The sequence below is a fragment of the Streptomyces stelliscabiei genome, assembly GCF_014873495.1.
Classification (GTDB): domain Bacteria; phylum Actinomycetota; class Actinomycetes; order Streptomycetales; family Streptomycetaceae; genus Streptomyces; species Streptomyces bottropensis.
Map to the genome: position 1 here is coordinate 9,577,100 of NZ_JADBGF010000001.1, position 57,671 is coordinate 9,634,770.

Genomic DNA, 57,671 nt, shown 5'->3' on the forward strand with positions numbered 1-57,671 from the left:
ACCGGGCGAGGCCCGTGAGCACGCGTGGCTGGTGTCGCTCAGCCCGTTGAAGGACGGCTCCGGCGCGGTGCGGGGCATGTGTCTGGCCGCGATCGACAGCACGGAGCAGTTCCTGGCCCGACGGCGGCTGAGCATGCTCAACGAGTCGGGCGACCGGATCGGCTCCACCCTGGACGTCACCCGCACCGCCGAGGAGCTCGCCGAGGTGTGCGCGGACCATCTCGCCGACTTCGTCATCGTGGACCTGCTGGACTCGGTGCGGGCCGGCGAGGAGGCCACGGTCTCGCCCGGCGCCGATCCCCTCGTCTTCCGCCGCACCGCCCAGCGGTCCGTGCTGGAGGGCTGCCCCGAGGCGGTGATCCCGGTCGGCAGCCGACACACCTACGCGGCGGGGTCGCCGCCGGACCGGGCGCTGACCACCGGCCGGGCCGTGCTGTACGAGCCCGACGACCTCACCGGGCGGCTGTGGGCCGGTTCACCGGAGCGCGCCCGCAGCATCGAGATCCACGGCATCCACTCGATCATGGCCGTGCCCCTGCGCGCCCGGGGCATCACGCTCGGCCTGTCGATCCTCTCCCGGCACCGCACGGCCGAGCCCTTCGGCGAGGACGATCTGCTGCTCGCCGAGGAACTCGCCGCCCGCGCCGCGGTCTGTGTCGACAACGCCCGCCGCTACACCCGCGAACGCGCCATCGCCCTCGAACTGCAGCGCAGCCTCCTGCCCCACCGGGCGCCCCGCCAGGCCGCCGTCGAGGTCGCCTCCCGCTACCAGCCGGCCAGCACGCGCGCCGGGATCGGCGGCGACTGGTTCGACGTCATCCCCCTGTCCGGGGCCAGGGTCGGCCTCGTCGTCGGCGATGTCGTCGGTCACGGTGTGCAGGCGTCCGCCACCATGGGCCGGCTTCGCACGGCCGTGCGCACCCTGGCCGACGTGGACCTCGCGCCGGACGAGCTGCTCACCCAGCTCGACGACATCGTCCTGCGCCTGGACTCCGAGCGGACCACGGACGAGCCCGAGGGGGCGGAGAGCCCGGGGGAGATCGGTGCCACCTGTCTGTACGCCGTCTACGACCCCGTCTCGCGCCGCTGCTCCATGGCGCGGGCCGGCCACCCGCCACCGGCGCTGATCGCCCCGGACGGCGAGGCGGCGTTCCTCGACCTGCCGATCGGGCCGCCGCTCGGCGTGGGCGGTCTGCCCTTCGAGACGGCGGAGTTCGAGGTCCCCGAGGGCAGTGTGTTCGCCTTCTACACCGACGGCCTGGTCCAGGCGCCGGACCGCGACCTGGACGACGGACTCACGCGGTTGCGCCAAGCCCTGTGCGGCACGGACCGTCCCCTGGAGGAGACCTGCGACCAGGTGCTGCGGAGCCTGCTGACCGACCGGCCCGTCGACGACGTGGCCCTGCTCCTGGCCCGGACCCGGGCGCTGGACGCCGACCGTGTCGCCACCTGGGACGTGCCCGCCGATCCCGCCTTCGTCGGGCACGCCCGCAAGCTGGCCTGCGACCAACTGGCCGCATGGCGGCTGGAGGAGGTCTCCTTCGTCACCGAGCTGATCGTGAGCGAGCTGGTCACCAACGCCATCCGCTACGGCGGGTCTCCGATCCAGCTGCGGCTGATCCGTGAGACCACGCTCATCTGCGAGGTGTCGGACTCCAGCAGCACCGCCCCGCACATGCGCCGCGCCCGGGCCTTCGACGAGGGCGGCCGGGGCCTCCTGCTCGTCGCCCAGCTCACCCAGCGCTGGGGCAGCCGCCACACCCGCACCGGCAAGACGATCTGGGCCGAGCAGGCTCTCCCCGGCGAGGGGGACGACGCGTAGGCGCGAGCGGCGGCGACGACCGTGGAACTCCTTGACCGCCGGTCGGCACTCCACGATGCTGTGTTGCGGTAGGTGCGATGCGTACCGCAATAAGCAACTGCAGACTCCGGTCTCGTTACTGCCGAGGAGTGGCCATGGCTCACCAGGTCCGTGCTGTCGTCGCGCGGGGCAAGGGTGCCCCCGTCAGCCTGGAAACGATCATCGTGCCGGACCCCGGGCCGGGTGAGGCGCTGGTGAAGATCGAGGCCTGCGGGGTCTGCCACACCGATCTGCACTACCGCGAGGGCGGGATCAACGACGAGTTCCCCTTCCTGCTGGGCCACGAGGCGGCCGGTGTCGTGGAGTCGGTGGGCGAGGGTGTCACCGACGTGGCCCCCGGTGACTTCGTCATCCTCAACTGGCGCGCGGTCTGCGGACAGTGCCGGGCCTGTCTGCGCGGACGCCCCTGGTACTGCTTCAGCACCCACAACGCGAAGCAGAAGATGACCCTGCTGGACGGCACCGAGCTGTCGCCGGCGCTGGGCATCGGCGCGTTCGCGGAGAAGACGCTGGTGGCTGCGGGGCAGTGCACGAAGGTCGACCGGGCCGCCTCGGCGGCGGCCGCCGGACTGCTGGGGTGCGGGGTGATGGCCGGTATCGGCGCGGCCATCAACACCGGCAACGTCGGCCGCGGTGACAGCGTGGCCGTCATCGGCTGTGGCGGCGTCGGGGCCGCGGCGGTCGTCGGGTCGCACCTGGCGGGCGCGGCGAAGATCATCGCCGTCGACATCGACGACGCCAAGCTGGAGACCGCCAGGAAGCTGGGCGCGACCCACACGGTCAACTCGAAGGGCGCCGACGCCGTCGAGGCGATCCGCGAGCTGACCGGCGGTTTCGGCGCCGACGTCGTCATCGAGGCGGTTGGCCGCCCGGAGACGTACAAGCAGGCCTTCTACGCCCGTGACCTGGCCGGCACGGTCGTCCTGGTCGGCGTGCCCACCCCGGAGATGAAGCTGGAGCTGCCCCTGCTGGACGTGTTCGGCCGTGGTGGCACGCTGAAGTCCTCCTGGTACGGCGACTGCCTGCCCTCCCGTGACTTCCCGATGCTCATCGACCTGTACCTCCAGGGCCGGCTGGACCTGGACGCCTTCGTCACGGAGACCATCGCGCTGGACGACGTGGAGAAGGCCTTCGAGCGGATGCACCAGGGCGACGTCCTGCGTTCCGTGGTGGTCCTGTGATGACCGCCCGTATCGAACACCTCGTCACTTCGGGGACGTTCAGCCTCGACGGCGGCACGTGGGACGTCGACAACAACGTCTGGCTCGTCGGCGACGACCACGAGGCCGTCGTCATCGACGCCGCGCACGACGCCGACGCCATCGCCGAGGCCCTCGGCGGGCGCACCCTGCGGGCCATCCTGTGCACCCACGCCCACGACGACCACATCGACGCGGCCCCCGCCCTCGCCGAGCGCACGGGCGCGCCGATCCTGCTCCACCCGGACGACCTGCCGCTGTGGAAGCAGACCCACCCCGACCGGGCCCCCGACGGCGAACTCGCCGACGGCCAGGTCCTCACCGTGGCGGGGGTGGAGCTGACCGTGCTGCACACGCCCGGCCATGCCCCGGGGGCGGTGTGCCTGTACGCGCCGGGCCTGGCGGCCCTCTTCAGCGGCGACACCCTGTTCGCCGGCGGACCGGGGGCGACGGGACGGTCGTACAGCGACTTCCCGACCATCGTGGACTCCATCCGGGCCCGCCTGCTGACACTGCCGGGCGACACGGTCGTGCACACCGGACACGGTGGGACGACCACCGTGGGCGCGGAGGCTCCGCACCTCCAGGAGTGGATCGACCGCGGCTTCTGACCGCCTCCGCAGTGGCTTCCGTACGGCGCCCGTCTCACCTGTTTCCGCAGGTGGGACGGGCGTTTCGGGCTGCCCCGACGGCGCCTGGCACACCCGTGCGAAGCGGGTGCCTCGACGCCTTGACAAGGGTTCTGGGCGACCTCAGACTGTTGTTGCGCTAACCGCAATCCGTTTCGCTATACGCACCCGAGGTGTCATGATGATTCCCGCGTGCCGTCTCGCAGATCTCCCGCGAGGCGAGGCCATCCGGCTCGACGTCGACCCGCCGGTCTCGGTGTTCCACACCGACGACGGCGAGTTGTTCGCCATCGACGACACCTGCACCCACCAGGACGCCTCGCTCGCCGACGGCTGGCTGGAGGGCTGTGAGGTGGAATGCCCGCTGCACGCCTCGAAGTTCGACCTGAGGACGGGCGCCGTCGACTCCCCGCCGGCCAAACTCCCGGTGCGGACCCATGAGGTCGTCGTCGAGGACGGCATGATCCACGTCCGGGTGTCCACGGACGCCCCCAACCTGCCGCCCTGCGTCGCGGCCCGGCTCGCCGGAGGTCCCGCGTGAGGACCGTGGCCGTCGTGGGCGCCTCGCTGGCCGGTCTGTCGGCGGCGCGCTCGCTGCGGAAACAGGGCTACGACGGACGGCTGGTCGTCATCGGCGACGAGACCCACCGCCCGTACGACAGGCCCCCGCTGTCCAAGGAGTTCCTGGCCGGCGGCCTGGGCGAGGCCGACCTCGCCCTGGAGAGCGACGGCGAGGATCTGGGCGCGGAGTGGCTCCTCGGGGCCCGCGCCACCGGCCTGGATGCCGCCCGGCGCGCGGTCCGCCTCGCGGACGGCGGGGAGGTCCGGGCCGACGGCCTCGTCATCGCGACCGGCGCGGCCGCCCGCCGGCTGCCCGGCTCCGAGGGCCTCGCCGGGGTCCACGTCCTGCGCACCCTGGACGACGCCCGCGCCCTGCGGGACGAACTGGCCCGGGGCGGACGGCTGGTCGTGATCGGCGGCGGCTTCGTCGGCGCCGAGGTCGCCTCCACCGCCTACGCCCTCGGCCTGGAGGTGACGGTGGTCGAAGCGGCACCCACGCCGCTCGCCGCCCCCCTCGGCCAGGCCATGGGCAGCATCGTCTCCGCCCTCCACCTCGACCACGGCGTACGGCTGTTGTGCGGCGTCGGTGTCAAGGGGCTCGGCGGAGAGCGCCGGGTCGAGGCCGTCCTGCTGGAGGACGGCCGCAGCGTCCCCGCCGACATCGTCGTCGTGGGGGTGGGCGCACTCCCGTGCGTCGACTGGCTGGAGGGATCCGGCGTCACGCTCGACAACGGCGTCAAGTGCGGCGCGGACGGCCGCACCAGCCTCGCCGGTGTGGTCGCGGTCGGGGACTGCGCCTCCTGGTACGACCCCCGCGCGGGCCACCACCGCCGCGTCGAACACTGGACGGGCGCACAGGAACGCCCGGCCGCGGCCGTCGCCACCCTGCTGGCCGGGGGAGCGGTGGAACCGGGCGTGCCCCGGCCGCCGTACTTCTGGTCGGACCAGTACGGCGTCAAGATCCAGTTCGCCGGCCACGCGGCCGGCGCCGACAGCGTCACGGTCGAGGAAGGCGCGGCAGACGACCGCAACGTGCTGGCCGTGTACCGGCGCGCGGGCCATCCGGTCGCCGTGCTCGGGATGAACCAGCCACGGCTGTTCACCCGTTGGCGCAAGCAGCTCGCCGCCGCGGTCTCCTGACCCGGCCCCACGCCCCCACCGCGCCGCGGCCCTCCCGGGCACGCGGCGCAGCTCCCCACCCAACGCCGTCCGGAGTCGCTCTTCCCGGCGCGTGACCGCCCGATCCACGACGTTCCCCCGAGGAGTGCACCGTGACCTCGACCAGCCTGCCGGACAGCCTGATCGCCACCCTCCCCGGCTCCGCCTACACCGATCCCGCGATCTTCGCCCTGGAACAGGAGCGCATCTTCGAGACGATGTGGTTCTGCGTCGCCCGCTCGTCGGACCTGGCGAAGCCCGGCGCCTTCCGCACCGTGGACGTGGGCCGCGAGAGCATCCTCGTCACCCGCGCCCGGGACAACACGATCCGGGCCCACTTCAACGTCTGCCGGCACCGGGGGGCCAAGCTCTGCACGGAGGAGAGCGGCGAGGTCAAGCGCGCCTTCCAATGCCCGTACCACGCCTGGACCTACGGCCTGGACGGCAAGCTCGTCGCCGCGCCCAACCTCACCAAGATGCCCGACGTCGGCCGCACCGAGTACGGCCTGGTGAGCGTGGCCGTGCGCGAATGGCTCGGCTATGTGTGGGTCTGCCTCGCCGAGAACCCGCCCTCCTTCGAGGAGGACGTGCTGGGCGCGATCGTGGAGCGGCTCGGCGACGTCGAGTCGATCGAGCGCTACGACGTCGACAACCTCTCGGTCGGCAAGCGGATCGTCTACGACGTCAAGGCCAACTGGAAGCTCATCATCGAGAACTTCATGGAGTGCTACCACTGCGCCACGATCCACCCCGAACTCACCGAGGTGCTGCCCGAGTTCGCGGACGGCTACGCGGCCCAGTACTACGTCGGGCACGGCGCCGAGTTCGGTGCGGAGGTCCAGGGCTTCACCGTGGACGGCTCCGAGGGCCTGGACCGCATACCCGGTGTCGCCGAGGACCAGGACCGCCGCTACTACGCGATCACCGTCCGGCCGCAGGTCTTCATCAACCTCGTCCCCGACCATGTGATCTTCCACCGGATGTACCCGGTGGCCGTCGACCGCACGATCGTCGAGTGCGACTGGCTCTACCTCCCGCACGTCGTCGACAGCGGCAAGGACGTCAGCCGGTCCGTGGAACTCTTCGACCTGGTCAACCGGCAGGACTTCGAGGCGTGCGAGCGCACCCAGCCCGGAATGCACTCACGGCTGTACGCCAAGGGCGGTGTGCTGGTGCCCAGCGAGCACCACATCGGCGCCTTCCACGACTGGGTGAACGAGCGCCTCGGCGGTGGCTCCGCGCAGCCGGAGGGTCAGCCCAGGTAGCCCATGCGGTGACTGATCTCCTCGGCGCCCTTGACCAGCACCGGGGCCAGTTCGCGCATCCGCTCCTCGGTGAACCGGTAGGAGGGGCCGGAGGCGGTCAGCGCGGCGATGACCTCGCCCTCCCGGTCGAGCACCGGCGCGGCCATGGCGTGCAGACCGATCTCCAGCTCCTCCTGGGTCCAGGCGTAGCCCGCCTCCCGCACCTCGACGAGATGCTTCTCCAGCTTCGTCTTCGAGGTGATGGTGTGCGGGGTGACCTTCTTGAGGCCGGCCTCGGCGAGCAGCGCGGCGCGCTGCTTGGCGGGCAGGTAGGCCAGCAGGACCTTGCCGCTCGACGTCGCGTGGAGGGGGGTGAGCTGACCGACCCAGTTGTGCGCCGTGACCGCTCCGGGACCGCGCACCTGGTAGAGGTTGACGGCGTAGTGCTCCTGCAGCACCGCGATGTTGACGGTCTCGCCGATCTCCTCGGCGAGGCTCTCGCAGACCGGACGGCCCTGCTGGGTGATGTCGATGCGTCCCGTCACCGCGCCGGCCAGGCGCACGATGCCGAAGCCGAGGCGGTACTTGCCCCGCTCGCCCGCCTGCTCCACCAGGCCGCGCGCCTCCAGGGCGCCGAGCAGGCGGAAGGCGGTGGACTTGTGAACTTCGATCTCCGCGGCCACTTCGCTGACGCCGGCTTCGCCCCGGTGGGCCAGGATCTCCAGCACGCTGATGGCGCGGTCCACCGACTGCACTCCGCCGGCCTGCGAGTTCGAGGTTTCCGTGTCGTTGCTGTAGTTGCTCACAGTGAAACTATACGCGTAGTAAACAACACCATTGCAAGTAACGACGGCGTAACCCATGACCATGCAAGTTGCGCGGTTCGCAACCTAGTGCGCATAGCGCTACTCGACTAGCATGCTCGCGTATCTACGGCGCGAGCGAGACGAGGCACCATGGCTCCCTTGCAATACGACTTCGTCATCGTCGGCGGCGGATCAGCCGGCTGTGCATTGGCGAACAGACTCTCCGCGGATCCGGCGAACCGGGTGCTGGTGCTGGAGGCCGGCCGGTCCGACTACCCGTGGGATGTCTTCATCCACATGCCCGCGGCGCTGACCTACCCGATCGGCAGCCGCTTCTACGACTGGAAGTACGAGTCCGAGCCCGAACCCCATATGGGGGGCCGCCGCGTCTATCACGCCCGCGGCAAGGTGCTGGGCGGCTCCAGCAGCATCAACGGCATGATCTTCCAGCGCGGCAACCCCATGGACTACGAACGCTGGGCGGCCGACGCCGGGATGGAGATGTGGGACTACGCCCACTGCCTGCCGTACTTCCGCCGCATGGAGAACTGTCTCGCCGCCGACCCGGACGACGAGTTCCGCGGCCACGACGGCCCCCTCGTCCTCGAACGCGGCCCCGCGACCAACCCGCTCTTCGGCGCCTTCCTCAAGGCCACCGAGGAGGCGGGCTACCCGGCCACGGACGACGTCAACGGCTACCGGCAGGAGGGCTTCGCCAAGTTCGACCGCAACGTCCACCGCGGACGCCGGCTCTCCGCCTCCAAGGCGTACCTCAAGCCCGCCATGAAGCGGCCCAACCTCACCGTGAAGACCCGCGCTCTCGTCACCCGTGTCCTGTTCGAGGGCAAGCGCGCCGTCGGTGTCGAGTACCGGCGCGGCCGCGGCGCCCTGCGGCAGGTCCGCGCCAAGGAGGTCATCCTCTGCGGCGGCGCGATCAACTCCCCGCAGCTGCTGCAGCTCTCCGGCGTCGGCAACGCCGAGGAGCTGGGCGCCCTCGGCATCGACGTCGTCCACGACCTCCCCGGCGTCGGCGAGAACATGCAGGACCACCTGGAGGTGTACGTCCAGTACGCCTGCAAGCAGCCGGTCTCCATGCAGCCGTACATGGCGAAGTGGCGCGCGCCCTTCATCGGGCTGCAGTGGCTCTTCCGCAAGGGGCCCGCCGCCACCAACCACTTCGAGGCCGGTGGCTTCGCCCGCAGCAACGAGGACGTCGAGTACCCCAACCTGATGTTCCATTTCCTGCCGATCGCCGTCCGCTACGACGGCTCCTCGCCGGCCGGCGGCCACGGCTACCAGGTGCACGTGGGTCCCATGTACTCCGACGCCATCGGTTCGGTGAAGATCAAGAGCAAGGACCCACGCGAACACCCCGCGCTGCGGTTCAACTACCTCTCCACCGAACAGGACCGCCGCGAGTGGGTCGAGGCGATCCGCGTGGCCCGCAAGCTCCTCAGTCAGCCCGCGCTCGCCCCGTACAACGACGGGGAGGTCTCGCCCGGGCCGCAGGTGGAGTCGGACGAGGAGATCCTCGCCTGGGTCGCCAAGGAGGGCGAGACGGCTCTGCACCCCTCCTGCACCTGCAAGATGGGCCCCTCCAGCGACGAGACGGCCGTCGTCGACCCGGGCAGCCTGCGGGTGCACGGCGTCGAGGGCCTGCGCGTCGTGGACGCGTCGGTGATGCCCTACGTCACCAACGGCAACATCTACGCGCCGGTGATGATGATCGCGGAGAAGGCCGCCGACCTGATCCTCGGCAAGGAGCCGCTCGCTCCGTCCAAGGCCGCGTACTACCGCCACGGCGACGCACAGCAGAAGCAGGCGGGGTAGACCTTGGGCTCCGCAGGACTGCGGACGCTGCTGGACGGCGTCCGTTACGAGGTGCTGCCCGCGAAGGCGACCGAGGACAAGGTCCTCGCCCATGTTCCGCGCGACGTCGTCGTCACCGTGACGGCGTCGCCGGTCAAGGGCCTCGAACCCACTCTCGACCTGACCGCCCGGCTCGCGGCGCACGGCCGGCGGGTCGTCCCGCACGTGCCCGCGCGGCTGCTGCGGGACGACGCGCACCTGAAGGACGTCGTCGACCGGCTGCGGGAGGCGGGCGTGGAGGACGTCTTCGTCCCGGCGGGCGACGCCGACCCGCCGGCCGGGGCCTACGACGGGGCGCTGCCGGTGCTCCGCCGGCTGAGCGAACTGGGGGCGCCGTTCGCCCGTGTCGGTGTCACCGGCTACCCCGAGAGCCATCCGCTGATCCATGACGACATCACCGTCCAGGCGATGTGGGACAAGCGCGAGCACGCCACGTACGTCGTGAGCAACCTGTGCTTCGACCCGCGGGTGCTGGGGGAGTGGATCGCCCGGATACGGGGCCGGGGCATCGCGCTGCCCGTGCATGTCGGCGTCGCCGGGCCCGTGCAGCGGGCGAAGCTGCTGGCCATGGCGACGAAGATCGGCGTGGGTGAGTCGACGCGCTTCCTGACGAAGCACCCGTCGTGGTTCCTGCGGTTCGCGACGCCCGGGGGGTACGCGCCGGAGAAGCTGCTGACGCGTACCGAGCAGACGCTCACCGCGCGCGCCTCGGGGGTGGCCGGGCTGCACCTGTTCACCTTCAACCAGATCGCCGAGACGGAGGCCTGGCGCCGCGCCCTGCTGGAGCGGCTCGGGGGCTGAGGCGCGGCGGGTGGGCCGGCCTCTCGAAGACGTGTACAAGAGCGCGCGTATACGGAGCGCGTAACAGAGAACGTATACGGAGGACGTACGCAGAGGTCGCGTACGAAGGGGCGTATACGAAGCGGGGCGGGACCCGGCATCCGGGTCCCGCCCCTGGTTCGCGTGGTGGTCAGCGGAAGACGACCGTGCGGTTGCCGTCCACCATCACGCGGCTCTCGCTGTGCCACTTCACCGCGTGCGCGAGGACCTGCGCCTCGACGTCCCGGCCGACGGTGACCAGGTCCCCGGGGTCGAGCGAGTGGTCGACCCGGACCACGTCCTGCTCGATGATCTGCCCCTCGTCCAGGTCGGAGGTGACGTAGTGCGCGGTGGCGCCGACGAGCTTCACCCCGCGGTCGTAGGCCTGGTCGTACGGCTTCGCGCCCTTGAAGCTGGGGAGGAAGGAGTGGTGGATGTTGATGGCGCGGCCCTCGAACTGCTTGCACAGGTCGTCGGAGAGGATCTGCATGTAGCGCGCCAGGACCACCAGGTCGATGTCCAGGTCGCGGACCAGCTCCAGCAGGCGCGCCTCGGCCTCGGCCTTGGTGTCCCTGGTGACCGGGATGTGGTGGAAGGGGATGCCGTAGGTGTCCGCCAGCCCCTCGAAGTCCCGGTGGTTGGAGACGATCGCGGGGATCTCGATGTTCAGGGAGCCGCTGCGCGCGCGGAACAGCAGGTCGTTCAGGCAGTGGCCGAACCGGGACACCATGATGAGCGTGCGGGTCGGGGTCGAGGCCTCGCTGAGCGCCCAGGTGATCCCGTACGCCTCGGCCACGGGGCCGAACCGGTCGCACAGGGTCTTCATGGTCGCGTCCGGGTCGGAGACGTCGAAGTGGACCCGCATGAAGAAGCGGCCCTGGAGGCGGTCGTCGAACTGCTGGCTCTCCAGGATGTTGCCGGAGTTCCTGACGAGGAAGCCGCTCACCGCGTGGACCAGTCCGGCGCTGTCGGGGCAGGAAAGGGTGAGGACGAACTCACGGCCAGGTTGCGATCGAGGGAACCTTACGGACACGGTGGCCTCCGTCGGTGCGTATTGCACAACAAGGTGAGCGATACGCAACATGGTCGGCTCGACGCCGCTCGCGGTCAAGAGTGGTCGGAGAAGTGTCCTCATGGCGAAATCGTCATCGGCCAACCTCTTGACGTAGGTCGACGCCATTCGCAAAGGTGTTCCACCACAAGCAATTGAATGCATGATGCGCAACGCATTTCAGCTGAAGGGCTTGGCGCGTGGCAGATCTTTATGTGGCCGGCGAATGGCGGGATCCGGTGGCCGGAGGGCGCCGGGAGATCCGCTGTCCCGCTGATGGCACGCTCACCGCGACCGTATCGGAAGGGACACGTCCCGACACCGAGGCGGCGATCGCCGCGGCCCGTGCCGCCTTCGACGAGGGACCCTGGCCGCACACCCCGGAGCGGGAGCGCGGCGCCCTGTTGCTGCGCACCGCCGACCTCATCGAGCGGGACGCCAAGGAGTTCGCCCGCGCCGAGTCGCTGGACAGCGGCAAGCGGCTGGTGGAGAGCGAGTACGACATCGCCGACGTCGTCTCCTGCTTCCGCTACTACGGCGGGCTCGGCGGCACCGACGCGGGCCGGGTGATCGACACCGGGCGCGACGACGCCGTCAGCCGGGTCGTCCACGAGCCCATCGGCGTCTGCGGCCTCATCACTCCCTGGAACTACCCGCTGCTGCAGGCAAGTTGGAAGGTCGCCCCGGCGCTGCTGGCCGGCAACACGATCGTCCTCAAGCCCAGCGAACTCACCCCCTCCACCTCGATCCTGCTGATGCGGGCACTGCAGGAGGCGGGGCTGCCGGCCGGCGCCGCCAACCTCGTTCTCGGCACCGGACCCGAGGTCGGCGCCCCGCTCTCCGAGGACCCGCGCGTGGACATGGTGTCCTTCACCGGGGGACTGGAGACCGGGAAGCGGATCATGGCCACCGCCGCGGCGACCGTGAAGAAGGTGGCCCTCGAACTCGGCGGCAAGAACCCCAACGTGATCTTCGCCGACGCAGACTTCGAGACGGCCGTCGACTTCGCCCTCACGGCCGTCTTCCTGCACTCGGGCCAGGTCTGCTCGGCCGGTGCCCGCCTGATCGTCGAGGACTCGATCCACGACGCCTTCGTCGACGAGGTCGTCCGCCGCGCCCGGCAGATCCGGCTCGGCGGACCCTTCGACCCCGAGGCCGAGACCGGCGCGCTGATCTCCGCGCAGCACCGGGAGAAGGTCGAGGCGTACGTCGCGGCCGGCCTCGCCGAGGGGGCCGTCCTGCGCTGCGGCGGCGCGCGGCCCGAGGACCCGGCGCTCGCGGACGGCTTCTACTACCCGCCGACGGTGCTCGACGACTGCCGGCAGGACATGCGCGTGGTGCACGAGGAGTCCTTCGGCCCCGTGCTCACCGTGGAGCGCTTCACCGACGAGGACGACGCCGTACGCATCGCCAACGACACCGAGTACGGGCTCGCCGGCGCCGTCTGGACCCAGGACGCGGGCAAGGCCCAGCGGGTCGCCCGGCGGCTGCGCCACGGCACGGTGTGGATCAACGACTACCACCCCTACGTGCCGCAGGCGGAGTGGGGTGGGTTCGGGCATTCGGGCGTGGGCCGGGAGCTGGGACCGACCGGTTTGAACGAGTACCGAGAGCCCAAGCACATCTGGCAGAACATCCAACCCCGGCCGCAACACTGGTTCCGCGGCTGAATGCCGAGAAGAGGCCGATCGTGATCCCAACACAGACCGAGGCGCCGGAGCGGCGTGGCACCCCCGAGGACTCGGACGGTACTCCGGTCATATCCGTGCGCCGGCTGTGGAAGGTGTTCGGGCCGAAGGCGGACCGGGTGCCGGAGTCGGAGGAGCTGTGCGGCCTCACCCGCCGCGAGCTGATGGACCGTACGGGATGCACCGCCGCCGTGCGCGACGTGAACTTCGACGTCCGCAAGGGCGAGGTCTTCGTCGTCATGGGACTGTCCGGCTCCGGCAAGTCCACCCTGGTGCGATGTCTGACCCGGCTGATCGAACCCACCGCCGGGGAGATCGTCTTCGAGGGCGAGGACATCCGCCAGGCCGACGCCGCACGCCTGCGCGACCTCCGGCGCCGCAAGTTCTCCATGGTCTTCCAGCACTTCGGGCTGCTGCCCCACCGCCGCGTCGTCGACAACGTGTCCTTCGGGCTGGAGATCCGCGGCATGAGCAGGGCGGAGCGCACCAGGCGGGCCCTGGAGGTCGTCGAGCTCGTGGGCCTGTCCGGCTACGAGAACTCCTACCCCGACCAGCTCTCCGGCGGTATGCAGCAGCGCGTGGGACTCGCCCGGGCACTGGCCGGCGACCCGGACGTCCTCTTCTTCGACGAGCCCTTCTCGGCGCTCGACCCGCTGATCCGCCGTGACATGCAGAACGAGGTCATCCGGCTGCACCACGAGGTCGGCAAGACGATGGTGTTCATCACCCACGACCTCTCCGAGGCCCTCAAGCTCGGCGACCGCATCCTCATCATGCGCGACGGCAAGATGGTCCAGTGCGGCACCGGCGACGAACTGGTCGGGGCCCCGGCCGACGACTACGTGCGCGAGTTCGTCAAGGACGTCCCGCGTGGCGACGTGCTCACCCTGCGCTGGATCATGCGCCCGCTCAGCGACGGCGACGCCCTGGACGGTCCCGAACTCGGCCCGGACGTCGTGGTGCGCGAGGCCACCCGGGCGGTCCTGGCGGCCGACAAGCCCGTCAAGGTCGTCGAGAACGGTGAACTGCTCGGGATCGTCGGCGACGAGGAGATCCTCGCGGTGGTCGCCGGGCAGGAAGGCGGCATGTGATGACCGTCGCCGTGGAGAGACCCGAACAACCGCAGCAGCCCGAACCGCCCCGGAAGACGGACTCCGCGCCCCCGGCCGCCTCGCCCGCCGCCCGGCTGCGCCGGGTCGGGCGCGGCACGGTGGTGGCCGCGATCCTGATCGCCTGGCTGCTGCTCTTCGCCGTGCTGCGCGGCAAGCAGACCCTCACCCTCGCGGCGGCCGACCTCACGGACCTGCACCGGTGGATCAACGACCTCAACGACTCCGTCGGCGCCAACCGGAACTCCAACCCGCTGTTCCTGTACTTCTTCAACGAGATCCGTCTGGTCATCGACACCCTGGTGACCTTCATCCAGGAACTGATCTCCCAGCCCTCCGCCGACCGGCCCCTCCCGCAGATCGGCTGGCTCGGCGTCGTCGGCATCGCGGGCTACGTCTCCTGGGCCGTGGGCAACTGGCGGGTCGCCCTCCTGGCCGTGGCCGGCTTCACCTTCCTCGGGCTGCAGGGCCTGTGGCAGGAGAGCATGGACACCCTGGCGCTCACCGTCTCCGCCGTGTGCGTGGCGCTGCTGTTCGCGATCCCGCTGGGCGTGTGGGCGGGCCTGTCCGAACGGTTCAACCGGTTCGTCACACCGTTCCTGGACTTCATGCAGACGATGCCGACCTTCGTCTACCTGGCCCCGCTGACCCTGTTCTTCCTCATCGGCGGCGCCTCCGCCACCATCGCCACCGTGATCTACGCGGCGCCGCCCGCGATCCGCATCACCGCGCACGCCATCCGGTCGGTGCCCGAGACCACCGTGGAGGCGGCCGACTCGCTGGGCGCCACCCGGTGGCAGGGGCTGCTGAAGGTCCTGCTGCCGATGTCCAAGCGGACCGTGGTGATGGGCGTCAACCAGTCGATCATGGCCGCTCTGGCCATGGTGACCATCGCGGCCCTGATCGACGCGCCCGGCCTCGGCAAGACCGTCCTCCAGGCCCTGCAGTCGCTCGACGTGGGCACCGCCTTCAACGCGGGACTCGCGATCGTCGTCATGGCCATCGTCCTCGACCGGGTCACCACCGCCGCCAGCGCGCGCCAGGAGGCGGCCCGGCGCTCGACCGGCCGGTTCGTCACCTGGCGACGGCCGCTGCTGGCCGCCGGCGGTGTCGTCACCGCCGTCCTCGTCTACATGTCGCACACCTACGTGTGGGCGGCCGAGTTCCCCGGCGAGGGCGACGTCGGCAGCTCCGTCGCGCGAGCGGCGGACACCACGACCACCTGGGTGCAGGACAGCCTCGCCGGCCTCACCAACGCCTTCCGGGACGCCCTCACCAACGGCCTGCTCAACCCGTTCCAGTCGCTGCTCACCGACTCCCCGTGGTGGCTCGTCGCCGCGGTGCTCATCGCGCTCGGCACGGTGCTCGGCGGCTGGCGCGCCGGCGTCACCGCGGCCGTGTGCCTGGGCCTGCTGCTCGGTACGGGTCTGTGGTCGGACAGCATGACCACGCTGGCCTCGACGCTCGTCGCGACGGTGCTGGTGATGGTGCTCGGCATGGCCTTCGGCGTGTGGATGGGGCGCAGCGCGCTCGTGGACCGCGTCCTGCGGCCCACCCTGGACGCGGCACAGGTCATGCCCCCCTTCGTCTACCTCGTGCCGTTCCTCGCGCTGTTCGGCGCGACCCGCTTCACGGCCATCGTCGCCGCGATCGTCTACGCCGCCCCGGTCGCCATCAAGATCATCGCGGACGGGGTACGGGCCGTGCCGGCGACGACCGTGGAGGCGGCCACGGCCGCCGGGTGCAACACCTGGCAGATCATCACCAAGGTTCAACTGCCCATGTCCCGCAGTGCGTTGACGCTCGCCACCAACCAGGGCCTGATCTATGTACTGTCCATGGTGGTGGTGGGCGGCCTGGTGGGAGCCGGTGCCCTCGGCTACGACGTCGTAGCCGGATTCTCCCAGGGGCAGCTGTACGGGAAGGGACTCGCGGCGGGCCTCGCCATCGTCCTTCTCGGAGTCATGTTCGACCGGATCACGCAGGCCGCCGCGCGGCGTGTCAGCGCATAAGGAGCACTGACCATGGCAACACAAGTACGACAGTGGAGAGCCGGCGTGGCCGGACTGGCCGTCCTCGGCCTCGCCCTCACCGCCTGCGGCGGTGCGAAGGTCGGTGACAGTTCGTCGTCGGGCTCCGAGGAGTCGGGCGGCTCTGGCAAGTGCGGCGCCTTCAACCTCGCCGTCAACCCGTGGGTGGGTTACGAGGCGAACGCGGCGGTCGTCGCGTACGTCGCCGAGAAGGACCTCGGCTGCAAGGTCACCAAGAAGGACCTCAAGGAGGAGATCGCCTGGCAGGGCTTCGGGACGGGCGAGGTCGACGCCGTCATCGAGAACTGGGGCCACGACGACCTGAAGAAGAAGTACATCACCGACCAGAAGACCGCCGTCGAGGCCGGCGCGACCGGCAACAAGGGTCTGATCGGCTGGTACGTGCCGCCGTGGCTGGCGAAGGCGCACCCGGACATCGTCGACTGGAACAACCTCGACAAGTACGCCGACAAGTTCAAGACCTCCGAGTCGGGCGGCAAGGGCCAGCTCCTCGACGGCGACCCGTCGTTCGTCACCAACGACGAGGCCCTGGTGAAGAACCTGAAGCTGGACTTCAAGGTGGTGTACGCGGGCAGCGAGACCGCCCTCATCCAGGCCTTCCGCAAGGCGGAGAAGGACAAGGAATGGGTGATCGGCTACTTCTACGAGCCCCAGTGGTTCATGGCCGAGGTGCCCCTGGTCAAGGTCAAGCTGCCGGAGTACAAGACGGGCTGTGACGCGGACGCGGAGAAGGTGGCCTGCGACTACCCCGTCTACGAACTCGACAAGATCGTCAGCACGAAGTTCGCCGAGTCGGGCAGCCCGGCCTATGACCTGGTCAAGAACTTCACCTGGACCAACGACGACCAGAACACCGTCGCCAAGTACATCGCGGTGGACAAGATGACGCCCGAGGCCGCGGCGAAGAAGTGGGTCGAGGCCAACCGCGCCAAGGTCGACGCCTGGATCAAGTAACCGCGGGGCGGACCGGCGGTCGAACATGCCCGGTGGGCGGCGTGCACTGATGTGCGCCGCCCACCGGGCATCGCCGTGTCCGGGGGCGGTTCGAAGGCCCTGTCCGGTGCCGTGTCCGGGGCCGCCCGCGAGGCCGTTTTCCTCGGGTCCCGGACCTCTTGACACCCCCTCCCCGCGACAGGCACATTGAGTTGCGCAACCTGAACCATGTTGCGCAGACAGCAACTGAACCGGCTGGACTGGCTTTCAATCGGAGGTGCGGCGATGGCGGGACCCCGAGTGGTCATCATCGGAGCGGGCGTCGTTGGCGCGGCCCTCGCGGACGAGATCTCCGCGCGCGGCTGGACCGAAGTGACCGTGGTCGACCAGGGCCCGCTCCCCGCCACCGGGGGCTCCTCGTCGCACGCCCCGGGTCTGGTCTTCCAGACCAACCCGTCCAAGACCATGACCGAACTCGCGCGCTACACCGTCGAGAAGTTCTGCTCCCTCGACGTCGACGGCGAGCCCTGCTTCCTCCAGGTCGGCGGCCTCGAAGTGGCCACCACCCCCGAGCGCCTGACCGAACTGCACCGCCGGCACGGCTGGATCACCGCCTGGGGCATCGAGTCCCGCCTGCTGAGCGCCGACGAATGCGTCGAGCGGCACCCGCTGGTCAACCGCGACCGGGTCCTCGGCGGCCTCCTCGTACCGACGGACGGCCTCGCCAAGGCCGTCCTCGCCGTCGAGGCGCAGATCCGCCGGGCCACCGAGCGCGGCGTCACCTTCCTCGCCCGCCACGAGGTCCTGGACGTGCTCCGGTCCGACGGCGAAGTGACCGGGGTCCGCACCGACCAGGGCGACCTGCCGGCCGACATCGTCGTGTGCTGCGCCGGCATCTGGGGGCCGAAGATCGCCCGCATGGTGGGCATGAACCTCCCGCTCACCCCGCTCGCCCACCAGCTCGCCTGGACCGGCCCGGTACCGGCGCTGGCCGGCCAGACCGAGGAGGCGGTGCGGCCGATCCTGCGCCACCAGGACGCCGACCTCTACTACCGCGACCGCTACGACGGCATCGGCATCGGCTACTACGGCCACCGCCCCATGCCCATCTCCGCCGACGACATCCTCTCCGTGGACGAGGCCGACGCGATGCCGTCGGTCCTGAAGTTCACCGAGGAGGACTTCGCCGACGCCTGGACCGAGACCCGGTCCCTGCTGCCCGCGACGGTCGAGGCCAAGGTCGAGGAGGGCATCAACGGCCTGTTCTCCTTCACCACCGACGGCTACCCGCTCCTCGGCGAATCCCCCGACGTCAAGGGCTTCTGGGTCGCGGAGGCCGTCTGGGTCACCCACTCCGCGGGCGTGGGCCGGGCCGTCGCCGAATGGCTGGTCGACGGCCACTGCTCCTCCTTCGACCTGCACGAGTGCGACGTCAACCGCTTCGAACCGCACCAGCTGTCCCCGGAGTACGTCCTGGCCCGCGACTGCCAGAACTTCGTCGAGGTCTACGACATCCTGCACCCCCTGCAGCCGTCCGGTGACCCCCGCCCGATCCGCACCAGCCCCTTCCACACCCGCCAGCAGGAGCACGGCGCCGTCTTCCTGGAGGCGGCCGGCTGGGAGCGCCCCCAGTGGTACGAGGCCAACGCGGGCCTGGTCGAGGGCCGCAACATCCCCGTCCCCAACGACTGGGCCGCGCGGTACTGGTCGCCCATCGTCGGCGCCGAGGCCCAGGCCACCCGCGAGACCGTGGCGATGTACGACATGACGGCGCTCAAGCGCCTGGAGGTCACCGGCCCCGGCTCCGCCGCCTTCCTGGAGCGCCTGGTCACGGGCAAGGTCGCCAAGTCGGTCGGCTCGGTGACATACACCCTGCTGCTCGACCACGACGGCGGCATCCGCAGCGACATCACCGTGGCCCGCCTCGCCCACGACGTCTTCCAGGTCGGCGCCAACGGCAACCTCGACCTCGACTGGTTCACCCGCCACCTCCCCGCCGACGGCACCGTCCAGGTCCGCGACATCACCGCCGGCACCTGCTGCATCGGACTGTGGGGCCCGCTCGCCCGCAAGGTCCTCCAGCCGCTGACGGACGAGGACTTCTCGGCCGACGGTCTGAAGTACTTCCGCGCCAAGCGCGCCCACATCGGCTCCGTCCCGGTCACGGCCATGCGGCTGTCGTACGTCGGCGAACTCGGCTGGGAGCTGTACACCACCGCCGACCTCGGTCAGAAGCTGTGGGACACCCTGTGGGCCGCAGCCCGGCCGCTCGGCGGTGTCATCGCCGGACGTGGCGCCTTCAACAGCCTGCGCCTGGAGAAGGGGTACCGCTCCTTCGGCACCGACATGACCTACGAGCACGATCCCTACGAGGCCGGCGTCGGCTTCGCCGTCAAGCGCGACAAGGACGACTTCATCGGCAAGGCCGCGCTGGAGCGCCGCGCGACCGACGTCCGCCGCAAGCTGACCTGCCTCACCATCGACGACCCCAGGTCGGTCGTCATGGGCAAGGAGCCGGTCTATGACGGCGACTCGGCCGTCGGCTACGTCACGAGCGCGGCTTACGGCTACACCATCGGCAAGGGGATCGCGTACGCGTGGCTGCCGGCGGAGCTGGCGGTCCCCGGGACCGCGCTGCACATCGGGTACTTCGACCAGCGCGTGGAGGCCGTGGTGGCCGAGGAGCCGTTGTTCGACCCGTCGATGTCCCGTCTTCGTGGGTGAGTGGGTCCGGAGATCGAAAAGGAGCACCGACCGTGAGCGCACAGTTGCTCGACGGGAAGGCCACGGCCGCCGTCATTCGTCGTGAACTCGCCGAGCGTGTAGGCAAGTTGACTGCCGCCGGCGGGCCTCCGCCCGGTCTCGGGACCGTCCTCGTCGGGGACGATCCCGGCAGCCGTGCCTATGTGGGGGGCAAGCACCGGGACTGCGCCCAGGTCGGCATCGCCTCGATCCGTCGCGAACTGCCCGCCGACGCCACACAGCGCCAGGTCGAGGACGTCATCGACGAGCTGAACGCCGACCCGGCCTGCACCGGATACATCGTCCAGCTGCCGCTCCCGCGTCATCTGGACGCGGGCGCCGTCCTGGAGCGCATGGACCCGGCGAAGGACGCCGACGGCCTCCACCCCGTCAGCCTCGGCCGGCTGGTCCTCGGCGGGGCCGCGCCGCTGCCGTGCACCCCGCGCGGCATCGTCGAGCTGCTGCGCCGGTACGAGGTGCCGATCGCCGGAGCGCGGGTCTGCGTGATCGGACGCGGCATCACGGTGGGACGGCCCCTCGGCCTGCTGCTCACCCGCAGGTCCGAGAACGCCACCGTCACCCTCTGCCACACCGGAACCACGGGCCTGGCCTGGCACGTGCGCGAGGCGGACATCGTCGTGGCGGCGGCCGGCTCACCCGGACTGATCACCAAGGACATGCTGCGCCCCGGCGCGGCCGTCCTGGACGTGGGGATCACCCGCACCGACGAGGGTCTGGTCGGCGACGTCCACCCGGACGCCACCCAGGTCGCCGGATGGCTCGCGCCGATGCCCGGGGGTGTGGGCCCGATGACACGGGCGATGTTGCTGGCCAACGTCGTCGAGGCAGCCGAGAGGAACGCGACCGCCGTATGAACGCGCACGTCCCCGAGTACTCGCAGCATCCGCACCTCTCACACGACGGAGACGTCCGATGAGCCCCCGTACCCCCGGCGCCGAGCTGCCCGAACACCCCGACTGGCTGTGGCGCACACCGGAGCCGAAGCGCAGTTACGACGTGATCGTCGTCGGCGGCGGCGGACACGGCCTCGCCACCGCCCACTACCTCGCGAAGAACCACGGCATCACCAACGTGGCCGTGCTGGAGAAGGGCTGGCTCGCGGGCGGCAACATGGCCCGCAACACCACCATCATCCGCTCCAACTACCTGTGGGACGAGAGCGCCGGCATCTACGAGCACGCGCTCAAGCTCTGGGAGGGCCTGGCGGAGGAGCTGGACTACCCGATCCTGTTCTCCCAGCGCGGTGTGCTGAACCTGGCGCACAGCCTGCAGGACGTCCGCGACAGCGTGCGCCGCGTGGAGGCCAACCGCCTCAACGGCGTCGACGCGGAATGGCTGGACGCCGAGCAGGTGAAGGAAGTCTGCCCGATCGTCAACATCTCCCCGGACGTGCGCTACCCGGTCCTGGGCGCCACCTACCAGCCCCGGGCGGGCATCGCCAAGCACGACCACGTGGCCTGGGGCCTGGCCCGCTCCGCGGACGCCGCCGGCATCGACATCATCCAGAACTGCGAGGTCACCGGCCTGGACGTGGTCGGCGGCAGAGTGGTCGGTGTGCGGACGACGCTCGGCCCGATCGCGGCCGGCAAGGTCGCGCTCTGCTCGGCGGGCCACACCTCGGTCCTGGCCGCCATGGCCGGCATCGAACTCCCGCTCCAGAGCCACCCGTTGCAGGCACTGGTCTCGGAGCTGCTGGAGCCCGTGCACCCGACGGTCGTGATGTCCAACGCGGTCCATGTGTACGTCAGCCAGGCCCACAAGGGCGAGCTGGTGATGGGCGCGGGCATCGACGCGTACAACTCCTACACCCAGCGCGGCGCGTTCCACATCATCGAGGAGCAGATGTCCGCCGCGCTGGAACTCTTCCCGGTCTTCGCCCGCGCCCACGTCCTGCGCACCTGGGGCGGCATCGTCGACACCAGCCCCGACGCCTCCCCGATCATCGGCCTCAGCCCGGTCGACAACCTCTACCTCAACTGCGGCTGGGGCACGGGCGGCTTCAAGGCCACCCCCGGGGTCGGCTGGGTCTACGCCCACACCATCGCCCACGACACCCCCCACCCCCTCAACGCCCCCTTCTCGCTCGACCGTTTCACCACCGGCGCGCTCGTCGACGAGCACGGCGCGGCCGCGGTGGCCCACTAGGGAGCCCAACCATGCTGCTCATCACCTGCCCGTGGTGCGGGCCCCGCGACGAGGCCGAGTTCCACTACGGCGGCCAGGGACACGTGCCCTACCCCGAGACCCCGTCGGCCCTCACCGACGAGGAGTGGGCCCGCTACCTCTTCTTCCGTGACAACCCCAAGGGCCCGTTCGCCGAGCGGTGGAGCCACGCGGCGGGCTGCCGCAAGTGGTTCAACGCGGTACGGGACACCTCGACCAACGAGATCCTGGCGGTGTACCGGGCGGGAGAACCGCGCCCGGCCACGGAGGAACTGCGGCGCGCGCCGAGCTCCGACGCGCGCGCGGCTTTCGTGGAACCCCCGGCGAGCCCTGAGTCGCCTCCGGCCACGCACCGGCCCAGCCCGGCACCGCCGGCCCGTCCGGCGCCGGCGGGGGGCGAGACCCAGCCCTTCCGCCTGCCCACCGGCGGCCACATCGACCGCGACGCCCCCCTGACCTTCGTCTTCGACGGCACCGAGTACCAGGGCTACCGAGGCGACACCCTCGCCTCCGCCCTCCTCGCCAACGGTGTCATCGAGACGGGCACCAGCATCAAACTCGGCCGTCCCCGGGGCATCTTCTCGGCCGGCGTCGAGGAACCCAACGCGGTCATCCAGATCGAGGCCCCCTTCCCCGAGCCGATGCTCCCGGCGACCACCGTCGAGCTGTACGACGGCCTCGTCGCGAGCAGCCTCCCGGGCCAGGGCCGCCTCGCCACCGAACCGGACCCCGCCCGCTACGACGCCGTACACGCCCACTGCGACCTGCTGGTCGTCGGCGCGGGCCCGGCCGGCCTCGCCGCGGCCGCCGCCGCCGCCCGCAGCGGCGCCCGCGTCATCCTCGCCGACGACCAGCCACAGCCGGGCGGCAGCCTCCCGGGCACGGGCGAACACCTCGACTGGGTCGAGGAGACGGCCCGCGACCTCGACGCCGAGCCCGAGGTCCGCGTACTGCGCCGCACGACCGTCTTCGGCTACTACGACGACAACCACCTCCTCGCCGTGGAACGCCGCACCAACCACCTGGGCGCGAGCGCTCCCGCACATGTCTCCCGCGAACGGGTCTGGCGTATCCGCGCCCGCCGTGTCGTCCTCGCCACCGGCGCCCACGAACGCTCCCTCGCCTTCGCGGACAACGACCGCCCCGGTGTGATGCTGGCCGCCTCGGCCCGCACCCACGCCCTTCGCCACGGCGTCCTGCCGGGCCGCCGCGCCGTCGTGTTCACCGCCAACGACAGCGCCTACGCGGCGGCCCTGGACCTCGCCGCGGCGGGCGTCGACATCGCGGCGATCGTCGACACCCGTCCCGAACCGGGCGAGTGGGCGCGGCGCGCCCGCGAGGCCGGCATCGAGGTACTGGCCGGGCACGCCGTCACCGGCACGGAGGGCGATCCGCGCCTCACCGCCGTGTCCGTCGCCCCGTACGGGGAGTCCGAGGGCCAGCGGCGGTTCGACGCCGACCTCCTGTTGGTGTCCGGCGGCTGGAACCCGGTCACGCACCTCTTCAGCCAGGCGGGCGGCAAGCTGCGCCACGACGAGGCGCTGGGTTCCTTCGTCCCCGACACCTGCCGTCAGGCGGTCGAGGTGGCGGGCAGCGCGAGCGGCGTGTTCGACCTCGCGGCGGTCCTCGCCCAGGGCGCCGCCGCCGGAGCCCGCGCCGTCGAGGCCGAGGGCTACCGGTCCGAGGCACCCCCTCTCCCGCAGGTGCCCGCCCAGCCGCGACCGACGCCGCCGATGCACGTGTACGTCGTCCCGGGGGACACCGGCCGCCCCCGCTTCGTCGACCTCCAACGCGATGTCACCGTCGACGACCTGACCCGCGCGACCGGCGCCGGCATGCGCTCGGTCGAGCACACCAAGCGCTACACCACGGCCGGCACCGCCAACGACCAGGGCAAGACCTCCGGCGTCCTGGCCGGCGGCGTGGTCGCCGAACTGCTCGGCGTGGACGTCTCCGCACTCGGCACGACCACCTTCCGGCCCCCGTACACCCCCGTCTCCTTCGCCACCCTCGCGGGCCGCGACCGGGGCGCCCTGCACGACCCGATCCGCACGACGGCCCTCCACACCTGGCACGTCGAACACGGCGCCCTCTTCGAGAACGTCGGCCAGTGGAAGCGGCCCTGGTACTACCCGCAGGACGGCGAGGACATGGAGAGCGCCGTGCTGCGCGAGTGCGCCGCCGCCCGCGACGGCGTCGCCTTCATGGACGCCTCCACCCTCGGCAAGATCGACGTCCAGGGCCCGGACGCCGCCGTGTTCCTCGACCGGCTCTACACCAACATGATGTCCACCCTGAAGGTCGGCATGATCCGCTACGGCGTCATGTGCCGCCTGGACGGCATGCTCTTCGACGACGGCACGGTCATCCGCCTCGCCCAGGACCGCTTCCTGGTCACCACCACGACCGGCAACGCGGCCGCCGTACTGGACTGGATGGAGGAGTGGCTGCAGACCGAGTGGCCCGACCTCAAGGTCCACTGCACGTCCGTGACCGAACAGTGGGCCACCGTCGCCCTGGTCGGCCCGCGCTCCCGCGACGTCCTCGGCGCACTCGCACCCCAACTGACCGTGTCCAACGACGACTTCCCCTTCATGGCCTGGCGCGAGACGGCCGTCGCGGGCATCGACGCCCGGGTCTGCCGGATCAGCTTCTCCGGCGAACTCGCCTACGAGATCAACGTCTCGCCCTGGGACGCCCTCACCCTCTGGCAGGCGCTGTACGAGGCCGGGGCCGCCTACGGCATCACCCCGTACGGCACCGAGACCATGCACGTCCTGCGCGCCGAGAAGGGCTACCCCATCGTCGGCCAGGACACCGACGGCACCGTCACCCCGCAGGACCTGGGCATGAGCTGGGTGGTCTCGAAGAAGAAGCCCGACTTCATCGGCAAGCGCTCCTACGCCCGCGCCGACACCCTCCGCGCCGACCGCAAGCACCTCGTCGGCCTCCTCCCGGAAGACCCGGGCACCTTCCTCCCCGAGGGCACCCACCTGATCGCCGACAGCGTCCTGCCGGCGCCGCCCGTCCCGATGCTCGGCCATGTCACCTCCAGCTACCGCAGCGCCGCCCTCGGCCGGACCTTCGCGCTCGCCCTGATCAAGGGCGGCCGGGACCGCATCGGCGAACGGCTGTACGCCCCCGTGGGCGACCGGCTGGTCCCGGTGACCGTGGCAAGCCCCGTCCTCTACGACCCCGAGGGAGCACGTCGTGATGGCTGACACCGCACTCACCGCTCCGCCCCGCAGCCCCCTGTCCGACGCCGCGGGCCGCCTGGCCGGCGCCACCCGTGCCTCCCGGGGTGCCATCCGGCTGGCCGAACTCCCCTTCCTGACCCAGCTCGACATCCGCCTCGACGCCAAGGGGGCGGCCGCCGACGCCATCGGCCTCGCCCTGGACCTCCCGCTGCCCCTCGAACCCGACACCGTCGTACGCGCCGGGCAGTTGACCGCCCTGTGGCTGGGGCCCGACGAATGGCTGCTGGTGGGCCCGCCGGGCAGCGCCCGGGACCTGGAGGACCGGATCCGCACGGCCGCCGGCGACGAACCCGTCTCCGTCACCGACGTCTCGGCCCAGCGCACCACCCTCCTCGTGGCCGGCCCCGGCGCGCGCGAGCTCCTGTCCCACGGCTGCGCCCTGGACCTGCACCCACGCGCCTTCGGCGCCGGGCGCTGCGCCCAGACCACCCTGGGCCGCACCCAGGTCGTCCTGGTCGCCCGAGACGAACCCGCCACGGGGTTCTGGGTACTGGTCCGCTCGTCCTTCGCCGGGTATCTGACGGACTGGCTGCTGGACGCGGCGACGGAACACCTGTCGGCCTGAGCCGACAGCACGCGCACCGACCCGTGTGGGGCACCCGTCAGGGTGCCCCACAGCGCTTTACTTCCCGAGCGTCGGGTACAGCGGGTGCTTGTCGGCGAGGGCCTTGACCCGGGCCTTGAGGGTCTCGGTGTCGGGGTCGGGCTTGAGGGCCTGGGCGATGACGTCGGCGACCTCGGTGAAGTCCTCGGCGGTGAAGCCGCGGGTGGCGAGGGCGGGGGTGCCGATGCGCAGGCCGGAGGTGACCATCGGGGGGCGGGGGTCGTTGGGGACGGCGTTGCGGTTGACGGTGATGCCGACCTCGTGGAGGCGGTCCTCGGCCTGTTGTCCGTCGAGTGCGGAGTTGCGCAGGTCGACGAGGATGAGGTGGACGTCGGTGCCGCCGGACAGGACGTCGATGCCGGCTTCGCGGGCGTCGGGGGCGGTGAGCCGCTCGGCGAGGATCTTCGCGCCCTCGACCGTGCGCCGCTGGCGCTCCTTGAACTCCTCGCTCGCGGCGACCTTGAAGGAGACCGCCTTGGCCGCGATGACGTGCTCCAGCGGACCGCCCTGGAAGCCGGGGAACACCGAGGAGTTGAGCTTCTTGGCGAACTCCTTGCTCCGGGCGAGGATGATGCCGCCGCGCGGGCCGCCCAGCGTCTTGTGGGTCGTGGAGGTGACCACGTCCGCGTACTCGACCGGGTTGGGGTGCAGCCCGGCCGCCACCAGACCCGCGAAGTGCGCCATGTCCACCCACAGGAACGCGCCGGTCTCGTCGGCGATCCGGCGGAACGCGGCGAAGTCCAGCTGCCGCGGATACGCCGACCAGCCCGCGATGATCACCTTCGGGCGGTGCTCCTTGGCCAGCCGCTCGACCTCGTCCATGTCGACCAGGCCGGCGTCGTCCACGTGGTAGGCGACCACGTCGAACTGCTTGCCGGAGAAGTTCAGGCGCATGCCGTGGGTGAGGTGGCCGCCGTGGGCCAGGTCCAGGCCGAGGATGGTGTCGCCGGGCTGGGCGAGGGCGAAGAGGGCGGCCTGGTTGGCGGAGGCGCCGGAGTGCGGCTGGACGTTGGCGTACTCCGCGCCGAACAGTTCCTTGAGGCGGTCGATCGCGATCTGTTCGGTGACGTCGACGTGTTCGCAGCCGCCGTAGTAGCGGCGGCCGGGGTAGCCCTCGGCGTACTTGTTGGTGAGGACGGTGCCCTGGGCCTCCATGACGGCGAGGGGGGCGAAGTTCTCGGAGGCGATCATCTCCAGGGTGGACTGCTGGCGGTGCAGCTCGGCGTCGACGGCGGCGGCGACCTCGGGGTCCAGCTCGTGCAGGGGAGTGTTCAGAAGCGACATGCGTACGACCTCGTCTTCTCAGCCGGCGGTGCGTATTGAGCAACATGTAGAGCGATACGCAACATGGTCCAAGAGGGGCGAGGCCCGGTCAAGGGCGTGGACGGAGAACCGGGGCTCCGACGACGAAGCGCCCGGCCCGTCGACCACGACGGACCGGGCGCTTCACCACTCAGCTCATCGCGGCTCGCCCGCGTACGGCGCCACGGTGATCCGGTCGATCAGCGGTGCGTAGCGCGAGCGGAGCAGCACGCCGGGGAAGGTGTCCGAGGCGTAGGTGGTGCCGTCGAAGTTCGGCAGCTCCTCGGAGCGCAGGGTGAGGGTGTTGCGGCCCTTCTTGAGGTCGACCGGGACGGTCAGCTCCCAGAAGTTGTTGCGGTGGAAGCTGTGCGGGAAGCCGACGCGCCGCGCCTCGCCGCCGTTGACGGTGAGGTCGGCGTGGCGGGCGAGCGGGTCCGGGTTGTAGTGGGTGGCCTCGGACTGTTCGGGGTTGGAGTAGCGGATGCGCAGGGCGTGAAGGCCGGCCCGGTCCGCGGTGACGGTGAAGGTCGCCGTGTTTCCGTTGCCGGGGCCGCCGCCGATCCCGCTGATCGCCGTGCCGTCGGTCGCCAGGGAGAGCGGGGTGAGCGTGGCCGAGCCCGCCAGCTTCGCGTCCTTCGCCTCGTACGTACGCGTCGGGAGCGAGCCTTCCGTCGGCGTGACCGTGAGACGGTCGACGAGGGTGGTGGCCGAACGGCCGGTCACGGTCACCTTGTTGACGCCGCCCGACAGGGAGACGGCCACGCTGTTCTTGGTCTTGGTCAGGCGCAGGACGTCGTGTCCGTTGACGGAGAGCCGGGCTTTCATGGTGTCGAGGGCGTCGACCTTGAGAGTCGCCTCGCGCTCCGTGGGGGAGTAGACCCAGAACGTGGCGGTCTGGTCCTTCGTGAGCCGCATCGCGCCCGAGCCGGTGGCGGGGACCACGGCCTTCTTCGGCAGCTCGTAGACGGGCTGCGCGCCCTGGGCCGGCCAGGCCAACTCACCCTCGTACACCTGGGTTTCGGCCGAGGGGTCGGGGAGGGACAGCGTGAGGCGGTCGACGATGGCGTCCCCCTGGGTGACGTGCTTGCCGTCGAGGCTCCTGGCGGCGAGCGTCAGTGTGTGCTTGCCCTTGGTGAGGCGCACCTTGGTGTCGGTGTGGTCCCACACCACCCACTTGTAGCCGAGCGGCAGATGCAGCTCCTGCTCGCCGTCCGCCTTGCCGTCCACGCGGAGGAAGACGTTCGTGGGGCCCTGCTCCTTCACCTTGTCGAAGGTGTTGAGGGAGTTGGCGAAGACGCTCAGGTCGTAGGTGCCGTCCTCGGGCACGTCCACCGCGAAGTCGAGGGTGACGTCCGAACCGGTGCGCAGACCGCCCACGTCGTAGCCGCCCGAGGTGTAGAACTTCGACACGTCGCGGGGGGAGCCCTCGGGGCCGTTCCTGGAGTAACCGGACCCGGTGTGGGCGGCGGCCTCCGCCTCGTAGGACGCCTGCCAGGAAGCGGGCGGGGTCTGGGTGCCCTTCGCCTTCTCGGCCGGGCTGAGGACGATCTCGTACGCCGACGACTCCTTCAGCGCCGGCAGCGTGCCGTCGCCGAAGCCGACGACGACCGTGCCGTCGTCACCGACCCGAAGGTCCGTCTCGGTGAGCAGCTTCGGGCCGGAGGAGTCGCCGAGCTGCCCGGTCCACTCGATCTCCCGCACCCAGGCGTGCACGCGCTCCCCGAACAGCTTCTTCGGGACGTCCGCGAAGGTGATGTGGCCCTTGCCGGTGGACCCGCCGAAGACCAGCCGGGCCTGCTTGCGCTTCTCGTCCAGTGTGGCGACGCCCTGCATGGTGTAGTTCTCGCCGGGGAACGGCGGGGTCACCTTCACCGTGTGGCCGCTCATCGACGCGTACGAGTTCAGCAGCCACCACTGGCCGTTGCCCCGGTTCGACTGCACCGCGGAGTCGGAGAGGTTGCCGTCGATGTTCCAGTACGCGATGTCGGCGTCCACCTTGGACTCCTCGATCGCGGACACCCACTGGATCATCTGGCCGGGGACGGAGGTGTGGTAGTTGAAGGCGTACTCGTTGATGTTGACGGGCAGTTCGGTGCCTTCCTTGTCGGTGCCCTTGAACACCTCCTTCTCCCAGCCCCGGTACTTGGCGACACTCGCGCGCACCGCCTCCGGGTGGCTCAGCTCGTGCCAGGTGATCACCTCCGGGACGGTGCCGGCGGCCACGGTGTGCTGGAGGAAGCCCTTCACCTGGTCGTAGAGGACGCTGGTGTTGGGGCCGGCGATGCGGGCGTCCGGCATCCTCTCCTTGATGAGCCGGTAGGCGCCGTCCCAGGCGGCGAAGAAGTCGTCCGGGTCGGTGAGCCAGCTGACCTTGTCGTAACTCCACTCACCGGTACCGAACATGTTGCCCTCGGGCTCGTTGTACGGCACGAAGACGATGTTGCCCTGGTACTTCTTCGGCAGCTTCAGGACCTGGTCGACCTGGTCGGCGATCTTCTTCTCGTAGAGCCTGAGCTTCTCCTGCGGGGTGTCGCCCGGCCACTGGTACGGGAAGCCGCGGTGGATGTCGGTCATGTAGATGTACACATCGCCGTCGGTGGAGTCGGCCAGCGGCTTCACCACCTCCAGCGCGTCGGCCCCCGGGTGCTGCGGACCGTCCTGCGCCTTGGTGGAGACCGTGCGCAGGCCCATGCCCTCCATCAGGTTGTTGGTGGGGACGTCCGGCCCGTACACGCCGTAGAGCGTGCCGGACGCGCCGCCGTGGAACGCGCCGGTGTCCGAGCCGAGGTCGACGGTGAGCTGTCCCTCGCGCACCACCGTGACGGTCGCCTTCACCGCGCGCCCGGCCGCGGTCCCCGCGACGGTGAACGTCCCCGGCCGGTCGTACTTCTCGGACGGTACGGCGTCCCAGGCGATCCGCGTGTCACGGTCGTAGCCGTCGGAGAAGGACGAGCGGACGGTGGCGGGCAGCGCGGGGGCGGTCCCGGTCGTGGTGCGGACCTCGAAGGACGTCTTCGAGGGTTCCTGGACGGTGGGCACGTCCCCGACGGTACCGGCCACCTGTTCGGCGCTGAGCGCCGCGTGCCACACGGTGAAGTCGTCGATCGCACCGTTGAGCAGCGGGTCGGGCCAGAAGGACTTGCCGATGTAGCCGGCGGCGGTGGCCGAGGCGTTCAGCAGGTCCTTCGCCTTGACGTCGGTCTCGGCGGAGGAGACCGCCACACCGTCGAGGTAGGTGGTGACCTGACCGGCGGCGGTGTCGAGGGTGACGGTGACGGTCTTCCACGCGTCGGCGGGCAGCATCGCGTACCCGCCGGCCTGTGCCTCCGCGCCCCCGCCGCCGGTGGTGACGGCGGTGCGAAGGCGCCCGTCGCCGTTGTAGGGCGTGGAGAAGAGGTACCTGCTGGTGTCGGTGCCCAGGTCGAAGATCCGCTGCCAGGACGACCGTTCGCCGCTCCATTTCACCCGGGCGGAGACCGTCAGGTCGCTGGTGTCGCCGATCACCGCGCGGGGCAGCCGGACGTACGCGCCGTCGGAGGTGGGCGCACCGCCCGGCAGGGCCAGCGCCCTGCCGCCGTCCGCGCCCGCCACGGAGCGGGCGGTCGTGGCGTGCACCAGGGTCGCCGTCAGGCCGTTGCCCGAGCTGTCGGCGATCCGGCCGGAGGCGAGGTCGTCCTCGTCGAAGGTGTAGCGGGCGACGGGCGGGGGCGTGTCGGCCGCCTGCGCGGGGACGGCGGGTGCGGCCAGCAGGCCCGCGCCGAGCGTCAGGGCCACGGCGGCCGGTGCTCGGCGCCGGGCGGATCTGTCAGCGGATGGCATGGATCGCGTCCTCAATCCTCGGGGTGACGGGGTTCCGGTGGGCCCACCTCGGTCGGCTGCTCGTCCATGTGCCGCCGCCCGGGCAGGGGCACGGAGGGGGTCCGGGGCGCGCGAAGCGGCCCTCGCGGGTGCCGGAAGGATCACTTCATCGAACCGGTTCGGCGAAGCTAGCACCGGGACCCCCGGCCAGCAATCCCTCCGGCGCGGCGGATTTCCACGGTCTCTCCGGGTCCTCGAACGCGTCGCGAACGACGTGTCCTAGGTGTTGACAGGCTCCCTCGCAGTTTCTACCTTCACTTCACGCGAACCGGTTCGACGATCGGTGAGCACCCCTCGTCCGTCCCATCCCTCAGGACCACCGGACCGGTACTCTCTCTCGGAGGAGACGAACCGGTTCGAGCAAGGAGTCGGCGTGAACATCGGTGAGATCGCCCGGCGGGCCGGTGTGTCGCGCAGCACCGTTTCCTATGCGCTGAGCGGCAAGCGTCCGGTGTCGGAGGACACCCGCCGCAGGATCCAGGAGGTCGTGGACGAGCTGGGGTATCAGCCGAGCGCCAGTGCTCGTGCCCTGGCCAACGGCCGGACCAGCACGATCGGCCTGGTCTTTCCGCCGGCCGGGAATCACTACACGGGCATGCAGCTGGATTTCATCGGCAGTGTGGTGGAGGCCGCCGCGGCCTACGACTACGACGTCCTGTTGTCCCCCAGCGGCGTGGACAGCGACCGTTCCTTCCAGCGACTGCTGGGCGAGCGCCGGGTCGACGGCGCGATCCTGATGGAGATCCGGCTGCAGGACGACCGGCTCGACCACCTCGCGGCGGTGGATTTCCCCTCCGTCGCCATCGGCCGCACCGCCCACCCGGAGGGCAGCTGGTGGGTGGGCCTCGACCACACCGAGCTGGTCCAACGCTGCGTCCACCACCTGGCGGACCTCGGCCACCGCCGGGTCGCCTTCGTCAACCGTCCCGAGCAGCTGCTGCGGGCGGGGTACGAGTCGGCCCAGCGAGGGCTGGACGGTTTCACCAAGGCCGCGGCGGAGCGCGGTCTGACGGTCCGCACGTACTGCTGTGGTGACGACGCCGCCTCGGGCCAGGCCTGTGTGCAGCGGATCCTGCACGACGACCCCGCCACTACGGCGCTGGTCACCTTGAACGAGGCGGCGCTGGGCGGTCTCTACCGGGGCCTGGCCCAGGCCGACCGCCTTGTGCCGCGCGACTTCTCGGTCACCGGTGTGGTGGCCGGCCGGTGGGCGGAGACGGTGACCCCGCAGCTCACCGCGGCGGACGTCCCGGCGGCCGAGATGGGCCGCCTCGCCGTCGAACTGCTGGTGGAACGGCTCGACCAGCCCGGCGCACGGCCCCGCCACCACCTGCTCGTCCCGCCGATCTCACTGCGGGCCAGCACCGGCCCCGCGGGCGTCCCGCCCGGCCCGGATCTCGGGCCCGCCACGACACCCTGACCCGAGCCCTCTCTCTTTTTCACTCCGTCGGACACCCTCACCGCCCCCGGGCGCTGTACGGCGTACCGACCTTCAGCGACCCATGTCCTCGGCACCCGCATGCCAGAAACAGAGGAACCGTGATGAACAGCTCCGCAAGAAGGCGCCGACTGACCGCAGCGGCCCTGACCACCCTCGCCGTCGCCGCCGGTGCCACCGCGTGCGGCTCCGGCAAGGACGGCACCGGCGCCAAGGGCGCCGACAGCGGCACGTACACCGTGTGGGACCCCTACCCGCAGTTCGACAAGGGGTCGGCGTGGGCGAAGCTGCTCGACGACTGCGGTGCCAAGGCCGGTGTGAAGGTCAAGCGGACCGCGTTCGACACGAGCGACCTGTCGAACAAGGCACTCCTCGCGGCGCAGCAGGACAACTCCGCGGACGTGCTGATCGTCGACAACCCGGTGGTCTCGACGCTGGCCGAGGCGGGCGTCCTGACCTCGACCGACGACAACAAGCTCGACACCTCCAAGGTGGATCCCAACCTGCTCGCGGCCGGTCAGTCGGGCGGTAAGACGTACGGCATGCCGATCGGCGCGAACACGCTCGCCCTCTACTACAACAAGGAGGTGCTGAAGAAGGCGGGTGTCGACATCGCCTCGGTGAAGGACTGGAAGTCGCTGACGGCGGCGCTGGCGAAGGTCGACAAGGCGGGGAAGAAGGGCATCACGTTCTCCGCGATCGGCACCGAGGAGGGCAGCTTCCAGTTCCTGCCGTGGTTCTGGGGCTCGGGAGCACAGCTGACGGACGTCGGCTCGGCGCAGGCGGTGTCCGCGCTGACACTGTGGAAGAACTGGCTGGACAAGGGCTATGCCCCGAACTCGGTCATCAACAACACCCAGACGACCAGCTGGCAGGAGTTCGCGACGGGCGACTACGCGTTCGCGGAGAACGGCACCTGGCAGCTCGCCAACGCGAAGAAGGCGGGCTTCGAGTACGGCGTCATTCCCGTCCCCGGTGCCTCCGGTGGCAATGCCGCCGCCCCCACCGGCGGCGAGTTCGTCACCCTCCCCGTCCAGGGCGACACCGGCCGCTACGCCACCTCGCAGAAGCTTGTGACCTGCCTGACCGGCACGGACAACCTCCTCGCCACCGACACCACCCTTTCGTACGTGGCCCCGACCGCCGAGGTGCAGGACAAGCAGGTGGCGGCGAACGCCGAGCTGAAGCCGTGGGTGGAGGCGGTCAAGGCGGCCAAGGGGCGCACCAGTGACGACCTGGGCACCAAGTACCCCAAGATCTCCGAGCAGGTGTGGAAGGCCGTCCAGTCCGCGCTCAGCGGGTCCCAGTCGCCCGAGGACGCGCTGACCGCAGCCCAGGCCGCGGTCAAGTGACCGCGGTACAGCACCGGTTGACGAGCGTCACGACCCAGGTCCGGCGCCGTCGCCCGGTGTCCCCGCAGTGGACCGCCTGGGCCTTCCTCACCCCGGTCACCCTCTACCTCGCCCTCTTCTACGCCTATCCGCTCTACCGCAACCTCGACCTGAGCCTGCGCGACTACACCGTGCGCTCCTTCGTCCAGGGCGACGCGCCGTTCACCGGCCTGGCGAACTACCGGACCGTCTTCGACGACCCGACCTTCGCGCCCGCTCTGCTGCACACCGTCGTCTTCACCGCCGTGTGCCTGTTCTTCCAGTACGCCCTCGGCCTCGCCCTCGCGGTCTTCTTCAACCAGCACTTCAAGCTCTCCGCCACCCTGCGGGCCCTGTTCCTCGTCCCCTGGCTGCTGCCGCTCATCGTGTCCGCCTCCACCTGGTCGTGGATGCTCAACAGCGACTCCGGCATCGTCAACACGGCGCTCGGTGTCGTGGGCATCGACCCCGTCAACTGGCTGACCTCACCCACCTGGTCGCTGACCTCGGTGATCATCGCCAACATCTGGATCGGCGTCCCCTTCAACCTGGTCGTCCTCCACAGCGGCCTCCAGTCCGTCCCGGCCGGACTGTACGAGGCCGCCGCCCTCGACGGGGCGAACGCCTGGCAGCGCTTCTGGCGGATCACCTTCCCCCTGCTGCGCCCGGTCTCCGCGATCACGCTGCTGCTCGGACTGGTCTACACGCTCAAGGTCTTCGACATCATCTGGATCATGACCAAGGGCGGCCCGGCGGACTCCTCCACCACCTTCGCCACCTGGTCCTACCAGCTCGGCTTCGGCAGTCTCCTGCCCGCCTTCGGGCCCGGTGCGGCCGTCGGCAACCTGCTCGTCGTCGCCGCCCTGGTCTTCGGCCTGATCCATGTCCGGGTCCAGCGAAAGCAGGCACTGTCATGACGCGCCGCAGTCCATGGAAGACCCTCGTGGGGGTCGCGCTCACCGCGATCATGCTGTTCCCGGTCTACTGGATGCTCAACGTGTCCTTCACCCGTGACCAGGACATGCGCAAGAGCCCACCCGACCTCTTCCCCGCCGACGGCACACTGGACGGCTACCGCAAGGTGCTGGACGAGCAGTTGCCCTACCTCGGCACCAGCCTCGTCATCGGCCTCGGCACCGTCGTCCTGACCGTGGCCCTCGCCGCACCCGCCGGCTACGCGCTGGCCAAACTGCGCCCGCGCGGCGGCGGAGTGCTCGGCTTCGTGCTGCTGGCCGCCCAGATGATTCCCGGCATCATCATGGCGATGGGGTTCTACGCCATCTACCTCCAGCTCGGCCTGCTCCAGTCCGTCCCCGGACTGATCGTCGCCGACTCCACCCTGGCCGTCCCCTTCGCCGTCCTCATCTTCACCGCGTTCATGTCCGGCATCCCCGGCGAACTGCTCCAGGCCGCGCAGATGGACGGAGCCGGGCCGCTGCGCACCTTCCGGTCGATCGTGCTGCCCATGAGCCGCAACTCGGTCGTCACGGTCTCGCTGTTCGCGTTCCTGTGGTCGTGGTCCGACTTCGTCTTCGCCGCCACCCTGGCCAACGGCGGTACCCACGAGCCCATCACCCTCGGCATCTACCACTACATCGGCAACAACAACCAGGAGTGGAACGCCATCATGGCCACCGCCGTCCTGGCCTCCCTGCCCGCCGCCGTCATCCTCGTCCTCGCCCAGCGCTACGTCGCCGCGGGCGTGACCGCCGGCGCCGTCAAGGACTGAACTCCCCCCTTCCCCCCCGCACTCCCGCTTCGAGAAACGAGTCGCCCTCCATGACCGCCGCACGACCCGGCCCGTCCTTCTCCCTCGACGACATCCCGTTCAGCACCCACGGCTCCTGGTTCGACATCTCCCCGGTCCTGGCGGAGAAGACGTACGCCGATGACCTCCACCTGGTGTCGCACCAGAACGGCATGCACGCCGTCCTGCGGCTCGTGCCGCTCGACTCCGCCACGGGCGAGCGGGCCGAGACGCACGTGGAGGCGACACCGGGGCTGTTGAGCTGGTCCGGCGCGGGCGGCCGGGTCGATCTCGCCTACGAGTCGCCGGACACCGTACGGCTGCGCGGCCAGGGGTTCTCACTGCGCCTCTGCGCGGCGGCCCGCACACTGACCCCGTTCAGCGGCACCTACTTCTTCCACGACGCGGCCGCCGGGGCCCATGTGTTCACGTCGTACGAGACCGGGCGCCGTTACCGCGTCACCGTGCTCGGCGGCACGGTCGCCGACGTGTCCGGCGGGCAGGCCCTCGGGAGCGCGGACCGGGGCCTCACCCTCACTGCCGGCCCGGACGGCCACTGGGAGGTCGCGGTCGAGGAACTCGACACGGCCCGCCGCCCGTTCGCGTCGACGGCGGCCTTCGGCGAGGTCGTCGAGGCGGCGCGGGACGCCTTCGCGGAGTTCGTCGACGCGGTGGCTCCCTGGCGTACGTCCGCCACTCCGGCCGCCGAACTCGCCGCCTACGTCGTGTGGTCGGCGACGGTCCGTCCGGCGGGGCTGGTCACCCGGCCCGCCGTGCTGATGTCCAAGCACTGGATGGACAAGGTCTGGAGCTGGGACCACTGCTTCAACGCCCTAGCCCTGGCCCCCGGCCTGCCAGGCCTTGCCCTGGACCAGTTCCACCTGCCCTTCGACCACCAGGACGAGACCGGCGCCCTGCCCGACTCGGTCACCCACTCCGAGGTCCTCCACAACTTCGTCAAACCCCCCATCCACGGCTGGACCCACGCCCGGCTGCGCCGTCGGCTGAGCACGCCCCAGGACCCGGCCGAACTGGCCGAGACCTATGACCGGCTGGAACGCTGGACGACGTTCTGGCTCACCGCACGCCGCGCCCCCGGCGCCGCGCTGCCCCATTACCAGCACGGCAACGACAGCGGCTGGGACAACGCCACCACCTTCGACCCCGAACGCGTGGTCGTCACCGCCGACCTGGCCGCCTTCCTCGTCCTTCAGCTGCACGAACTGGCCGAACTGGCAACGCGGTTGGACCGACCGGACGACGCCCGCCGATGGACGCTGGCCGCCGACACGACCCGCACGGCGATGCTCGACCACCTCTGGACCGGCGACCGGTTCGTCACCCAGGGGGTCGCGAGCGGTGAGACCTGGCACAGCTCCAGCCTTCTCGACCTGATGCCCCTCGTGCTGGGCGAGCATCTGCCGCCCGCCGTCAGCCGCGCCCTGGCCGACCGCGTCGCGGCCCATCTGACCCCGTACGGCCTGGCCACCGAACTCCCGACCTCACCCCACTATCTCCCCGACGGCTACTGGCGCGGCCCGATCTGGGCCCCCGCCACCGTCCTCATCGAGGACGGCCTGCGCCGCGCCGGCCACCACCACCTCGCGGACGAGATCAGCGCCCGCTTCCGCACCCTGTGCGAAACCCACGGCTTCGCCGAGAACTTCGACGCCCTCACCGGCACGGGCCTGCGCGACCGCGCCTACACCTGGACAGCGAGCAGCTACCTCCTCCTCGCCGAGGCCCATGCGACCCACGGGACCCGCGAGACGCCGGCCACCGCCGACGCCGAGGCCGCCCACGTACCGCTCCACCAGGTCACGCCGGGATGAAATCCGGCCACCAGGGCGGGACGTTCCCCGGGCACACGGGGTCGGGGTAGCCGTCCGGCATGCCGAGCCAGGTCACGAGGAACCAGCCGGACACCAGGGCGAGGACGACCCCCACGGCCAGGGCAGCACCGGGACGGCGCCGGCCGAGGGTGCCGTACAGGACGGTCCACGCGGCCGCGGCCGCGATCCACACGAAGGGGGCGAGGAGCAACAGCGTCATGGCGTCGGCGGCACCGCTGCCGACGTCACAGGCGGCCCAGGCCCGCCCGATGACGGTCAGGGACACCACCGCGGTCAGTCCACCGAAGAGAACGCCGTACACCATGCCCCTGAACCAGGGCCTCGGAGGGCTCGTCGGCCCCGCTTCCGTCACCGTTCACCTCTCGCCGCGCGGACGAGGAGCGTAGCAACGAGACGCGGGTGCTTCGCGACCCACTGGCGCCTAGGGGACCGTCCGCGAGACCGCCGGCGACGACGGCGCCTCGATCGGTCACCTGACCTCGGCGGGGGCTTACGGGAACCGACCCGCACCGGCCGCTTCTATCAGCACGGCGTCTGACGGTCCGTGCGCCGCGGGCCGATACTCCCACCCGGTGAGGGTTTGGTAAGGCTGCCCTTATATTGTGTGATCGATGCCCCCGGATGCCGCAGCCGCGCACCGGGGGCGCGATCTGCCCGCCGCAAGACAGGACCGACCATGCGCACCACTTCCCGCCGTCTTCTGGCGGCCCTCGCCCTCACCCCGGTGCTCTCCGGCTGCTTCGCCGCCGGGGAGGACGGCTCGGGCGCGAGCGGGGAGTCGGGAGCGGGCGGGCGCCTGCGGATCGCCCTCGCGGTGCCGCCGGTGCAGGCCCTGTCGCCGTACAGCAACGACGCCACCGTGCTCAGCAAGCTCTCCGTGGCCGAAGGCCTCACCGCCCTGGACGAGAACGGCGCCGTCGCGCCCGCCCTGGCGAAGTCCTGGACACGGAAGAACGACACGACCTGGGTCTTCCAGCTGCGCAAGGCCACCTTCCAGGACGGCACCGACGTCACCGCCGAGTCCGTCGTCGACGCGCTCGACCACGCGAACAGGGCCACGACCAAGCCGCGCGTCCTCAGCGACGTCACGCTGACCGCCGTGGCGGACGACGCCGACACCGTCACGCTCACCACCAGGACCGCCGACCCGGTCCTCCCGCTGCGGCTCGCCAGCCCCGCCCTCGGCATCCTCGCCGAGAAGGCGTACGCCGACGACGGCACCGTCAGCCCCGTCGGCACCGGCACCGGCCCGTTCAAAATCACCAGGCTGACCGGAAAGACGAAGGCCACCCTCGACCGTTACGACGGCTACTGGGGCGGCAGGGCCAAAACCTCGGGCATCGACGTCAGCTGGATCGCCGACGGCACCGCCCGCGCCAACGCCCTGCGCGGCGGCGACGTGGACATCGCCGAATGGATCCCCACCGCCCAGGCGAAGCTCCTCGACGAGACCACCCGCCACGAAGTGCCGTCCGTGCGCACGGACAGCCTGATCCTCAACACCGGCGGCGGCCTCCTCGCCGACACGGGCCTGCGCGCCGCCGCCCGTGCGGCCGTGGACGGCGGTGTCCTCGTCGAATCCGTCTTCGGCGGATACGCCGACCCCGCGCAGGGGCTGTTCGGCCCGGCCGTCCCCTGGGCCGCCGACGAGCGGGTCGAGGTGACCGGCCGGGCGAAGGCCGCGACCACCGCCGAGGTCAAGACGGAGACGAAGGGCAGGACCCTGCGTCTGGCCACGTACACCAACCGCGCCGAACTCCCCGAGGCCGCCTCCGTCCTGCAGCAGCAGCTGGAGAAGGCCGGATTCACCGTGAAGCAGGACGTACGCGAGTACACGCAGATGGAGGCCGACCTGCTGGCCGGCAGGTACGACGCCCTCGTCTTCTCCCGGGTCACGCTCCTCGACACCGGCGACGCGGTGGCCTACCTCGCCAGCGACTTCACCGGTGACGGCGTCTACAACATCGCGGGCCTGAAGGACGCCGAGGTCGACGCGGCCGTCAAGTCCGCCGCGGCGGAAGGCGACACGGCGGAGCGGCAGAAGAAGATCATGCGGGCCGAGGCGGAGATCCTGCGCACCGACGCCGTCGTCCCCCTCGTCCACGAGAAGGTCGTGCAGGGCATCTCCGACGACGTCGAGGGCGTCCTGCTCGACCCCCGCGAACGCTCCCTCGTCGACGTCGACACCCACCTGAAGTAGCACCGGATGAGCACCACGTCGCCGGCCGGCGGCCAGGGCCTCCCCACCCGGTGGCGCGCGGGGGCCGGCCGGCTCACGGCGGGAGTCGCGCTGCTGGCCGCCGTCGCCTTCCTGCCCTGGCTGTCCGGTGTCGACCCCGCCCTGACCGTCCTGCGCGCCCGCTCCGCCGACCAGGACCCGACCCCGGCCCAGTTGAGCGCCGTACGCGAGCAACTCGGTCTGGACGAGGGGCCGTCCGCGCACCTGGCCCGATGGGCGGCCGGACTGGCGCGCGGGGACGCGGGCGTCTCCTGGGTGTCGGGTGACCCGGTGCTGCCGCAGGTGACGACCGCCCTCGCGGTCTCCGTCACGCTCATGCTCGGCGCGCTGGCGGTCACCGTCGTGGTGGCCGCGCTGGTCTGTGCCCGCACCCTGCGCCTCGGGGCGCGGCGAAGGCTGCGGCGAAAGCGCGCGGGCATCGGCGCCGCCGTCCTCGCCGCGCTGCCCAAGTTCCTGCTCGCCTCACTGCTGGCGACGGTGTGCGGGGTGTGGCTGGGCTGGTTCCCCTCGCAGGGGTGGGAGGGCCCGCGGTCGATGGTGCTGCCCGCCCTCGCCCTCGGCGTGCCCTCGGGGGCGATGATCGGCGGCCTGCTCGACCAGTCCCTGCCCGCGGCCTTCAACGAGCCGTGGGCACGCACCTGGCGCGCCTTCGGACATCGCGGCGGCCGCATCGCGCGCACCGCGCTGCGCCGCGCCCTGGCCGGGGTGCTCCCCCAACTCCTGCCGACCGTCGTCGCCCTGGTCGGCGGCGCGGTGGCGGTGGAGAAGATCTTCGACATCCCGGGCCTCGGCCGTCTCTCGCTGGACGCGGCCGTCGCCCAGGACCTGCCGCCGCTGCAGACCGCGACGCTGGCCCTGGTCCTGCTCGGCGTCTGCGCCGGCTTCCTGGTCCGGGCGGTGCGCCACGCCCTGCTCGGCCCGGCCCTGCGGGACGGCGCCCTGCCCGCCCTGCACCCGCCTGCGCTCTCCCGGACACGGTCGCTGCCCTGGGTCGTCGGATGCTGTGCGCTCGCCCTGCTCGCCCTGGTGGTGTCCGGCCTCCTGCGCGACCCCTTGCACGTGGAGACGACGGCCCGGCTGCTGCCCCCGTCCTTGGCGCATCCCCTCGGCACCGACGCGCTCGGCCGGGATCTGCTCGCCAGGCTGGGCCACGGGGCCGTGCGCACGATCGGCGCGGCCCTCGCCGTGACCGTCGTCAGCGCCCTCGTCGGCCTGGTCATCGGGACGGCGACCCAGGTGGGGGCGGGGCTGACCGACATCGTGTCGACGCTGCCGGCCGTCCTCGCCGGCCTCCTGACGACCGCGGTGACCGGGCCGTCGGTCTGGGGCGCCGCGTGCGCGGTGTGCCTGGTGGCCTGGACGCCGTACGCCGCGCAGGCGGCCGCTCTGCTCGAACAGGAACGGACCAGCGGCCACCTGCTGGCGTCGGTCTCCTTCGGCGCGGGCCCCTCCTACCTCCTGCGCCACCATCTGCTGCCCGCGGTCCTGCCCGCACTGGTGCGCAACGCCCTGCTGCGCCTGCCCACCACGGTCCTCGTCCTGGCCTCTCTCGGCTTCCTCGGCCTGGGCGAACAGCCGCCCACGCCGGAGTGGGGCCGTCTGCTCTCGGAGAACCAGCCCTACGTGGAGCTGGCCCCCTGGACCGTCCTGGGCCCGGCCGCCGCCCTCGTCCTCCTCTCGGTCCTGTCCGTCTCCGCGACGGCATGGACCCGTACCCCGCCCGGGACGGCACCCGTCGCCACCTGACGGGGGCCACGGGCGGGTGAGGCCGGGCGGTGTCAGCGCTTGCGCGCCACCGCCCCCAACTGGGGTACGACCACGGGCTCGTCGCCGGGATCGGGGCGCCACCGGGAGCAGGAGACGAGGCCCGGTTCCAGGAGGGCGAGGCCGTCGAAGTACCGGCCTACCTCGGCGGCGGAGCGCGCGGTGACCGGCGGCTCGGCGTTGGCGTTCCAGAACTCCATCGCGGCCGCCTGGAGTTCGCCGCCGAGTTCGGGCTCGGTGGTGGGGTGGGTCAGTACGAGGAAGCTGCCGGGGGCGAGCGGCTCCAGCAGCCGGCGCGCGATGGCCCGCGCCTCGGTGTCGTCGAGGACGAAGTTGAGGATGCCGAGGAGCATCAGGGCCACGGGCTCGGCGAGGTCGAGCGTCCGGCCGGCGATGCGCAGGATGGTGTCCGGGTCGTGCGCGTCGGCGTCGATGTAGACGACGGCGCCCTCGTCGGTGCTGGTCAGCCGGGTGCGGGCGGCCGCGAGGACGACCGGGTCGTGGTCGACGTACACGATCCTCGACGCGGGCGCGACGCGCTGGGCGATCTCGTGGGTGTTCTCCAGGGCGGGCAGGCCGGAGCCGATGTCGAGGAACTGGCGTATCCCGTGCTCCTCGGCGAGATGGCGCACGGCGCGGGAGAGGAACCGACGGTCGGCGGACGCGATGTCACGGATGACGGGGATCATGCCCGCGACGTGATCACCGACCTGCCGGTCGACCGGGTGGTTGTCCGTGCCGCCCTGCCAGTAGTTCCAGACACGGGCGTTGTGCGCGGTCGCGGTGTCGGGCTGCCTCGGCGGGGTCGTGTCGGCCTGGCTCTCGCTCACGTCGTCCTCTCTTCGCACGCCCGAGGATGCGGTGGGCGCGGGCGGTCGACACCCGCGCCGGCGTGATGTGGCGTCAGCCTCCCACAGCGAGGTACGAGGGCTTCCGACGGACGGACGGACGCACGGACCGACGGCCGGCTCGGTGGCCGCGCCCCACGCCCCACTCCGGGGCCCGCTCAGGAAGCCGCGGCCGCTTCCGTCGCTTCGGACCCGTGGTCGGCGCCCGTGGCCTCGTCCTGTGCCATGCGGAGGAAGCGCCGGATCGCCTCGACCGACATGTCGAGCGCCTCGGACGCGGAGTCCTCGTCACCGAACATCTGTACGGCCTCGGTGACGGCCACGGCCAGTTCGGTCTCCGCCTTGCGGACCTTGCCCTCGGCCTTGTCCACGGTGTCGACGACCGCCAACTGGCGGCGCTGCTTCTCCTGGAGTCGCTGTTTGCGGGAAAGTGTCTTGTCGGAGTTCTGCACAGTCATGGCCAAGATCATAATAGGGGGATCATGCGCTCTCCGACCTTCGTCTTCGGTACCGGGCGCAGCGGCTCGACCGCGCTGTCCCGCATCCTCAACGCCCACCCGGACGTGCTCAGTCTGAACGAGTACATGGCCTCGGTGGGCGACGCGTCCTTCCCGCCGGGGGAGGTGGACGGCGAGGAGTTCTGGCAGGCGCTCGTCCGGCCCGCCCCGCACTTCGAGCGGATGATCCGCAGTGGGGTGCCACTGCCGGAGTTCCTCTACACCCGCCGCCCCGGCAGGTACACGGCGGAGACGACGGGCATTCCCGCGCTCTCCCTGATGGTGCTGCCCCACCTGACCGACGATCCGGACGCACTGCTCGACGAACTCGGCGCGGAGGTGCCCCGGTGGCCGAAGCGCACCGCCGCCGAGCATCACCGGGCCCTGTTCGGGCTGCTCTGCGTGCGGTTCGCCCGCACCGCCGTCGTGGAGCGCTCCGGCTACTCGACCGGCTGGGCGCCGGGACTGCGGGCGGCCTTCCCGGACGCCACCTTCGTGCACATGTTCCGCGACGGCCCGGACTGTGCCCTGTCCATGAGCCGTCACCCCGGCTACCGCGCGATCTCGCTGATGCGTGAGATCAAGGCACGGTCCGGCATCGACAGCTTCGCCGAGCTGACCTCCGAGCACGTCCGCGCACTGCCCCCCGACCTGGCGCCCCTGCTCGACGAACGCTTCGATCCCGCGCTCGTACGCGACCGGCACATCCCCCTGCGGACCTTCGGCGCCCTGTGGTCCGAACTCGTCACCGAGGGAACGGAGTTCCTCGCCGGGCTCCCCGTCGACCGGCGCGCCACCCTCGCCTACGAGGACCTGCTGGACGACCCCGCCCACGAACTGACCCGGCTGGCCGGCTTCATCGGCGTGGCCCCGCTGCCCCGGTGGCTGCACACCTCGTCCGCCTCGCTGGACCACGGTCGGCGCGGCTCCGCCCGCACCCTGCCCGCGGCCGAACTCGCCGCACTGCGGGCCGCGTGCGCGCCGGGCGAGCGCGTCCTGCGGACCTAGCGCGGCGGCGGGAACATTCGTGCGGGCCGCCTCGTTGCCTTCCAGTCCGCACCTCGTCCTACTCCTGGGAGCATCGTGCCGAAGTCCACGCCCGCAACGTCCGTAGTCCTCCCCGCACTTCCGACCCTGAGCGCGCAGGCCGAGCGACTGATCGAGCTGGGCGTGCACGAACTCGCCGGACTGTCCGCCGACGAGGTCCGTACCTTCGCCGAGACCGTCGAGGCCGCGGCCGCACCGGCGTCCGGCGACGGCGTCCTGCTCGCGGTCCACCCGGACCTCGCCCCGGCCTCCGCGCTCGCGCCGCTGCTCCGCCGAGGAGACAAGCCGGGCTTCGTCGTCACCGACATGTCCGACGTCGACCGCTTCACGCCCTGTGCCGTGGAGGTGCCCGACGCCCGCCTCTACCTGGTCACCGGTCTCGACCGGGGCGATCACCTGAGCAACTGGAGGCCGGAGGAGGCGTTGCCCGCCCTCGCCGGGGAGGACCGGACCCCGCTGCTGCTCACCGAGGGCCTCCACTGGGTGCTCCAGCAGCCGGCGGTCCTCGAACGCAACCACTGCTTCATGACCATCGGCTCCCGGCTGCGCAAGGAGAACGGCGCGCTGGACGCCCGCACCCCGGCGATCTGGATCAGCAACGGCACCGGGCGCGACGGCGTCGAGCGCCGCGACGCCCCCAAGGTCGGCTGGTGCTGGTGGGGCAACCGGCACACCTGGCTGGGCTTCGCCTCCGCGACGAGGCGCGGGGCCCTGGACCGTCAGGAGAGGGGGCTCCCGGCGACCGGTGTGTGACCCGGCTGCCGGGGGCTAGCGCACGTGCCCCGTGTCTCCGGCCGGCCGTGCCGCTCGGTGAGGGGGGCGAGTCGGTCCGTCAGATCGGTCAACTGCTCCGGTCCGACGCGGAGCCGGGCGAGGCCGCCGAGCACGGCGGCCTCGTAGGTGCCGCTGCTCCGGTGGACGAGGGCCGCGCCCCCGTCGGTGAGGGTCACATGGGTCGCGCGCGCGTCGCGGGGGCAGCGTGAGCGGGTGAGCCGTCCCAGGAGTTCCTGGCGGGACACGGAGCGGGAGGCCCGGCTACGGGAGAAGGCGAGCGACGCGGCGACATCGGTGATGTGCAGGAAGCGGTAGGGGGAGGCGTGCAGGAGGGACAGGACCGCGAGTTCGTCCCAGGAGATGCCGAACTCCCGCCGCAGGGTGCGGTTCACCGAGGTTTCGAGCAGGCGGCTGAACCGGGCGAGGATCTCGCAGGCCCGGACGTCAGCCGTGCCGGGGTCTTCCTTCATGGGGGAGGGCTCGTTTCCTGAGGTGTTCGACGCGTCGGTGCGGGAGGGGGCGGATTGCCGTGGGGGAGCCGGCGGTTCACCCGGCCAGCGGGTCGGGGGCCGCCCGCCAGGGGCGGCACAGGGCGAGGAAGCTGCCCGTCGCGGCCAGCGCGAGGCCGAGGACGGACACGGCCATGGGCAGCGCGGTGGTCCGGCCGCCGAGGCCGGCGAGGGCGGGAGCGAGCGCCCCCATGAGGAACTGGGTGCTGCCCAGGAGGGCGGAGGCGCTGCCCGCCGCGTGGGGGGCGCGTTGCAGGCACAGCGCGGTGGTGGTGGGCAGGATCATGCCGACCGGGCAGGCGGCGAGGAACAGCGCGACGGCGATCCAGGGCAGGCCCGCGTGGGTGGTGCCGACCAGGAGAACCAGGGCGGTCCCCGCGGCACCGAGCAGCGCCAGGCCGGCCGCCAGGACGCGGTGCGAGGGGAAGCGGCCGAGCAGAAACGTGGCGTTGAGCCGGCCGGTGGCGACCATGCCGAGCGAGTTGACGGCGAAGATCAGGCTGTACGTCTGCGGGGAGGCGCCGTAGATCTGCTGCAGGGTGAAGGAGGAGCCGGCGATGTAGGCGAACAGCGCGGCGAAGCCGAGGCCGCCGGTGAGCAGATAGCCGGTGAAACCGCTGTCGCGGAGCAGGCCGCGCATGGTGCGCAGGGTGGCGGGCAGTCCGCCGGAGCGGCGGCGCGTGGTCGGCAGGGTTTCGGACAGCCGCGTCGCGGTGGCGGCCAGGACGACCAGGCCCAGCAGGGTCAGGGCGGCGAAGACCCCGCGCCACGAGGTCAGGCGCAGCAGCTGGGCGCCGAGCACGGGGGCGACGATCGGTGCGGTGCCCGACACCAGCATCAGGGCCGACAGCAGCCGGGCGGCGGCGAGCCCGTCGTACAGGTCCCGGACCACGGCACGGGCGATGACGATGCCGGCGGCTCCGGCCAGGCCCTGGACCAGACGCATGGAGATGAGCACCCCGGGGCTCGGCGCGAGCGCGCACACGGCACTCGCCGCGACGTACACCGCCGCCCCCGCCAGCAGGGGCCGCCGACGGCCGAGGGCGTCGCTGAGCGGGCCGATGACCAGCTGGCCCACACCGATACCGATCATGAAGGCGGTCAGGGTCAGCTGGGTGACGGCCTGTGAGATGTGCAGGTCGTCGCCGACCTGGGGGAGGGCCGGCAGATAGAGGTCGACGGTGAGCGGACCGAGCGCGGTGAGCGATCCCAGGACCAGGACGAGGGTTGGACGGCGGAGGCGGCCGGGCGGCTGCGGCCCGGGGTGGTGGCGTTGCGGGGTCTCGGTGGTCCGGGGTGTCTCGGACATGGGCGTTCCCGGGGGTGTGGGCGGGCGCGGTGCCGCTCCGCGGCCTCGGTGCCGAGGCCGGGGAGGGGGAGGGGCCGTGTCAGTGGTCGAGGTGGGCCAGCAGGAGGTTGGGGTCCTCGTTCGTGAGGTAGGCGGCGCTGGGGACGTACACCGTGTGGTCGTGGACCGCGATGGAGGTGGGCGTCCGCAGGCCGTCGGCCGCGGTGAGGACGGCGGTGTGCGTGCCGTCGGGGCGTACGAGGTCGACCTCGTCGTCGTCGCGGGCGGCGAGCAGGGTGTCGCCGCGGCCGGTGAAGGCGAAGTCGTCGATGTACGGCATACCGCTCGCGTGGACCTGGATCTTTCCGGCCCTGCCTCGCGCGGTCACCGGGATGCGCAGGACGGTGCCCCGGTCGAGGTTGGTGGCCCAGACGGCGCCGTTGTGCAGCTTCAGGCCGTTGGCGCCGGCGAAGGTGGTGGGCTTCAGCGCCTTGTCGTCGGCCCACACGGTCGCGTTCCCGCCCTTGGCCGGAACGCGGTAGATGACCCCGTGCACGGAGTCGGTGGCGTAGAGGCGGTGGGTGTGCCGGTCGAGGGACAGGCCGTTGGGCAGTCCGTCGGCGGGGAGGGCCGCGATGCGATGCGGGCGGCCGCCGGGGCGGACGGCCCAGATGCCGGTGAGGTCGGCGGTGCCGGTGGCGTAGGTGACGTAGAGGGTGCCGTCGTCGGCGCGGGCGATGCCGCCGACGAACGCCTTGCCCAGGTTGGGGGTGTGGGGCTTCGCCGGCGCCGGCAGGGTGGCCAGGACGTGTGAGCGGCCGGACGGGGTGACGCGGACGATCTGCCGGGCGAAGGAGAAGGTCAGATAGGCGGCCCCGTCACGGCCGACGGTGATGTTCTCGGGCTGTTGCCCGGTGGCCAGGTCGAAGTGGGCAGCGACACGAGGCCGGGAGACGGGCTCGGTGGCCGCGGTGGCGGTCGTCGCGGTGGTCAGCAGGGCGACGGCTGCCGCGAGGACGGTGAGCGAGGAGCGGGCGTGCACGGGTCGGTTCTCCTGAATCGGGTCGGTGGGAGGGGACGCCCCGTTGCCGGCCCTTGTCACGACCGGCGACAGGGCGGAGCGTCGAGGTGGTGCGGAAAGCGGGTCGGCCGGCTCAGGGGGCGACGATCTTGATCGTGCTCGCCCAGCCGTGGCCGCCCGCGCGGAGCTGCAGTGCCATGTGCAGCAGCTGGAAGCCCTCCAGCTCGCGCGCGTGCCGGAGCGCGCCGACGTCGACCGGGGTGAGCCCGCCGGAGGAGACCAGGTCCGCGACCTGATTGCGTGCGGCCTCGTCGTCACCGGCGATGAAGACGTCGAGCGGGGTGCCGTCCACCTGTCCGGCGACGAGGGTGGTGGCGAACGTGGTGTTGAAGGCCTTGACGACGCGGGTGCCCGGCGCGGCGGCTTCGCCGATCCGCTCGGCGGCGGAGGTGCCGGGGGCGACGGCGAGGGCGTCGAACGCGGCGTCGACCGGGTTGCTGATGTCGACCAGCACCTTGCCGCTCAGCCGTGTTCCGTAGCGGGCCGCGAGCTGCTCGGCCGCGCCGAAGGGCACCGCGAGGACCACGATGTCCGCGCCGTCCACGGCGGAGTCGTCGGCGGCGACGGCCGTGCGGCCACCGCCGGTGTCCCCGGCGCGCAGCTCGTCGGCGAGCGCTACGGCCTTGCCGGTGTCCTTGGCGGTGATCGTGACCTCGTGGCCGCCCGCCAGGGCACGGATGGCGATGCCGCGGGCCATGGCGCCCGCTCCGACGATGGTGATCTTCATGGAGGTCGGCGCCTTTCTCGGCTCAGTTGCCGGCGGGGAAGAGGGAGCGGTTGGCGATGTCGATGATGAACGGGCCGACATGGGTGGGGTAGCGGTCCACGATGGCCTGCTTGTACGCGTCGCCGTCGTCGCCGAGGAGTGCGCGAGCGTCGGTGAGGTAGCGGCGGATGTCGGGGTAGATCTCGGGGCCGGTGGGCAGGCCGTGCCCGGCGAGGACGGTGTCGTAGCCGGTCTGGGCGGCGAGGAGGTCCAGGGCGTGTTCCCAGCCGGTGATGTCGTTGTTGCCGAGGTAGAGGTGGACGTCGTTGTAGACGAGGTCCTGGGCGACGAGGACGCCTTGTTCGGGGAGTTTGACGAGGAGACCGTCGGCGGCCTCGCCGCCGGTGACGGCCTCGAAGACGAAGGGGATGCCGTCGACGGTCTCGGTGCCGGGGGTGAGGTCGACGGTGGGGGTGAAGTCGGGGAGGGGGATGACCTGGCCGGTGGGCAGGCGGCTGTCGCCGCGGGCGATGATCTGTTCCCGGACCTGGGGCAGGGCGTGGACGGGTACGTCGAAGCGGGCGGCGCCGTTGTAGTGGTCGGGGTGGGCGTGGGTGACGATGAGGCGGTCGAGAGGCTTGCCGAGGCCTCGGGCGTAGGCGAGGGCCTCGTCGGCGTAGGCGGGCAGGAGTTGGGCGTCGATCGCGATGATCCGGGCTGGGGTCTCGATCAGCTGGGTGGTGGTGTGGAAGGTGTCGGCCGGGGACATGTAGCTGTGGATGCGGACCGCGCCCCTGTCGAGGACCGTGACTGTGCCGTTCATGAGGGTGCTCCCTGTGGTAAGGGCGGCGTCACGCCGCCTTGACGTCCTCCACTCTCTTCGGAAAACCACAGGCGGGCGAGATACCCTGGCGACAGGGCATGGTAGATCGAGGACATCTGGAGATCGTGATGCTTCCCGCGCGTCCGGACGGCGCCGACGCGTCCGCCGGCGGTCCCATCCTTCGGCTCGACTTCAGTCCGCCCGAGGAGCGCGTCCCCGGTTTCGAGGTCATCGACCTGGCGACCCTGCACGAGCGGCGCCGGCGCAGGGGCAGGCGGCCCGATCTGGTGCACCGGGTCGACTTCCACGCCCTCACCCTGGTCACCGAGGGCAGCGGCGAACACGCGATCGACTTCGTGACCTATCCGTGCCGCCCCGGCACGCTCCTGTGGGTCCGTCCCGGCCAGGTGCAGAGCTTCGTCCGGCCGGGCACGGCCAACGGCACACTCCTGCTGTTCACGGCGGCCTTCCCGCCCCACACCAGCAGCGCGGACCGGCTGGTCGACGAGTGGTACGGGTCGGCGTGCCGGCAGCTGGGCGCGACCCCGACCTACGCGGTGCTGTCCACGCTGATGGGTCAGATCCGGGCCGAGTACGGCCGGCCGGCGCAGAGCGTGTCGGCGGAGATCCTCCAACTGCTGCTGGCGACCGTCCTGTTGCAGATCGACCGGCTGCCCCACCCCGACAGCGGCGCAGGCCCGCGGGCCGGCGGCGAGGTCTACGCCCGTTTCCGTGCCGAGCTGGAACGCTCGTACGCCACCAGCCGGCGCGCCGCCGACTACGCCCACCACCTCGGCTACACCGTCAAGACCCTCACCCGCGCCTGCGTCGCCGCCACCGGACAGCCCGTCAAGCCCGTCATCGACGGCCGCGTCGCCCTGGAGGCACGGCGGCTGCTCGCCCACACCGACGAACCGGTGGCCACCATCGCCCGCCGCCTGGGTTTCCCCGAACCCACCAACTTCGGCAAGTTCTTCACCCGCCACACCGGCGTCACCCCCGGCGCCTTCCGGCAGACGCACCAGAGCCAGGGCCGCGCGTAGGAGCTCGCAGGGGAAAGCGCGAACGCGCGGCGGCGGCCGAGGAGGCCACCACCGCGCGTTCGGTACCGGGGCGTGTCAGCGCTGCGTGTAGAGGAAGCCCAGCTTGTCGATCTCGTCACCGGAACGACCGTGGAAACCGGCGAGCTGCCAGCCCGGCGGCACCGTCCGGGTCACACAGGTGGACGTGGTGGTCCCGCCGGACAGGCTCCTGCCGAGACTGGTCGTGAATTTTGCGGAGAAGATCCGCGTGCGGCCGTTCTTCTGGCCCTGGCACAGCTCGGCGGAGGTGACGTACTCCCCGCTGCCCAGGGACAGGGACGACAGCGTGCCGCCGGTGCCGCCGTGCCTGAGCGCCGTGCCGTTGTCGAGGGTGATGCCGACGCCGTCGACACGGGATCCGCTGCGCAGCGAGAGGGTGACGGGGCGCGCACCGGCCGGTACGGCGTCGATGTCGGTGTAGTGGTCGCCGTGGGGCCCGCCGAACTGGTCGCTGAGCCGCAAGCCCGGATCGCGCGACCAGGAGAAGCCGACCGCGACCGGGTCGTGGTCGGACAGCATGAGCCCGGCATCGGTGAGGAACCTGGCGTGCTCGTTGCCGTAGGACGTGGCCTTCAGCGACACGAGCCTGCTGCCGCGGTACAGGACCTTGTCGACGATCTCGCAGGTGTCGGGCACGGTGGGCCCCGTCTGGTCGCAGACCAGGGCGTCGCTGCCCTTGACGGGCGGGACACCGCCGCGGATCAGCTCCACCCAGGGGTCGGTGAGCCCGTTGGCGGCGGCGAACTCGGCGATGGTGTCCCCGCCGCGGGTGTACCGGGTGTTGGTGTCCCCCATGACGACGACGGCGTTGCCGGCCGAGTGGGTCTTGATGAAGGCCGTCAGCTGGTCGAGGTTGTCGGCGCGCGAGGCCAGGTCGCCGGCGTTGGTGCCGGCGTTGGTGTGCAGGTTGTAGAAGTCCGTGTACACGCCCTCGGTCAGGCGCACCCGCATGAAGGTGAAACCCTTGGGGGTGAGGCAGTCGCCGGAGTCGAACTGGCAGGAGTTCCAGCGCACCCGCTCGAAGTCGTCGACGTCGTAGGGGAACTTGGACAGGGTGTTCAGCCCGCTGCCTATGGCCGCGCCCCCGCTGGTGGGCGTGCGGTAGGCGTGCGCGGTGTTTCCGGCGTAGAGGTGCGCGTGGTAGTTGAAGTCCTCCTCGACGTGCACGATGTCGTACGGCGCGATGCGCCGGCCGATCTCCGTGGTGCTGGACTCGCGGGGCGTGGACGCGCTGGAGATGATCTCCGGCAGGCCCGCGACGTTGTAGATGAGGGTGCTGAAGGACCCGGAGGCCGGGTCGGCGGCAGCGGCGGGGGACGCGTTCGTGACGAACCCGCCGCAGGTGAGAGCCGCTGCCGCGAGGCAGGTGAGAAGACGGCGCATGGTGCGGTACTCCTGTGCGGAAGTGGGAGGGGCAGCCGGAACTTACCGCTGGTAACGCGCCGGTGTCGCCGGTCGGGACGCAGGAGATCGAAACTTGACCGCGTGGTCCAGGCCAGGTCTCGGGGCCGGGCCGCGGATGTGTCCGGACGGTCGCGGTATTGGCGAGTTCTTGACCCGGAGTCTCTCGCGCGGTTCACGGGGCGCGGCGAAGAATCGGCCGGAGCGAGGGCGAGGGCGGGTCGGCGACCGTGCCCCGGCGCGCGTCGGCGACGCGCGAGTGGTGAACCTCGTCCGATCATGGGAATACCTGACGAGTCAGGTAATGTTGTCGCGAGAGCCGCCCGCGTCCGACGGGCGGCACCCCCTCTCGTCACGAGGGCTCCGACCCCCGCGACTTCGGCCATGCCCCCTCTCGAAGGAATCATCATGAGCACCCTCGACTTCAAGGTCATCGACCTGGACTTCCCGGCCGGCAGCAAGAACAAGACCGCCACGCTGGTCACCGGCGAGAGCGAGGCGCTGCTGGTGGACGCGGCCTTCACCCGCGCCGACGGGCACCGCCTGGCCGCCGAGATCCTCGACTCCGGCAAGACGCTCACCACCGTGTTCGTCTCCCACGCCGACCCCGACTTCTACTTCGGCGCCGAGGTCGTCGCCGACGCCTTCCCCGACGCGGTGTTCGTCGCCACCCCGATCGTCATCGAGCACATCCGGCACTCCTACGAGGGCAAGCTCAAGGCCTGGGCCGCGCTCGGCCCGAACCTGCCCACCCGCCTGGTCGACCTTCAGCCGCTGACCGGCGACCTCACCCTGGAGGGCCACACCTTCCAGCTCAAGGGCGGCTCGGCCGGCCTGCCCGACCGCCACTACCTGTGGCAGGCGGAGTCCCGCGCGCTGCTCGGCGGTGTCCTGCTGTTCCAGCAGGAGCACGTCTGGGTCGCCGACACCGCCACCCCCGACGACCGCGCCGCCTGGATCGACCTGCTGGCGGAGATGGCCGCCCTCGACCCGCAACTCGTCGTACCCGGCCACCGCCTGCCCGGCACCGCCGCCGACGCCTCCGCCATCACCGCCACCCGCGACTACCTCCTCGCCTTCGAGGAGGAGCTGGGCAAGGCCGCCGACGGGGCCGCGCTCACCGAGGCGCTCATCGAGCGCTACCCGGACCACGGCATGCTGATCGCCGCCCAGATCGGCGCGAAGGTCGCCAAGGGCGAGATGAAGTGGGGCTGACCATGAGCGACTTCGCCACCTCCACCGCACCCGCCGACGTCGTACGCCGGCAGTACCTGGCCTCCGCCGCGGGCGACCTGGAAGCCCTGCGCGCCACCCTCGCCCCCGACGTGGAGTGGACGGAGATGGCCGGCTTCCCCCTGGCCGGCACCTACCGCACCCCCGACGGCGTCACCTCGAACGTGATGGAGCAGCTGGGCAAGGAGTGGGACGGCTGGGCGGCCCACGACGACACCTACGTCGTGGACGGCGAGAACGTCGTCGTCCTGGCCCGCTACACCGCCGCCAACAAGGCCACCGGCAGGCGGATCGACGTCCGGGTCGCGCACCACTTCGTCGTACGCGGCGGACTCATCGTCCGCTTCGAGCAGTTCGTCGACACCGCCCTCGTCCGCGACGCCATGACCGACTGACCTCCGCATGCCCGTACGCCGTGGCACCGCACGCGGCACGCCCGTGTCACGGCGTACGCCCCCACCCGAGGATGTTCCTGTGAATCCGAATCCGACCGTCGTACTGGTGCACGGGGCGATGCACACCCCGTGGATCTTCGAGCCGCTGCGCGAGCGGCTCACCGCCCGTGGCATCGCCTCGTCCGCCGTGCAACTCCCCAGCAGCGCCCCGGACAGTGCCGCCGCCCAGGGGCTCACGGAGGACGTCGCCGTGGTGCGCGCGGCGATCGAGGCCGTGGGCGGGCCCGTCGTGCTGGCCGCGCACTCCTACGGCGGAGTCCCCGCCACCTGGGCCGCGGCCGAGCAGCGCCAGGTCGCCGAACTGGTGTACCTGGCGGCGTTCGCGCTGGAACCCGGCACCTCGATGACGGAGTGGATGGGCGGCGACTTCCCGCCCACCTGGATCCACTCGCCCGACGGGCTCGCCGTCAAGGCCGGGGACGCGGAGGAATCCGTCTTCAGCGGGGTGGACCCCGCCCTGACGGCGGAGGCCGTCAAGCGCCTCAACTGGCAGGGCCTGCGCGCCTTCACCGAGAAACTGGGCGCCGCGCCCACCCGGGTCCCGCTGACCTATGTGGTGGCCACCGAGGACCCGGCGCTGCCGCCCCAGGTCCAGGAGCGGTGGGCCGCGCGTGCGGCCCACCGCGCACGGGTCGCCTCGGGGCACTCACCGCACCTGTCCCGTCCCGATGAGGTCGCCGACGTCCTCGCCGCGGCCGTCGCACGGGCCGCCGCCGGCCGGTGACCTCGTCGCCGGTGCGGTGAGGGTCAGGGCGTGAAGACCTCGTCGAGTCGGTCGATGGAGCCGTCGGCGCCGAGGTGGTAGGTGAAGACCAGACCGGAGTTCGGGTGTGCCTCCAGCCAGTCCAGGAACTCCTGGACTCCGATGGGCTGGTTCTCCGTGCTCTCCACGATGGGGTTGGTGACGGTGATGTCGGCGGCCTGGTCCATCGGGATGAAGGTCTCCTTGCCGACGGTCTCGAACGGCGCGCCGTCCGAGTCGGGGGTGCCGCACCCCCAGTTGCCGTGCTTGACGATCAGGCTGAGGAACCCGCCTTCCGGGGTGTAGCGGTAGACCGCGATCTCGTCCGGGGAGATGGGCATCTTGTGGTCGCAGTCGTCGGCCTCGCCGTCGGCGCCTTCCGAGGGGGTGGCGGCGGGGGCCGGTGACTTGGTGGCGGTCGGAACGCCTCCGGGGGCCTTGCCGCCCCCGCCGCTCGTGTCCTTGGAGACCTTCGCGTCGGGCTTGTCGGCCGTCGTGTCGGCCTGCGCCCCGGACTTGTCCTTGGTGCCGCTCGTCGCCGTCGCGGTCGGTTTCGTGTCACCGTCGGCGTCCGCCGTAGCGCCGTCGGCGGAGCATCCGGCGAGGCTCAGCGCGCCCGCGGCGCACATGCCCAGTACGGCTGCCTTGACGGCGCCCGGTCTGCGTCGGCTCTTCCTCGGCGTCAGGCTCATGGTTCGTCCCCCATCTTGGGTGTGCGAGGTCTCCGTGAGCCGCGTCGGCTCGGGAGCAAGGGACGAGTTTCAGCCGTCGGCAGTTGCACGTCCTGGCTAGATTGTGCACGTTGCCGGTGTCGGGCCGGACCGCGGTCCCGCGGTCCGGCCCGACGCGGGTCTCACGCCTCGCAGGCGCTCTTGGTGTCGCTCGTGTCGGCCGTGCAGGTGTCGGTGTTGGCGCCCCCGTTGAGGGAGTCGTTCCCGAACACGCCGTCCACGGCGTCGAGGGTGTCGTTGCCGGCCCCGCCGCTGTGGCTGTCGCCGCCGGCGCCGCCGACGAGGGTGTCGTTGCCCGTACCGCCCACCAGGAGGTCGTTGCCCCCGAAGCCGGACAGGATGTCGCCCGCCGTGCCCCCGGTGAGCGTGTCGCCGAACTGGCTGCCGTAGACGATCTCGACGTCCGTGAGGACGTTGTCGCCCTCCCCGCCGATTCCGTCGTCGGCGGCGTTGTCGAGGTCCACGACGACGCCGGAGCCGCTCTCCAGGTAGCTGGCGATGTCGCTGGCGCCGCCCCCGCCGCTGAGCCGGTCGGCGCCGGTACCGCCGATGAGGAGGTCGAAGGTGACGCCACCGTTCAGGGTGTCGTTGCCCGGGCCGCCGTTGAGGATGTTGCTGCCGGGGCTGGGGCCGCCGTTGACGACGTCGTTGCCGGACTCGCCCCGCAGGTCTCCGCGGACGTTGCCGGTCTTGGTGATGATGTCGTTGCCGTCACCGGCGTTGACCACGACCGTGTCGCTGTTCAGGCTCACCGGGCAGGCCACCGAGCCGTTGCCCTGGAGCGAGCAGCCGACGCCGGCGGTCAGGGTGTCGGAGGTGTCCTGGATGACGACGTTGGTCCCGGACAGGCTGACCGTGATGTTGTTCGCGCGTCCCGCCGCGGCGTTCACGACCACGTTGGTCCCGCTCTTGAACACACCGGTGGCCGCGCTCGCGGTCCCGCCGGTCAAGGTCACCGCGGAACCGGCCATCGCCGCCACCACCACGAACCGGAGTAACGCTGTTCTGCCCATGGGCTCCCTCTCGCTCGCCTGGATCGGCCCGGTCGCGCACGCGCTGGTGCGTCGAGCCGGTTCCACGGTGTCAGGCGGACGAGGAAGGTACATGGGGGGACGGCCCCCATGTACCGCCCGGCCGCACGGCGCTGCGGCGCGGGACGGAAGCGCGGGCTCAGACGTGGACGGCCGCTTCGAAGCCGAGCGCCCTACCGCTCCTCGCCGTAGGGCACACCCCCGTCCACGGAGACCAGGCAGGGCACGTGGCTCACGTGTCGTAGATGTGGAAGCCTCTGCCGCTCTTGCGGCCCAGGTGCCCCGCGGCGACCATGCGGCGCAGCAGCGCGGGCGGTGCGTACAGAGGCTCCTTGAACTCCTCGTACATCGACTCGGCCACCGCCTGCGCGGTGTCGAGGCCGATGAGGTCGAGCAGCCGCAGGGGGCCCATCGGGTGCGCACAGCCCAGCTCCATGCCCTGGTCGATGTCCTCCGGGCGGGCGCCGCCGGACTCCACCATCCGTACCGCGCTGAGCAGGTAGGGCACGAGCAGCGCGTTGACGACGAATCCGGAGCGGTCGGGTGCCTGGATGACCTCCTTGCCCAGCTGTGCGGCGAAGGCGCGGGTGCGCCGCAGGGTGTCCTCACTGGTGGTGAGGGCGGGGATCAGCTCGATCAGCCGCTGTACGGGCACGGGGTTGAAGAAGTGCATGCCGATGAGCTGCGCGGGCCGTTGGGTGACGACCGCGAGGTCGACGATGGGGATCGAGGAGGTGTTGGTGGCGAGGATCGCCGTCGGGTCCTCGACCGCCTTGTCCAGGGCGCGCAGCACCTCGGTCTTGATGTCGCGGTTCTCGGCGACGGCCTCGACGACGAACTGGCGGTCGGCCATGTCGCCGAGGTCGTGGGTGAAGGACAGCCCGGCGAGGGCCCGGTCCCGCTGCTGTTCGCTGAGCTTGCCGCGCCTTACGCCCCGGTCGAGGGAGGCGGTGATACGGCGGCGGCCGGCTTCGACGGCGTCGTGGGTGGCTTCGGCGACACGGACGTCGAGGCCGCTGTGGGCGGCGACTTCGGCGATGCCGGAGCCCATGAGGCCGCAGCCGACGACGCCGAGGCGGGTGACGGGATCCATCCGGGGTCCTATCTGCTGGGCCCCGCGCGTGGTGCCGCGCGGGACTTGCGGGCTGAGGTTCAGACGTTGCGGCGGTACTGGCCGCCGACCTCGAAGAACGCCTCGGTGATCTGCTGGAGCGAGCAGACCCGGGCGGCCTCCATGAGGACGGCGAAGACGTTGCGGCCGCTCACCGCCGCGTCCTTGAGGGCGGTCAGGGCGGCGTGGGCCGGGTCCCGGTGGCGGGCCTGGTACTCCCGCACGCGCTCCAGCTGGGACTGCTTCTCCGCCTCGGTGGCGCGGGCCAGCTCGATGACGCCGGGCTCGGCGGTGTCGGCGTGGGGGTTGCGGAAGGTGTTGACGCCGATGAGGGGCAGGGTGCCGTCGTGCTTGCGCTGCTCGTAGAGCATCGACTCGTCCTGGATGCGGCCGCGCTGGTAGCCGGTCTCCATCGCGCCGAGCACACCGCCGCGTTCGTTGATCCGCTCGAACTCCACAAGGACCGCCTCCTCGACCAGGTCGGTGAGTTCGTCGACGATGAACGACCCCTGGAGGGGGTTCTCGTTCATGGCCAGGCCCCACTCCCGGTTGATGATCAGCTGGATGGCCAGGGCCCGGCGTACGGAGTCCTCGGTGGGGGTGGTGACGGCCTCGTCGTAGGCGTTGGTGTGCAGGCTGTTGCAGTTGTCGTAGATCGCGATGAGGGCCTGGAGGGTGGTGCGGATGTCGTTGAAGTCCATCTCCTGGGCGTGCAGGGACCGTCCGGAGGTCTGGACGTGGTACTTCAGCTTCTGCGAGCGGTCGTTCGCGCCGTACTTCTCCTTCATCGCGACGGCCCAGATGCGGCGGGCGACCCGGCCGAGGACCGCGTACTCGGGGTCCATGCCGTTGGAGAAGAAGAACGACAGGTTCGGGGCGAAGTCGTCGATGCGCATGCCGCGGGCGAGGTAGGCCTCGACGTAGGTGAAGCCGTTGGCCAGGGTGAAGGCCAGCTGGCTGATGGGGTTGGCCCCGG

At 71.3% G+C, this 57,671-nt stretch carries 47 protein-coding genes (2 of these 47 running past the window's edge); 30 read left to right on the forward strand and 17 right to left on the reverse strand.

Annotated features, from left to right (window positions below; translation table 11 throughout):
• The 6 genes from H4687_RS41750 to H4687_RS41775 form a co-directional block, all read left to right on the forward strand.
• Window positions 1–1,822: the 3' portion of a SpoIIE family protein phosphatase gene (locus tag H4687_RS41750; RefSeq protein WP_050398673.1), read on the forward strand. 566 nt of this gene lie to the left of the window's left edge; the window shows 1,822 of its 2,388 coding nt (coding positions 567–2,388); its start codon lies beyond the left edge, outside the window; the stop codon is at window positions 1,820–1,822.
• Between the two features lie 134 nt (window positions 1,823–1,956).
• Window positions 1,957–3,042, forward strand: coding sequence for an S-(hydroxymethyl)mycothiol dehydrogenase (locus tag H4687_RS41755; RefSeq protein ID WP_046914196.1), 1,086 nt, complete (start codon window positions 1,957–1,959; stop codon window positions 3,040–3,042).
• Entirely contained in the window at window positions 3,042–3,671 is a 630-nt protein-coding gene (locus tag H4687_RS41760) for an MBL fold metallo-hydrolase (protein ID WP_046914195.1), read from the forward strand. Before H4687_RS41755 ends, H4687_RS41760 begins: the two co-directional genes overlap by 1 nt.
• Window positions 3,672–3,867: 196 nt before the next feature.
• Window positions 3,868–4,230, forward strand: a complete 363-nt coding sequence (locus H4687_RS41765) for a bifunctional 3-phenylpropionate/cinnamic acid dioxygenase ferredoxin subunit (protein WP_046914194.1) — start codon at window positions 3,868–3,870, stop codon at window positions 4,228–4,230.
• Entirely contained in the window at window positions 4,227–5,390 is a 1,164-nt protein-coding gene (locus H4687_RS41770; RefSeq protein ID WP_046914193.1) for an NAD(P)/FAD-dependent oxidoreductase, read from the forward strand. Before H4687_RS41765 ends, H4687_RS41770 begins: the two co-directional genes overlap by 4 nt.
• Window positions 5,391–5,521: 131 nt before the next feature.
• Complete coding sequence (locus H4687_RS41775) at window positions 5,522–6,673, forward strand: aromatic ring-hydroxylating oxygenase subunit alpha (protein ID WP_046914192.1); 1,152 nt, start codon at window positions 5,522–5,524, stop codon at window positions 6,671–6,673.
• On the opposite strand, the gene H4687_RS41780 is transcribed toward H4687_RS41775, so the two are convergent.
• Complete coding sequence (locus H4687_RS41780) at window positions 6,661–7,407, reverse strand: IclR family transcriptional regulator (RefSeq protein ID WP_046914198.1); 747 nt, start codon at window positions 7,405–7,407, stop codon at window positions 6,661–6,663. The genes H4687_RS41775 and H4687_RS41780 overlap by 13 nt on opposite strands.
• Before the next feature lie 201 nt (window positions 7,408–7,608).
• Between H4687_RS41780 and betA the strand changes: the two genes are divergently transcribed.
• Together betA and H4687_RS41790 are read left to right on the forward strand one after the other, a co-directional pair.
• Complete coding sequence (betA, locus tag H4687_RS41785) at window positions 7,609–9,288, forward strand: choline dehydrogenase (RefSeq protein ID WP_046914191.1); 1,680 nt, start codon at window positions 7,609–7,611, stop codon at window positions 9,286–9,288.
• Between the two features lie 3 nt (window positions 9,289–9,291).
• A complete protein-coding gene (locus tag H4687_RS41790; RefSeq protein ID WP_046914190.1) occupies window positions 9,292–10,128 on the forward strand; it encodes a methylenetetrahydrofolate reductase in 837 nt (278 codons plus the stop codon).
• 169 nt (window positions 10,129–10,297) lie between these two features.
• Here the strand turns inward: H4687_RS41790 and purU are convergent, their stop codons facing one another.
• Window positions 10,298–11,179: a formyltetrahydrofolate deformylase gene (gene purU / locus H4687_RS41795; RefSeq protein WP_046914189.1), complete on the reverse strand. Its 882-nt coding sequence runs from the start codon at window positions 11,177–11,179 to the stop codon at window positions 10,298–10,300.
• A 218-nt stretch (window positions 11,180–11,397) separates the two neighbouring features.
• Here purU and H4687_RS41800 point away from each other — a divergent pair, with 218 nt between their 5' ends.
• From H4687_RS41800 to H4687_RS41840, 9 genes are all read left to right on the forward strand, one after another.
• The gene (locus H4687_RS41800) at window positions 11,398–12,867 is read left to right on the forward strand and encodes an aldehyde dehydrogenase family protein (RefSeq protein WP_050398677.1); all 1,470 of its coding nucleotides are present in this window, start codon (window positions 11,398–11,400) and stop codon (window positions 12,865–12,867) included.
• Window positions 12,868–12,887: 20 nt separating this feature from the next.
• Complete coding sequence (locus tag H4687_RS41805) at window positions 12,888–13,976, forward strand: quaternary amine ABC transporter ATP-binding protein (RefSeq protein WP_046914188.1); 1,089 nt, start codon at window positions 12,888–12,890, stop codon at window positions 13,974–13,976.
• Window positions 13,976–16,006: an ABC transporter permease gene (locus tag H4687_RS41810; RefSeq protein WP_046914187.1), complete on the forward strand. Its 2,031-nt coding sequence runs from the start codon at window positions 13,976–13,978 to the stop codon at window positions 16,004–16,006. Before H4687_RS41805 ends, H4687_RS41810 begins: the two co-directional genes overlap by 1 nt.
• Before the next feature lie 12 nt (window positions 16,007–16,018).
• Complete coding sequence (locus tag H4687_RS41815) at window positions 16,019–16,999, forward strand: ABC transporter substrate-binding protein (RefSeq protein WP_046914186.1); 981 nt, start codon at window positions 16,019–16,021, stop codon at window positions 16,997–16,999.
• A gap of 264 nt (window positions 17,000–17,263) precedes the next feature.
• Window positions 17,264–19,702, forward strand: a complete 2,439-nt coding sequence (locus H4687_RS41820) for a GcvT family protein (RefSeq protein ID WP_046914185.1) — start codon at window positions 17,264–17,266, stop codon at window positions 19,700–19,702.
• 32 nt (window positions 19,703–19,734) lie between these two features.
• A complete protein-coding gene (locus H4687_RS41825; protein WP_046914184.1) occupies window positions 19,735–20,595 on the forward strand; it encodes a bifunctional methylenetetrahydrofolate dehydrogenase/methenyltetrahydrofolate cyclohydrolase in 861 nt (286 codons plus the stop codon).
• A gap of 58 nt (window positions 20,596–20,653) precedes the next feature.
• Complete coding sequence (locus H4687_RS41830) at window positions 20,654–21,886, forward strand: sarcosine oxidase subunit beta family protein (RefSeq protein WP_050398679.1); 1,233 nt, start codon at window positions 20,654–20,656, stop codon at window positions 21,884–21,886.
• Between the two features lie 11 nt (window positions 21,887–21,897).
• Window positions 21,898–25,125: a sarcosine oxidase subunit alpha family protein gene (locus H4687_RS41835; protein WP_050398681.1), complete on the forward strand. Its 3,228-nt coding sequence runs from the start codon at window positions 21,898–21,900 to the stop codon at window positions 25,123–25,125.
• Window positions 25,118–25,726, forward strand: a complete 609-nt coding sequence (locus tag H4687_RS41840; RefSeq protein ID WP_050398682.1) for a sarcosine oxidase subunit gamma — start codon at window positions 25,118–25,120, stop codon at window positions 25,724–25,726. Before H4687_RS41835 ends, H4687_RS41840 begins: the two co-directional genes overlap by 8 nt.
• 57 nt (window positions 25,727–25,783) lie before the next feature.
• Here H4687_RS41840 and glyA read toward each other — a convergent pair whose 3' ends face one another.
• Window positions 25,784–27,049 (reverse strand): serine hydroxymethyltransferase, encoded by a 1,266-nt coding sequence (glyA, locus tag H4687_RS41845; RefSeq protein ID WP_046918028.1) that lies wholly within the window; start codon window positions 27,047–27,049, stop codon window positions 25,784–25,786.
• Between the two features lie 174 nt (window positions 27,050–27,223).
• Entirely contained in the window at window positions 27,224–30,886 is a 3,663-nt protein-coding gene (locus H4687_RS41850) for a LamG-like jellyroll fold domain-containing protein (RefSeq protein ID WP_046919602.1), read from the reverse strand.
• Between the two features lie 412 nt (window positions 30,887–31,298).
• Between H4687_RS41850 and H4687_RS41855 the strand changes: the two genes are divergently transcribed.
• From H4687_RS41855 to H4687_RS41875, 5 genes are all read left to right on the forward strand, one after another.
• Entirely contained in the window at window positions 31,299–32,345 is a 1,047-nt protein-coding gene (locus tag H4687_RS41855) for a LacI family DNA-binding transcriptional regulator (RefSeq protein WP_046919603.1), read from the forward strand.
• A 122-nt stretch (window positions 32,346–32,467) separates the two neighbouring features.
• The gene (locus H4687_RS41860; protein ID WP_046919604.1) at window positions 32,468–33,715 is read left to right on the forward strand and encodes a sugar ABC transporter substrate-binding protein; all 1,248 of its coding nucleotides are present in this window, start codon (window positions 32,468–32,470) and stop codon (window positions 33,713–33,715) included.
• A gap of 17 nt (window positions 33,716–33,732) precedes the next feature.
• The gene (locus H4687_RS41865; protein WP_225968355.1) at window positions 33,733–34,650 is read left to right on the forward strand and encodes a carbohydrate ABC transporter permease; all 918 of its coding nucleotides are present in this window, start codon (window positions 33,733–33,735) and stop codon (window positions 34,648–34,650) included.
• The gene (locus tag H4687_RS41870) at window positions 34,647–35,462 is read left to right on the forward strand and encodes a carbohydrate ABC transporter permease (RefSeq protein ID WP_046919822.1); all 816 of its coding nucleotides are present in this window, start codon (window positions 34,647–34,649) and stop codon (window positions 35,460–35,462) included. The genes H4687_RS41865 and H4687_RS41870 overlap by 4 nt, the downstream gene beginning before the upstream one ends.
• 50 nt (window positions 35,463–35,512) lie before the next feature.
• Window positions 35,513–37,312 carry an amylo-alpha-1,6-glucosidase gene (locus tag H4687_RS41875; RefSeq protein ID WP_107082402.1) on the forward strand — a complete coding sequence of 600 codons (1,800 nt, stop codon included), beginning with the start codon at window positions 35,513–35,515 and terminating at the stop codon, window positions 37,310–37,312.
• Here the strand turns inward: H4687_RS41875 and H4687_RS41880 are convergent.
• Complete coding sequence (locus tag H4687_RS41880) at window positions 37,299–37,637, reverse strand: hypothetical protein (protein ID WP_046919821.1); 339 nt, start codon at window positions 37,635–37,637, stop codon at window positions 37,299–37,301. The two genes, H4687_RS41875 and H4687_RS41880, sit on opposite strands and share 14 nt — an antisense overlap.
• A 372-nt stretch (window positions 37,638–38,009) precedes the next feature.
• Here H4687_RS41880 and H4687_RS41885 point away from each other — a divergent pair, with 372 nt between their 5' ends.
• Complete coding sequence (locus tag H4687_RS41885; RefSeq protein WP_046919820.1) at window positions 38,010–39,533, forward strand: ABC transporter substrate-binding protein; 1,524 nt, start codon at window positions 38,010–38,012, stop codon at window positions 39,531–39,533.
• Between the two features lie 6 nt (window positions 39,534–39,539).
• Window positions 39,540–41,318: an ABC transporter permease subunit gene (locus H4687_RS41890; RefSeq protein ID WP_046919819.1), complete on the forward strand. Its 1,779-nt coding sequence runs from the start codon at window positions 39,540–39,542 to the stop codon at window positions 41,316–41,318.
• Between the two features lie 32 nt (window positions 41,319–41,350).
• Here H4687_RS41890 and H4687_RS41895 read toward each other — a convergent pair whose 3' ends face one another.
• The gene (locus H4687_RS41895; protein ID WP_046919818.1) at window positions 41,351–42,166 is read right to left on the reverse strand and encodes an SAM-dependent methyltransferase; all 816 of its coding nucleotides are present in this window, start codon (window positions 42,164–42,166) and stop codon (window positions 41,351–41,353) included.
• 176 nt (window positions 42,167–42,342) lie between these two features.
• Window positions 42,343–42,642, reverse strand: a complete 300-nt coding sequence (locus H4687_RS41900) for a hypothetical protein (RefSeq protein WP_078907422.1) — start codon at window positions 42,640–42,642, stop codon at window positions 42,343–42,345.
• 24 nt (window positions 42,643–42,666) lie between these two features.
• Between H4687_RS41900 and H4687_RS41905 the strand changes: the two genes are divergently transcribed.
• The gene (locus H4687_RS41905; protein WP_046919816.1) at window positions 42,667–43,689 is read left to right on the forward strand and encodes a sulfotransferase; all 1,023 of its coding nucleotides are present in this window, start codon (window positions 42,667–42,669) and stop codon (window positions 43,687–43,689) included.
• Between the two features lie 75 nt (window positions 43,690–43,764).
• Window positions 43,765–44,481: a DUF5701 family protein gene (locus tag H4687_RS41910; RefSeq protein WP_046919815.1), complete on the forward strand. Its 717-nt coding sequence runs from the start codon at window positions 43,765–43,767 to the stop codon at window positions 44,479–44,481.
• On the opposite strand, the gene H4687_RS41915 is transcribed toward H4687_RS41910, so the two are convergent.
• From H4687_RS41915 to H4687_RS41935, 5 genes are all read right to left on the reverse strand, one after another.
• On the reverse strand, window positions 44,448–44,972 hold the full coding sequence (locus tag H4687_RS41915) for a MarR family winged helix-turn-helix transcriptional regulator (RefSeq protein ID WP_046919814.1): 525 nt from the start codon (window positions 44,970–44,972) through the stop codon (window positions 44,448–44,450). The genes H4687_RS41910 and H4687_RS41915 overlap by 34 nt on opposite strands.
• 76 nt (window positions 44,973–45,048) lie before the next feature.
• Complete coding sequence (locus H4687_RS41920) at window positions 45,049–46,320, reverse strand: multidrug effflux MFS transporter (protein WP_046919813.1); 1,272 nt, start codon at window positions 46,318–46,320, stop codon at window positions 45,049–45,051.
• A gap of 79 nt (window positions 46,321–46,399) precedes the next feature.
• Window positions 46,400–47,341, reverse strand: coding sequence for an SMP-30/gluconolactonase/LRE family protein (locus H4687_RS41925; protein ID WP_078907391.1), 942 nt, complete (start codon window positions 47,339–47,341; stop codon window positions 46,400–46,402).
• Window positions 47,342–47,453: 112 nt separating this feature from the next.
• Entirely contained in the window at window positions 47,454–48,107 is a 654-nt protein-coding gene (locus H4687_RS41930; RefSeq protein ID WP_046919812.1) for an NADPH-dependent F420 reductase, read from the reverse strand.
• A 22-nt stretch (window positions 48,108–48,129) separates the two neighbouring features.
• On the reverse strand, window positions 48,130–48,909 hold the full coding sequence (locus H4687_RS41935) for an MBL fold metallo-hydrolase (protein ID WP_050398897.1): 780 nt from the start codon (window positions 48,907–48,909) through the stop codon (window positions 48,130–48,132).
• A gap of 98 nt (window positions 48,910–49,007) precedes the next feature.
• On the opposite strand from H4687_RS41935, the gene H4687_RS41940 reads away from it, so the two are divergent.
• Entirely contained in the window at window positions 49,008–49,952 is a 945-nt protein-coding gene (locus H4687_RS41940; RefSeq protein ID WP_404819304.1) for an AraC family transcriptional regulator, read from the forward strand.
• 75 nt (window positions 49,953–50,027) lie between these two features.
• Here the strand turns inward: H4687_RS41940 and H4687_RS41945 are convergent, their stop codons facing one another.
• On the reverse strand, window positions 50,028–51,374 hold the full coding sequence (locus H4687_RS41945) for a jacalin-like lectin (RefSeq protein WP_046913045.1): 1,347 nt from the start codon (window positions 51,372–51,374) through the stop codon (window positions 50,028–50,030).
• Window positions 51,375–51,800: 426 nt separating this feature from the next.
• On the opposite strand from H4687_RS41945, the gene H4687_RS41950 reads away from it, so the two are divergent.
• From H4687_RS41950 to H4687_RS41960, 3 genes are all read left to right on the forward strand, one after another.
• Window positions 51,801–52,607 (forward strand): MBL fold metallo-hydrolase, encoded by an 807-nt coding sequence (locus tag H4687_RS41950; protein WP_046913046.1) that lies wholly within the window; start codon window positions 51,801–51,803, stop codon window positions 52,605–52,607.
• Window positions 52,608–52,609: 2 nt separating this feature from the next.
• Window positions 52,610–53,020, forward strand: a complete 411-nt coding sequence (locus tag H4687_RS41955) for a nuclear transport factor 2 family protein (protein WP_199813383.1) — start codon at window positions 52,610–52,612, stop codon at window positions 53,018–53,020.
• Window positions 53,021–53,099: 79 nt separating this feature from the next.
• Complete coding sequence (locus tag H4687_RS41960; RefSeq protein ID WP_233443536.1) at window positions 53,100–53,804, forward strand: alpha/beta hydrolase; 705 nt, start codon at window positions 53,100–53,102, stop codon at window positions 53,802–53,804.
• Window positions 53,805–53,827: 23 nt separating this feature from the next.
• On the opposite strand, the gene H4687_RS41965 is transcribed toward H4687_RS41960, so the two are convergent.
• The 4 genes from H4687_RS41965 to icmF all read right to left on the reverse strand — a co-directional run.
• Window positions 53,828–54,514: a hypothetical protein gene (locus H4687_RS41965; protein ID WP_046913048.1), complete on the reverse strand. Its 687-nt coding sequence runs from the start codon at window positions 54,512–54,514 to the stop codon at window positions 53,828–53,830.
• A 161-nt stretch (window positions 54,515–54,675) separates the two neighbouring features.
• Complete coding sequence (locus H4687_RS41970) at window positions 54,676–55,566, reverse strand: calcium-binding protein (protein WP_046913049.1); 891 nt, start codon at window positions 55,564–55,566, stop codon at window positions 54,676–54,678.
• Window positions 55,567–55,816: 250 nt separating this feature from the next.
• Window positions 55,817–56,677: a 3-hydroxybutyryl-CoA dehydrogenase gene (locus tag H4687_RS41975; protein WP_046913050.1), complete on the reverse strand. Its 861-nt coding sequence runs from the start codon at window positions 56,675–56,677 to the stop codon at window positions 55,817–55,819.
• Between the two features lie 59 nt (window positions 56,678–56,736).
• Window positions 56,737–57,671, reverse strand: partial view of a fused isobutyryl-CoA mutase/GTPase IcmF gene (icmF, locus tag H4687_RS41980; RefSeq protein WP_046913051.1) — the 3' end only. It continues 2,296 nt past the right edge of the window; the window shows 935 of its 3,231 coding nt (coding positions 2,297–3,231); its start codon lies off the right edge, out of view; it ends in the stop codon at window positions 56,737–56,739.

Excerpts from the sequence above, each read along its gene's own strand:
- H4687_RS41875 (WP_107082402.1), top strand. The coding sequence starts at position 35,513 with ATGACCGCCGCACGACCCGGCCCGTCCTTCTCCCTCGACGACATCCCG.
- H4687_RS41765 (WP_046914194.1), top strand. The coding sequence starts at position 3,868 with ATGATGATTCCCGCGTGCCGTCTCGCAGATCTCCCGCGAGGCGAGGCC.
- H4687_RS41755 (WP_046914196.1), top strand. The coding sequence starts at position 1,957 with ATGGCTCACCAGGTCCGTGCTGTCGTCGCGCGGGGCAAGGGTGCCCCC.
- H4687_RS41955 (WP_199813383.1), top strand. The coding sequence starts at position 52,610 with ATGAGCGACTTCGCCACCTCCACCGCACCCGCCGACGTCGTACGCCGG.
- H4687_RS41815 (WP_046914186.1), top strand. The coding sequence starts at position 16,019 with ATGGCAACACAAGTACGACAGTGGAGAGCCGGCGTGGCCGGACTGGCC.
- glyA (WP_046918028.1), bottom strand. The coding sequence starts at position 27,049 with ATGTCGCTTCTGAACACTCCCCTGCACGAGCTGGACCCCGAGGTCGCC.
- H4687_RS41915 (WP_046919814.1), bottom strand. The coding sequence starts at position 44,972 with ATGAAGGAAGACCCCGGCACGGCTGACGTCCGGGCCTGCGAGATCCTC.
- H4687_RS41930 (WP_046919812.1), bottom strand. The coding sequence starts at position 48,107 with ATGAAGATCACCATCGTCGGAGCGGGCGCCATGGCCCGCGGCATCGCC.
- H4687_RS41850 (WP_046919602.1), bottom strand. The coding sequence starts at position 30,886 with ATGCCATCCGCTGACAGATCCGCCCGGCGCCGAGCACCGGCCGCCGTG.
- H4687_RS41970 (WP_046913049.1), bottom strand. The coding sequence starts at position 55,566 with ATGGGCAGAACAGCGTTACTCCGGTTCGTGGTGGTGGCGGCGATGGCC.
- H4687_RS41920 (WP_046919813.1), bottom strand. The coding sequence starts at position 46,320 with ATGTCCGAGACACCCCGGACCACCGAGACCCCGCAACGCCACCACCCC.
- H4687_RS41900 (WP_078907422.1), bottom strand. The coding sequence starts at position 42,642 with ATGACTGTGCAGAACTCCGACAAGACACTTTCCCGCAAACAGCGACTC.
- H4687_RS41890 (WP_046919819.1), top strand. The coding sequence starts at position 39,540 with ATGAGCACCACGTCGCCGGCCGGCGGCCAGGGCCTCCCCACCCGGTGG.
- H4687_RS41835 (WP_050398681.1), top strand. The coding sequence starts at position 21,898 with ATGCTGCTCATCACCTGCCCGTGGTGCGGGCCCCGCGACGAGGCCGAG.
- H4687_RS41810 (WP_046914187.1), top strand. The coding sequence starts at position 13,976 with ATGACCGTCGCCGTGGAGAGACCCGAACAACCGCAGCAGCCCGAACCG.
- H4687_RS41935 (WP_050398897.1), bottom strand. The coding sequence starts at position 48,909 with ATGAACGGCACAGTCACGGTCCTCGACAGGGGCGCGGTCCGCATCCAC.
- H4687_RS41840 (WP_050398682.1), top strand. The coding sequence starts at position 25,118 with ATGGCTGACACCGCACTCACCGCTCCGCCCCGCAGCCCCCTGTCCGAC.
- H4687_RS41760 (WP_046914195.1), top strand. The coding sequence starts at position 3,042 with ATGACCGCCCGTATCGAACACCTCGTCACTTCGGGGACGTTCAGCCTC.
- H4687_RS41965 (WP_046913048.1), bottom strand. The coding sequence starts at position 54,514 with ATGAGCCTGACGCCGAGGAAGAGCCGACGCAGACCGGGCGCCGTCAAG.
- betA (WP_046914191.1), top strand. The coding sequence starts at position 7,609 with ATGGCTCCCTTGCAATACGACTTCGTCATCGTCGGCGGCGGATCAGCC.
- H4687_RS41885 (WP_046919820.1), top strand. The coding sequence starts at position 38,010 with ATGCGCACCACTTCCCGCCGTCTTCTGGCGGCCCTCGCCCTCACCCCG.
- H4687_RS41860 (WP_046919604.1), top strand. The coding sequence starts at position 32,468 with ATGAACAGCTCCGCAAGAAGGCGCCGACTGACCGCAGCGGCCCTGACC.
- H4687_RS41975 (WP_046913050.1), bottom strand. The coding sequence starts at position 56,677 with ATGGATCCCGTCACCCGCCTCGGCGTCGTCGGCTGCGGCCTCATGGGC.
- H4687_RS41880 (WP_046919821.1), bottom strand. The coding sequence starts at position 37,637 with ATGGTGTACGGCGTTCTCTTCGGTGGACTGACCGCGGTGGTGTCCCTG.
- H4687_RS41830 (WP_050398679.1), top strand. The coding sequence starts at position 20,654 with ATGAGCCCCCGTACCCCCGGCGCCGAGCTGCCCGAACACCCCGACTGG.
- H4687_RS41820 (WP_046914185.1), top strand. The coding sequence starts at position 17,264 with ATGGCGGGACCCCGAGTGGTCATCATCGGAGCGGGCGTCGTTGGCGCG.
- H4687_RS41905 (WP_046919816.1), top strand. The coding sequence starts at position 42,667 with ATGCGCTCTCCGACCTTCGTCTTCGGTACCGGGCGCAGCGGCTCGACC.
- H4687_RS41950 (WP_046913046.1), top strand. The coding sequence starts at position 51,801 with ATGAGCACCCTCGACTTCAAGGTCATCGACCTGGACTTCCCGGCCGGC.
- H4687_RS41870 (WP_046919822.1), top strand. The coding sequence starts at position 34,647 with ATGACGCGCCGCAGTCCATGGAAGACCCTCGTGGGGGTCGCGCTCACC.
- H4687_RS41945 (WP_046913045.1), bottom strand. The coding sequence starts at position 51,374 with ATGCGCCGTCTTCTCACCTGCCTCGCGGCAGCGGCTCTCACCTGCGGC.
- H4687_RS41940 (WP_404819304.1), top strand. The coding sequence starts at position 49,008 with ATGGTAGATCGAGGACATCTGGAGATCGTGATGCTTCCCGCGCGTCCG.